This is a genomic window from Dyadobacter sp. HNCC25DJ183 (assembly GCF_056895175.1).
In genome coordinates this window covers 57,672-115,342 of sequence record NZ_JBXHAP010000004.1, presented here as the reverse complement: position 1 = coordinate 115,342, position 57,671 = coordinate 57,672, and the positions used below count along the sequence as shown (strand labels likewise).

Below are 57,671 nucleotides of genomic sequence, written 5' to 3'. Positions count from 1 at the left end.
CACCTGCAATACACCGGTTAATGTAACAAATCCAAACTATGCAGTTTTTGTAAATGCAGCTAATACCGCGATCAACTCTGCACTATGTGCCAATTGCCAAATCACAGAATCGCAGGCTGTTGTGGATGGGTCGTCTTCCGACGATTACGCGAGCATCAATCTGGCTGCAGCAGTAGGCAACATAGCAGGATTTTCTGTTAAAAATGCGATCACCGACTATCCTGCCGGCACATACGCCGGGTTCGATATCCTTACCGGCTCTTTGCTGAATGTGGATGCGCTGGCAGCGATCCGGATTCGTACTTATCTGAACGGCGCTGAAACCGCTTACTCGGCGGGTACTGGATACACTGGAACTGCCTTGCTGGCAGGAGCGGGGCTACTTACATCATCCGGCCGCCAGACAGTTGGAGTTGTTGCAGAGGATGTGTTTGATGAAGTTAAGATTGAATTTACAAACCTCTTGAATGTGCCACTTGGTACAGTGCGTATTTACAACGCAGTTATTCAGCAGATGTGCAACAACAATCCGATTGTTTGCGGAACAACAGGCTTACTGGTTGCTCCCGCACAGCCGGTCGTGGTGGAAAGCTCCCGCACAGGTCTGACAGGTGTGTGTGCATTATGTGAGGTGCAGGATGCAAACAACGTCATTACCGCATCTACTTCGGACTTTGCAGTACTGAGAGTTCCGGTAGGTGCAGCAGGCTCTGCGTCCGTTTCTGTGAAAAACGGCGTGGTAACTTACGGTGCAGGAACAGTCGCAGGTTTTACGATCCAGGATCTTCAAGGGATTGTTTCATTGGATTTACTCCAGTCGCTGACACTCTCTACCTACCTGAATGGACAGCCAACCGGCGAAACCGCGTCAGGTAATACGCTGATCGCCCTACGTCTGCTGCTTCCATTGATTGGCAATGGTACGGAAAACGATATTTACAATGTGAACTTTACAGCTACCCAGCCGTTTGACGAGATCAGGCTTTCTGTTAATTCACTAGCTGGCTTGCTTAATCAGGTTCGGGTTTACGGAGCATTTGTAACACCATTTGCAGATGGTTGCCTGACACCAGGTCTGACATTCAATGAAATTCCTTATAATGCTTATGTAGCCACTGCATATAATGGAGTGAATCCTGTAAGTGTTGCAACATACACAGGTGAGGGTGAAACTTATTCAGTTGTGTCAGGAACTGGCTTCAACAGGCTGCCACCAGGATTGTCAATCGACCCGAATACGGGAGTGATCAGCGGGTTCCCGGATGAAAATTCACAGGGTATCTACACTTTCCTTGTAGAGGTGAGGGATTCAAATGGCAACCGGATTGGACAGAGAACATACCAGATCAATGTACAGGACAGTTCGCTACCCGTTACCCTGGCCAGCTTCACCGCCATCGCGGAGGGCATAACTACTTCGCTCAGCTGGGCTACTTCCGAAGAGGCAAACAGTGACCGCTTCGATGTGGAACGCAGCCAAAATGGTAAGGTTTGGTCGAAAATAGGCTCCGTTCAATCTGCTCAGGAGAGCAAAGGGATGAAGTACTACAACTTCTCGGATAACATGCCGGCAGGTGGAATGAATTACTACCGCTTGAAAATGGTCGACCTCGACGAAAGCTTTGCTTACAGCCAGATCAGGGAGGTTAAATTCGGATCCACTGGCTTTGTTTCTCCAAACCCGGTAAGATCAGGGGAAATGCTGAAAATCACGCTGACCGACTGGTCAAAAGTGAAGCAGGTACAAGTGATCAATGCAGCTGGAAAAATAGTGTTTGAATCCAGCAATGCGTTTTCTGCCGGTATCAACACCACTAATTTGTCGACTGGCTCTTACATTGTCAAAGTAATCCAGCTTGACGGCAATGTGTCGACGCACAGATTTGTTAAACAGTAGCCCTGTAAACACGATACACATTCAGACCGCCGGAATTTATCCGGCGGTTTGTTTTTTTATTCAACGGATTCGCCTCAATACACTCGAATATATTTGACAGCTGCGATATATACATATATTTGCGCAATAAGTTCTTGTACAACCTAGCCTAGTTATCGCACCTTATGCCCGGAAGAAAAAGCAAAAAACGTAAATGGAAAAAAGCGGCCATTGTCGTACTTAAATGGGTCAGCGCTATTTTGCCGGTTTGCGCGTTTATTTACATTCTTTATTACTACAAACAATTCGATTTTTTAAAGGAGAAAAAAGAAGCGGTTTCCAAAACCGAAGTAATCTCCAATTCGGACTCAGCGGCTACATTTTCCATGAATGCCAAAGAGGCGCTACTCAAAAAGATCCTGATTCAGAATAATGAGTGGCATTCCGTCGGTGGGGTAGCAATCCACAGTATGACAATCGTGAACGGAACAGACAAAAAACTGTCGAGCGTAGATGTGGAATTTAAATACCTGTCTGAAACGCAGTCGGTGGTTACCTCCAAGATTGTCAACGTAAAAGCGGCTGTTGCGCCTGGTAAGTCCTACAAGGTTTCCGGCGTAAGTGCCGGGTACGTCAACAACAGCGTAGTAGGTTGCGACACCAAGGTCGCCAACGCCAGATTCTAAGTTAAGTTGTGGTGTAAATTCCTCAAATTCATACTGTAACGCTTGCAAAAGCCTGGTATGATATTTTCATGTTTAAGGTCAGTAGTGTAAAACATCCTGACTAAAAACCTGAAAATTATGGCACAGCTACTTCAAAACTTCTACCTGATACTTCCGTATCTGTTCTTTGTGTTATTGCTGGTTGCCGGCGGCGTTGGAGTGTGGCTGATAGCACAACTGAAAAAGGGGAGCCACTACCAGAATTATTCAGTCGGAGACAGGCTTTTTATGAAGCGTAACGCGTCACGGCTACGAAAAATGCAATTGAATTAATAACGATCTTATATAAAGAAAAACATCCCGGATGCAAATGTATCCGGGATGTTTGATTTTACTCAACGTTATTGAAAACCATTGCTGGCTTTCAGGATCAAAATTAATGATTTGTTAACTCATAACCGAGACTTTTCTTGGAAACAATTATATAATTTGTTGTTTCTAAGTAGAAAAGGTTCTAAGCTGGGTTAAGGGAAAGTACCTCAATAAACTTCTTCAAATCAGATGCAGAATATTGCATTTTGTCTGCCTTTTCGTACTCTGAGAAAATAGACAGCATTCTGTTGTATTTAAGCATAGACGTCCCTTTGTGCGATTTTAGCTGTCTGCCTTTGTACTCACCATGCTGGTCCATCCTGTCAACCAGGTACGACATCATATAATAGTGCATTCCACTGTCTTCATCAAAACCTTCAAATTCGAGAGAAGAGAGGTCAAGTGTTTCTTTTTCATCGTCTGTCAGCAGCCGAATGGAGTCATTAATCCGGCCATACATTTTCATAATATCCGAAATTTCATTGTAAACGCTGATTGGTACCTCTTCATAGAGTGTATTAAATACTTTCGGGTAAAGACCTGTATAGCCTTTTTCAAGGATTTCTATCCTTCTTTCGTTGGCATCCTTCTCGGTTTCGTCACCTATAATTGCCAGAATTTTGCACTGATTAATGAGGAGCTGGCGTTGCAGCAAGGAGATGCTTTCAGGGATCATTTTCGTATAGATAGCTGTGGTATTGCGAGCAAGTTAGTAGCAAAATGTAGCAAAAGATATGAGATTAATCAACGGTCGCTCAGAAATTTGAAGCAATGCACGCATCTTTGTATTTATTCTTACTCAATTTCCGCTAAGCTTACCTTTTGATCATGGAAACTACTGAGAAACCTTCGCAGGGCGCGAACGATTTACTGCCCGGGAATGCCACCTTGCCGCCCACCCCGGAACAGCTAGCCGCATTTGTAGCAAGCCGGGAAACGGAGGAAAACATGCAGAAATTGGCCGGAAAGTTGACTGAGGAATGGGATGAAGAAATTGACACCACGCATAAGCCGGATCTTTCCTATGCCAGATTTGAAGAAAGGCGCAGGAGTGCGGGAGATCAGTAATCGTACCAGTCTCCCCACCAGTTCTGCAGCTTTTTCCGGATTTCTTCCTCGCGTGCATTTCTGCCGGGTTCAAAAAATTTGCTGCCTTTGATCTCGTCAGGCAGAAAGTTCTGCTTCGCAAAGTTGCCCTCGAATTCGTGGGCGTATTTATAATCCTTCCCGTAACCGATCTGCTTCATCAGCTTGGTAGGCGCATTGCGCAGGTGCAATGGGACGGGTAAATGCGCAGTTTTTTCAGCTGCCTGCATTGCCGCAGAAATCGCCGTGTAGCTCGCATTGCTCTTCGGAGAAGTTGCCAGATATATCGCTACTTGGGACAAAATAATGCGGCATTCGGGATAGCCCACTACATTTACGGCCTGCATGCATTCGTTCGCCATGATGATGGCGGTAGGATTTGCATTCCCGATATCTTCCGAAGCCAGGATCAGCATGCGTCGTGCGATAAACGCAGGATCTTCGCCGGCGACGATCATCCGCGCCATCCAGTAAAGTGCTCCATTCGGGTCACTTCCACGCAGCGACTTGATGAATGCAGAAATGATATCATAATGCTGCTCTCCCGATTTATCGTAACGCGCAATGTTCTGCTGGGCAACCTCAACTACCCATTCATCTGTAATCTCAATTTCAGTTACCTCACCTTTTGCCAGCACGACGAGTTCGAGCAGGTTCAGTAATTTTCTGCCGTCTCCGCCCGAAAGCCTGAATAATGCATCATAGGAATCAAACCTGATGTTTTTCTCGCTAAGCCATTTATCTTTTTCAAGTGCACGTTTGATCAGGTTTTTCAATTCATCCTCACCGAAAGCTTCAAGAATGTAAACCTGACAACGGGAGAGTAAAGCGGAATTGATCTCGAAAGAAGGGTTTTCCGTCGTCGCTCCGATCAGAGTAACCTGTCCCTTTTCTACTGCGCCGAGCAATGCATCCTGCTGACTTTTATTATAGCGATGTATTTCATCAATAAACAAAATAGCAGGAAAAAGACCCGAAGGTCGCGCCAGCACTTCGCGCAGATCTTTCACACCCGAACTGATCGCGCTCAGGTTGTAAAACTGGCGTTTGGTCGTTTCCGCAATCAGCAATGCAAGTGTCGTTTTACCAACCCCCGGCGGTCCCCAGAAAATCATCGAAGGGATTGCATTTTGTAGAATGGCGCGGCGCAGCGGACCTTTCGGACCCAGCAATTTTTCCTGACCAACAAAATCATCCAAAGTTCGGGGGCGCAAACGTTCTGCAAGCGGGGTGCTTAAAAGCGTCATTCAGGTGTATCTGGTTTGTTAATGGTACCCATATCAACAAAAAAAGCGTGGCTAAGTTCGCCACGCTTCTCTTCTCAAATAGTAAAAAGCTTAGAATGTAAGCCTGTCAAGTGTCATTTGTTTTTTAAGGTTACCCAAGGCACCAAAAACAAGATTGTATACCGATTGAATGTTGATTTTCATCAGATCGGCGATCTCGTGGTTATTCAGGTTCATGTAAAATTTTAGGAAGATCGCCTCACGCTGGCGGCGTGGAAGTCCATTGATCGCCACATTCAGGTGCTGGTTGGTCGATTCGAACTCTTCTTCCGAAATCAGGTGATTTTCGTGGGAAGGAGTGTTGATATGCCAGTATTCCACCGGGATATCTTCGTTGCTGGTGTGCTTTTGCTGTGCATTCAGGTGGCGCACCAGTTTTCTTTTAATTGACGCCATAAGATAAAACCGAACGGAAGTGGTATCACCCAGCGTCATTCGGTTTCTCCAGAGTTCAACGAACAGGTCGTGAATGCAGTCTTTAATTAATGGTTTGTCAATGGTAAACTGTGAACAGTACTGGTAAAGAATGTGAACGTAAGAGCGGTACAGGCATGCATAAGCATTTTCATCGCCTTTTCTGAATTGATCCCAAAAACAGAGTTCTTCTTCTTGCTTGTAGCGTAGGTGAGCCATTGTTTGGAAAGGATTTTGATTGGGGTTAGGAATTGGAATGTAATAATAAGGGTCATTATAACACTTGTAAATATATTTATAAAAAAACGTATTTAAAAAATATTTTCGTCAGAAAATTATATTTCAAAGTTTAATGTTGCTATTTCCTGATTTATGTAACTTATCGAATACTTAATGGCACAAAATTGAAGTTTGCGCCGTCAAAAAGGCCTTTGTCGCTCAGTTTCAATGCAGGTATCACAAGTAATGCCATAAATGACAAGCTCATAAAAGGCGATTTTAGGGTAGATTTCAGCTTGTCTTTCACAAATTGATCAATCTCCGTATAAGCCGCCGCTACTTTGTAGCCATCCTCGTCGCTCATCAACCCGGCAATCGGCAAGGCAAGCAGCTGCTCTTCCTCAACTCCGACAGCAGAAACGCCGCCCCTCGCTCCGATGATCAGGTTAACCGCCTTCGCAATTGCTTCGTCACTGGTACCCACAGCGATAATGTTGTGTGAATCGTGCGCGACAGAAGATGCAATAGCGCCGGATTTAAGGCCAAAATTCCGGATCAATGCAACTGCCGGTCTGGTATCCGAATACCGGTTTACGACAGCTATTTTCAGGATATCCTGATCTGTATCAACTGCGATCTGTCCGTTTTTCACTTGCACAGCCGCATTCAATTCTCCGGTAATCAACTGACCGTCAAACACCTCTATTACCCTTACTCCAATCTCGTTTTCTTTGCTATCAGTTGATAAACCAAATTCGTCCGCATTCTTAAAGCTGCATTCGAAATGGTTTGGATGCGCGCTCCTAAGGTCGGGAATGAGCGTTTTTCCGTTCTCAGCCACAGTTTCGCCATTGATCCTCGTTTCGAGAATCCGGAAATCAGTCAGGTTATTTACCAGGATCATGTCTGCAGGATCGCCAACTTTCAGCAAACCAACCGGCAGCTTGTAATGCAGCACAGGATTGATACAAGCGGCAAGCAGTACATCCCACAAGTTGTAGCCGAGCGCGAGCGCGCGTTTGACCAGTACATTAATATGTCCCTCTACCAGATTGTCCGGGTGCTTGTCGTCGGAGCAAAACATCATGTATTCCGGGAACTCGGCGATAAGCGGGATCAATGCGTCGAAGTTGCGGGCCGCACTTCCTTCGCGGATCAGGATTTTGACACCATAGTCAATTTTCTCACGTGCCTCCTCATACGTAAAGCATTCATGGTCAGTACTAATTCCGTTTGATGCATACTTCTTGGCTGCTTCACCACGCAGTCCGGGGGCGTGTCCGTCTATTACCTTATTATAATGCTTTGCCCAGGCGATCTTTTGCATCATATCCGGATCCTCATTCAATACACCGGGAAAATTCATTACCTCGGCCAAGTAGCCAATTTCCGGCTTCGCGAGCAGCATTCCGACCTGCTCTGCGTCAATGGTCGCGCCGGCTGTTTCAAAAGCAGTGGCCGGAACGCAGGAAGGTGCGCCAAAACAAAACTTGAATGGCACGCGCTTACCGTCTTCAATCATAAATTCCACGCCGGATAAGCCCAATACGTTGCCGATTTCATGTGGGTCTGAAACGGTTGCTACGGTACCATGCACTACCGCAAGCCGGGCAAATTGCGCGGGCGTGAGCATGGCGCTTTCTATATGTACGTGCGCATCGATAAATCCTGGCATCGCATAAGGAAGGTCAGGATCTTCCTGGCCTGTATTTTCAATGCGAACTATCCTGCCGGCTGCCATTTCCAGTTCGGCGGCGTAAACTGATTTCTCTTGTATATCAACGATATTGACTTTCATAATGCGGGATTGAGGGTGGTAAGGTGCCCGGAAATCGGGATTTTCCTGAATTCTTTCTGATAGTGCATCGGACTTTTTCCGGTATGCAGCTTAAAGTACTTATTGAAATTGGCAAAATTGTTAAAACCGCTTTCGAAACATACCTGGGCAATAGGCAGCTTGGCTTCCGACAGCAGCTTGCAGGCGTGACCAATGCGAAGTTCGAGTAAAAACTGGGAATACGTTTTCCTGCTCCTGCTTTTAAAATACCGGCAAAATGAATGCGGACTGATATTGGCCACCTCCGATATCTCCTCAATAGATATCTTCTTTTGGAAGTTACTGAGGGAATACTGGTATATGTGATTGATCCTATCGGTGTCAAACTGATCATATTCGTGAAGGTTGGGCGTATCAGTCAGCAACTCCACGCCGGCGCAATGCGACAGGCTTTCGAGAATTTGCAGCAGTGAAATAATGGAATTTCCATTGGTTTGGTCTAAAAGATCTTTCAGCAGCTTTTTGACAGTTTGGGTACCTGCGCCGGAGATCTTCATCCCTAACCTGGCTTTTACAAGCAATTCTGAAATGGACTTGTTTTCAGGAAGTTCAAGAAAGGATTTGCCAAAAATATCTTCAGAGAAGTGTAATACGGTAGCTTGTGCGTACAACTGGCTTTCACGATCGAAATACTTTTCATCACATCGCCAGTAATGCGGCAGGTTTGGTCCGATCAGTAGCAGGTCGCCATTCTGGAAGCTGCTGATATTGTCACCAACAAACTGGGTTCCAGAGCCTTGTTCAATGTGGATCAGTTCAAGTTCGGGGTGATAATGCCAGCGGTTGTAAAAGTAGAGTACCACGTCCTGCCGGATGCTGAAAGATTTTTGCAAACCTTTGGGTACTTTGAGCAGCTGCGGTTTCATAAATAATTACAGGATTAATCCTTAAATTAGAAATATATGCCAATATAGTTGAATAATTTGCTACGATATTCATTTCTGATATTGATATATTATGTTGTTTTGTTTCAAGATTCCAATATCATCCACCATCCTGATCTGTATTAATAATCGTTAAATTATGGCTTCACAGCTTTTGAAAATACATCCTTCTGACAATGTTATAGTTGCTCTCCGCGATTTGCCGGCCGGCGCTCAGGTTAACTGGTACGGCGCTGATTATGGATTGCAATATGGTGTTTCGGCCAAGCACAAGTTTGTAACAGAAGACATTGAAACCGGCGGCGCTATCATTATGTACGGCGTGCTCGTTGGCCGTGCTACCCAGCCGATCAAAAAGGGAGAGCCAATCACAACTTTTAATCTCAAACACGACGCGCACGATTACAGCACTGCCAAGCGTCAGCCTTATTCTTATACACAACCAGATGTAAGTAAATGGGTTAACCGTACTTTCAATGGATATCACCGGGAAGATGGCCGCGTAGGTACCTATAATTACTGGCTCGTGCTGCCGCTGGTTTTTTGTGAAAACCGCAACGTTTTGATCATGAAGGATGCATTTGAGCGGGAGCTGGGTTATGCACAAACCGATATGTATCGCGACCAGGTAAGAGAGTTCCTGCATTTGTACCAGGCAGGAGATATGCGCAGGATCAAAAGTCTGGAAACGTTCGTGGATGCGCCGGTGCAAGCCAGGAGAAAGCCGGAGCGGCCGTTTGCCAATGTAGACGGGGTGAAATTCCTTACCCACGAAGGTGGATGCGGAGGTACCCGCTTCGATGCCAATACTTTATGTGCTCTTTTCGCTGCTTATGCAGTACATCCCAATGTGGCCGGTATCACCGTACTGAGTCTGGGTTGCCAGAACTCGGAGCTGAAAACGCTGGAAGACGAGATCAGGAAACGTGACCCGAATTTCAACAAACCTTTCTTTGCATTTGAACACCAGAAAGGTACCGAGTACTCGCTTATGTCAGGCGCTATCAAGGAGACTTTCATGGGATTGACCAAAATAAATACATTTGAAAGATCACCTGCGCCATTGTCCAAGCTTTCAGTCGGACTGAAATGCGGCGGCTCCGATGGATTCTCGGGTATTTCTGCAAACCCTGTACTGGGGCATTTGTCTGATCTGGTGGTGGGGCTGAACGGGCAAACTTTGCTGGCAGAATTTCCGGAGCTGAATGGGGTAGAGCAGGAGCTCCTGAACCGCTGCGTGACAGAAGAAAAAGCAGCGAAGTTTGAGAAGCTGATGCGCGACTATGCAGGAAAAGCGGAAGCAGTAGGTTCGGCATTTGCATTTAATCCTTCGCCAGGTAATATCAAGGATGGATTGATTACGGATGCGATCAAGTCTGCCGGAGCAGCGCGAAAAGGTGGAAATGCATTCATTTCAGATGTTTTGAATTACACCGAAAGAGCTACTGAATCAGGCTTGCAGCTGGTTTGTACACCTGGTAATGATGTGGAAGCAACCACGGGACAAACTGCGGCGGGGGCTAATATCATCCTTTTCACAACAGGACTGGGAACGCCGACAGGCAACCCGATCTGTCCGGTGGCAAAAGTGGCTACGAACTCGGCGCTGGCCAACCGGATGCCGGATGTGATCGACTTTGATTGCGGACCTGTTGTAGACGGTACGCAAACGATCGAACAGAATGCAGAAGCCTTGCTGGAATACGTCATCAATGTAGCCAGCGGGGAGCTTACCAAGGCGCAGCAACTCGGTCAGGACGATTTCATTCCCTGGAAAAGGGGCGTTTCACTCTGATCAAAGATTTGATCCAAAAAACAGGAAAGCAGGGTATATATCGTTAAAAAAGGCCTTTTTCTTTTATACTAACACTAAATGCATGTTTGATTTAAGTGGAAAAACAGCGCTGGTTACAGGCGGCGCGAGCGGTATCGGGTTAGCCATTTCAAAGACTTTCGCAAAGCAGGGTGCCACAGTGCATATCCTGGAACTGAATATTGATCTGGCCAAACAAGTTGCCAATGAGCTTGTTGCAGATGGCGGGAAAGCCGAAGCGCACGCAGTAGATATTTCCAAACAAGCCGATGTGGTGAATGTGGTCAATGCGATCGCCACCAATTCTCCGATCCATATTCTTGTAAACAATGCGGGTATCGCGCACATAGGCAAGGCAGATACGACTTCCGAGATCGATTTCGACCGGATTATGAGCGTCAATGTAAAAGGTGTTTACAACTGTCTGATGGCGACTATTCCGCATTTGAAAGCGAATGGCGGCGGCGTAATCCTGAATATGGCTTCCATTGCAGCCACGGTAGGTATCCCTGACAGGTTTGCATATTCCACAGCCAAAGGCGCGGTTTACTCTATGACCTTATCAGTCGCGCGGGACTATCTCGTGGAAGGGATACGCTGTAACAGCATTTCCCCGGCGCGCGTGCACACGCCATTTGTAGATGGGTTTATCGCGAAGAACTATCCGGGTAAAGAAGAAGAAATGTTCGAAAAACTATCGAAAACGCAGCCCATCGGAAGAATGGCGAAACCGGAAGAAATAGGAGCCCTGGCACTATACCTCTGCTCCGACGAAGCCGGCTTCATCACAGGCTGCGATTATCTGATCGATGGTGGATTTGAGAAGTTGAATAATTAGGGGGCTGTCGGCCGTCGGCAATCGGCTGTCGGCTTTTTTGCAGCAAGCTGCTTTGCATTACTAGGCAGCATATATTAAAGATTAACAACAACAACATAAACACAGGCCGAAAGCTGACTGCCGAAAGCCGAGGTAAAAATCAATCTAACCAAACACAGGCCGAAAGCCGACTGCCGAAGGCCGAAGTAAATAGGCCGAAAGCTGACAGCTGAAAGCCGAAGTAAAAAAAATGAAACTATTCCGATTTGGTGCTTTTGAGCAGGAGAAACCAGGGGTTGAACTTGCTGATGGTAAGAAAATAGATGTCTCCGCATTCGGGGAAGATTATAATGAGAAATTCTTCGCAACTGGCGGTCTGAGCCGGTTAAGCGAGTGGTTGGACACGAATGCAGCTACTGCGCCGGCGGTAGAAGATGGTTTCCGGTTCGGATCCTGCATTGCGCGGCCTTCCAAGATCGTCTGCATTGGAATGAACTACGCGAAGCATGCTTACGAATCGGGCGCTACGGAACTGCCGAAAGAGCCGATCGTATTCTTCAAATCCACTTCTGCGCTTTGCGGACCATTTGATCAGGTGATCATCCCACGAAATTCAGAAAAGACGGACTGGGAAGTGGAGCTGGCCGTAATTATCGGTAAAAAGGCGAGCTATGTAGACGAAGTGAATGCATTGGAGTATGTAGCCGGCTATGCCGTGCATAATGACTACTCAGAGCGTGCATTCCAAATGGAGCGCGGCGGCCAGTGGGTGAAGGGTAAAAGCAATGATACTTTCGCGCCGCTCGGACCTTATCTGGTAACCAGCGACGAAGTAGGAAATGCCAACAACCTTGATTTATGGCTGAGCCTGAATGGAGACAAAATTCAGGATAGCAATACTTCCGACATGATATTTCAGGTGCCTTTCCTGATCAGCTACCTCAGCCAGTTTATGACATTGCTGCCGGGTGATGTGATCACCACAGGCACCCCCGCCGGTGTAGGTCTCGGTATGAAGCCGCAGGTATACCTTAAACCAGGCGATGTAGTGGAGCTTGGCATTGAAAAGCTGGGTAACCAAAAGCAGGAAGCAGTTGCGTGGAAAGCGCTCATTAAATAATATCAAAACAATGACCATAGACAGTCACCAGCATTTCTGGATTTTTGATGAAGAAAGAGATTCGTGGATTACGCCGGAAATGGGTGCGATCCGGAAGAATTTTTTACCGGAGAATCTTTGGCCCGTGCTCAGGCAAAACGGGGTAAATGGCTGTGTGGCTGTGCAGGCTTCTTCAACTGATTCGGAAACCGAGTTTCTACTTCAACTCGCCGAAGCCAACGATTTTATCAAAGGTGTTGTAGGCTGGGTCGATTTGTTTTCATCCGATTTGTATCGCAAGCTGGAAAGGTATTCACAGTTTGAGAAGCTGAGAGGCTTCCGGCACGTGGCGCAGGGACAACCCGGGGGTTTTTTGCTACAACCTGATTTTATCAAAGGCGTAGGTCAGCTCGTTGCATTTGACTTTGCCTATGATATCCTCATTTACCAGAACCAGCTGAAAGAAGCTTTCAATTTTGCTGTGAAGTTGCCCAATGTTCGTTTTGTGCTGGATCATATTGCCAAGCCCAAGATCAAAAATGGTGAGCTTAAACCCTGGGCTGATGATATACGTGCCCTCGCAGAGCTGCCCAATGTAAGCTGCAAAGTGTCGGGTATGGTTACCGAAGCCGATTGGGCCAATTGGGAAAAAGCCGATTTCAGGCCGTACCTGGATACTGTATTTGAAGCATTTGGTACCGAAAGACTGATGTTTGGCTCTGACTGGCCAGTGTGCCTGGTCGCGGCGGAATATGAAGGTGCGAAAGGTATCCTGACCGATTATCTGAGCATGTTTTCCGATTCGGAAGTACGGCAGGTAATGGGTAAGAATGCAATCGATTTTTATAAGCTGGATATCTAAATAAAACAAAATGAAAAGGTACTGTCTTGCTGTCGACCTGGTTGACGATCCTGTGATGATCAGCGAATACGAAGCTTATCACAAGCAGCTCAGACCGGAAATCGAGAAGAGTATCAGGGATGCGGGCATTACGCAAATGGAGATTTTCCGGCTTGGCGACAGGTTGTTCATGATCATGGAAACGGAAGATGATTTCAGTTTTGATAATAAAGCCCAAATGGATGCGGCAAATGCCAAAGTTCAGGAATGGGAACAATTAATGTGGAAATACCAAAAGGCGCTGCCCCAGGCCAAGCCTGGTGAAAAGTGGGTTTTGATGGACAGGATTTTTGCCCTCGAACCATAGCAATTTTGTGAACCAGATTCGAATAGTTTGAGCAGACTAGGCTATATTTTACTGATTACAATTGTTTCATGCAGCTTATCGGCATCGCAGCCGCGCCGCGCAACGGAAGTGAAAGTAATGAGCTTCAATATCCGGCACGGTCTCAATCTGAAAGAGGAGTCGAACCTGAGGGATATTCTTAAAATTATCTCCGACCACAAGCCCGACCTGATTGCTTTACAAGCAGTTGACAGCTTGGTGGATAAGAGAAAAACGCAGTTTCAGCTCCGGCAGATCGCCGTACAAACCGGAATGCATTACTTGTACGGAGTGGCCGACCGCTCGGAAAACGGGTCGCAGGGTGTGGGGATATTGTCGAGGTGGACTTTTGAAAATACTCAATCCATTGCTTTGCCTACCACGCAGGGAGCAGATCCGAAAGTGCTGCTTTGCGGACTTGTCAATCCGGTAAAGGGACTTACGTTCCGGATTTGCAGCTCGCGGCTTGAATATGCCTCGGTAATGGACCGGGCTTTACAGGCTGCCTATATTAACCAGATGCTGGTCAACAGCATTCAGCCAGTGCTGATCGGAATGGATATGGGCGCGCGTCCTAATGAGCAGCCTTACTTTTCATTCCGTAAAAATTGGCAGGATGCAGCACAAGGCTCGCAAATGCAAACGTGGAATGAAGGATTGCCGGGCGACAGGCTCGATTACATTTTTGCATTGCTGAATAACAGAGTACGCGTCAAGAACTATAAAGTTCTGCGGAACTATCCAGAAGTTTCGGATCACTATCCTATCCTTGCCACCATTGAATTTTGGTAAAATGAATTACTCAAACCTCAAAATCGGATTATTTATTCCCTGTTATGTTGATCAGTTTTATCCGCAGGTAGGTATCGCAACTCTCGAACTGCTGGAAAAACTGGGCTGCCGGGTTACATTTCCGCTGAATCAGACTTGTTGCGGCCAACCGATGGCTAACTCGGGTTTTGAGCACCTTTCGAGATCCTGTGATAACCTGTTTTTTGACCAGTTTTCGGAATGCGACTACGTGGTTTCGCCCTCGGGTAGCTGTGTGTTGCATATTAAAGAGCATTTGAAAGCAGATAATCGTGCGGACGAGTCGAAGGTTTTGCGCAAGAGAGTGTATGAGTTGGTTGAATTCATTACCGATATCCTGAAAATAGACCATATCGAAGCAGAGTTTCCGTACCGCGTCGGACTTCACCAGGGTTGCCACGGGCAAAGAGGGCTACATCTTTCGCAAATGTCGGAGCTTAATGCGGAGCCGTTTTCAAAACCGGTCACTCTTTTAAAGCAGGTGCGTGGATTGGAGCTGATCGACCTGGACCGTATGGATGAATGCTGCGGTTTTGGCGGAACGTTTTGTGTGAGTGAAGAAGCAGTGTCGGTGAAAATGGGTAAGGACAGGGTTGCTGATCACATCAGGCACAATGCTGAATTTATTACAGGCTCGGATATGAGCTGCCTGATGCATTTAGGCGGGATTTTAAAGCGGAACAATTCAAAGGTCCAGATAAAGCATATAGCCGAAATTTTGAACAGCGCTATAAAACAAATACCGGAACCCATCGCGTGAGTCCCGGTACTTTACAAAGTTTACGGATGTGCTCCGTGCCGGTTCAGAATCTGAGAAGAGCCTCGTTAGTTGATTGAAGAAACAACGCGGCTCGTTGTAGTCAAAATGTCAAACGATTGTGAAGCTTTCTCTTTTCCGTCCGTGATTTCGAAGGTATAAGTACCGTCCATCAGGGTCGATAAGTCAAAATACTTCAAATAGCTGTTGTCAACGCGTCTGCTTTCTGAGAAAAGTACATTCTTCTCAGTGTCCAGGATACGCACTGCGACATTCTTTGAAACTGGGTTATTATATGAAACGCGGAATTGCATTGGTTTAATCTGCAGAATGGTCAGTTTGTCAGTAGCCGACTTTGTATTTTCAGCAGAAACGATGTTGTCCTGAGCGATAGAATTAAAAGCAGAACCTGATAGAAGCAAGCCAGTCAAGGCTGCGATGATAAGAGTGTTTTTGGTTTTCATAGGAGTGAAAATTTTAATGTGTCTAAAAAAAGTTAAACTAAACTTTAATTGAGACTCCGATGCCCCGATCGAAAAACTTTGTGCTTCAAAAGTATAAGATATTGCATTACAATAAAATAGCTTTTTTTAAGAAAATTAAAAGTTGTTTATTAAACAATTTGCAAACTTGAAATAGTGCAACGAATGTGAAAAGTACAATTCTTATTCTTCTAAAAGTACTATTACTAAATTGTTAAGGTAATTATGTTTAAGACAATCGTAGAGCATTCCGAAGCCTCGGAAGTCTTCAACCGGGACGAACCATATGTTGACTGGCACGACGAAACGCTGTGGTTCGTGCGCCAGAAACGGGATAAATCATCCAAGTTGCTGCCTGAATGGGAGCAGCTGCGTGAAACTGCGTCGGGCATTAAAAACTATGTTTTGTCTCATATGGACGAGCTGCTGATCAGTTTTGAGCAGAAAGCCAAAGAGAACGGCGTGCATGTGCATTGGGCAGCGAATGCGGCCGAGCATAATGAAATTGTGCTGGGTCTGTTGCGAAACCACGGCATTACCAAAATGGTAAAAAGTAAATCAATGCTGACCGAGGAATGTCACATGAATGAATTCCTCGTAAATAATGGCATTGAAGTTATTGATACAGATTTAGGCGAGCGCATTGTGCAGCTAAGGCAGGAGCCGCCGAGCCACATTGTACTGCCGGCTATTCACCTGAAGAAGAAAGATATAGGCGATCTGTTTCACGAGCATCTCGGGACGGAAGCAGGCGCAACCGATCCGCAGTACCTGACCGAAGCCGCAAGACAACACCTGCGTGACAAATTCCTGACGCGCCGGGCCGCATTGACCGGTGTCAATTTCGCCATCGCTGAAACGGGTGGATTTGTGGTTGCTACCAATGAAGGAAATGCAGATATGGGCGCGCACCTGGCGGATATTCACATTGCCTGTATGGGTTTTGAGAAAATTATCCCGAAGCAGGAGCACCTCGGGGTGTTTTTGAGATTGCTCGCGAGAAGCGCCACGGGGCAGCCTGTTACAACCTATAACAGTCATTTCAAGAAGCCCCGGGAAGGTCAGGAAATGCACATTGTTATTGTTGACAATGGCCGCACAACCCAGCTGGGCCGCGCCGATTTCCGGAACTCGCTTAAATGTATCCGTTGCGGCGCCTGCATGAACACTTGTCCGGTGTACCGGCGGAGCGGCGGGCACAGCTACCACAATGCAGTTGCCGGCCCGATCGGCTCTATCCTCGCGCCGAACCTGGATATGACGAAGAATGCGGATCTGCCGTTTGCAAGTACGCTTTGCGGAAGCTGCTCGAATGTATGTCCCGTGAAGATCGATATACACGATCAGCTTTATAAATGGAGGCAGGTTCTGGCAAAAGCTGGCCACGTACCTCAGTCAAAAGGTTTGGGGATACGTGCCATGTCAATGGTATTGTCGCAGCCGCGGTTTTATCAATGGTCGGGCAGGCTTGGCCGTTCGGTAATGCGTACGATGCCATTTGTAGTTAATAACGGATTAAATCCCTGGTATAAACAACGCGATATGCCCGAAGCGCCGAAAGAGAGTTTCCGCGATTGGTATATCCGAAACCGCAAAGAATAATGGGTACAAGAGAACAAATCCTGGAAAAGATCCGCCTGAACAAGCCGGACCCGATTGCACTTCCGGAGCAGATGAGGTTTACCAGCTTTTTCGAGAACACGGAAGCCAAGTTTATCGAAACACTTCAATCAGTTTATACAGAAGTTGTTGTCGTAAAGAATGCACTGGCACTCGCAGAAAAGGCGGAGGAACTGTACGCAGGCGTCGTAAACCGCGCGACCAACATTCCGCAGCTGGCTTCCTGGGCTGATTTCAGTTTGAATGTAACAGACCCGCACGAACTTGAACTGATTGAAATTGCTATCCTGAAAGCAGAATTTGGTGTAGCGGAGAATGGGGCAGTCTGGATTTCCGATAGTCATTTGCAGCATCGCGTCCTGCCTTTTATCACACAAAACCTGGCACTCGCCATTCCCCGCTCGGCTATTGTGAACAATATGCACGATGCTTATGAGCGGCTTACTGACACGACTGGCTGGGGCTGTTTCATCGCCGGTCCGTCGAAAACGGCGGACATTGAGCAATCGCTGGTGATAGGAGCGCACGGTGCCCGCAGTATGGTGATATTCTTGATTGAAGAGGAATAGCATGGAACAGGCGATTGAGCTCCGGACTTTTCAGCGAAATATGGCGGCCGACCTGGCCCGGCTTGCAGATAATCCGAAAGTTTCAGCGCAGGTGCGGGACAATTTTCCTTATCCTTATACCATTGCCGATGCGCATTACTGGATCGATATGTGCAGCAATGCAAATAGTAATGCATTTCAGCGCGCTGTTTTCTTTGAAGGCAAGTTTGTCGGTGGGATAGGCGTAGTAAGGCAGGAAGATATTTACCGAAACAATGCGGAAATCGGCTACTGGCTCGGCGAACCTTTCTGGGGATGCAATATCATGACGGCCGCACTTCGCGAAATGACAAGCTGGATATTTGAAAACACCTCTATAACGAGATTGTTCGCCGGTGTTTTTGAGACCAATGCGGCTTCCGTGCGCGTACTCGAAAAAGCAGGCTATGAACTGGAAGCGGTTCACCGTAAAGCGATTATAAAGAATGGACGCGTTCTTGACGAGCACTTATATGTAAAGCTGGCCTGAGCGCTGCTATCTTTTTCTCCAAAAACTTGCTGGAAAAAAGTCCCCGGCGAGTTCTTTCCTCTATTTTTGCATAGTTCACGATATTTATTTTTCCGGCTGATCTGCGTTTGTTGAAACCGGAAAATGACGACTCCAATTATGCCAAAAATCATTGTTGCAATTGATGGCTATTCCAGTTGTGGCAAAAGCACAACGGCGAAACAGGTTGCAAAACAGCTCAACTATCCCTATATAGACACTGGTGCAATGTACCGCGCTGTGACCTTGTATTTTATTCAAAATCACGTCAGTCTCACCAACCCGAAGGAGGTTGAAACTGCTTTAAGCAACATTCAGATTTCCTTTCGGCGGCACGCACAGCTGGGCCGCAACGATACTTATCTCAATGGCGTCAATGTTGAGGATGAAATTCGCAAGATGTATGTTTCCGAAAAGGTAAGTGACGTCAGCGCGATTGCAGAAGTCCGGCATGCATTGGTGGCGCAGCAACAGCGAATGGGTAAGACGAAGGGGATTGTAATGGATGGACGCGATATCGGTACAGTCGTGTTTCCGCAGGCTGAACTGAAAATATTTATGACAGCCGATCCCCTTATCCGGGCGCAGAGAAGACAAATTGAACTGATGGAAAAAGGGGAGCTGGTAGGTCTGGCAGAAATTGCCGATAACCTGAAAATGCGCGACCACATCGACACCCATCGCGCCGAAAGCCCGCTGCGGCAGGCAGATGATGCTGTTTACATTGATAATTCCATGATGACGCTCGACGAGCAGGTAGAGCTGGTCGTGCGCCTCGCCGACGAGCAGATCGGACTCTCGCTGCGCCGTCGAAACGCCAGCAAGGCTTGAAAATGGCTGATTCTGATTACGATTACCTCATTGTTGGCCAGGGACTTGCGGGTACAACTCTTGCATTGCACTTACTTGATCAGGGTAAGAAAGTCCTTGTACTGGGAGATACTGCATTACCTTCTTCCTCAAAAGTCGCCGCGGGGATATTTAACCCTTTGACAGGCAAGAAGCTGGTTAGAACCTGGCTTGCCGACGATCTTTTTCCATACGCCCGGGATTTTTACACAAACCTTGAAAATAGGCTGAGTTGCAAGCTGCTTTATTCCGTCCCGATTTTCCGGCCATTCAGATCCATTGAGGAGCAGAATACGTACTTAGCCCAGACAGCCGACCCGGCAATTGCGCCTTACATTGCAACGGTTCAGGGTGCGGATTTGTCGGAGTATGTGGAATCGCCTTTTGGCGGTCTGGAAGTAACGCAGTCGGGGTGGGTGGATTTGCCTTTGTTGCTGGATAGGAGCAAGGCTTATTTTCAGGAAGTTGGGTGTTACCAGGAGGCTAGCTTTAATGCGGCCGATATTCAGGTTGATACTCTCTTTGTTAGTTGGAATAATCTGACTTTCAATAAGGTAGTTTTTTGTCAGGGTTTTTTTGGAAATGATAATCCTTATTTCAGCTGGCTGCCATTTGCACCTGTAAAGGGGCAGATACTTGATGTAGCAACCGATGTTGCATTGCCGGATTATATTGTAAACCAGGGAATATTCATGCTGCCAACAGGTGAGAATGTGATGCGGGTAGGAGCGACTTACTCCTGGGACCCGCTCGATTGGGAACCTACTGCGGCCGCAGAAAACGAGCTGAAAGAAAAGCTGGATGCATTGATCAAAATACCTTACCGCATTCAATCTGCTGCTGCTGGTGTTCGGCCTTCCGTGAAGGACCGGCGGCCGCTGGTCGGCATTCATCCGGAGTATGGTAACGTTTGTATTTTCAATGGCTTAGGTACCAAAGGAGTAACACTTGCGCCTTTTTTCGCAAATCAGCTCACCGGGCACCTTGAAAACGGCAAAGAATTGAATCCCTTAGTTAATATTAAAAGGTATTTTTCGTTATATTTCCGTTGAAGACAGCCCAAGTATTATGAGCATTAGAAATATATACAAACTAACTTTCTCGGTCGGATTAATAGCGGTTTTAGGAGTATTTACGCAAACACACGCGCAGCGCTATCCTTCTCAGGAAACTTTCGGAAAGAACAGGGTTCAGTTCAAGAAGTTCAACTGGAAGATTTTCAAAACCACCAATTTCGAAATTTACCACTACCAGGGCGGCACCAATCTCGCCCGCCTTACGGCCCAGTATGCTGAAAGTGAGTTTGATAAAATCACGGACATACTTGGCTGGACTCCCTACAACCGCGTTAAAATCTTCCTTTACAACTCGCCTGCCGAGCTCGAACAGAGTAATATGGGCTTGTCTACACTCGACAACCTGAACGAGCAGAAGCTGGACCTTTCGCAGTCGCGGGTAGAAGTTGCTTACACGGGTGATCAGGTAGGTTTCCGCAAGAAACTGGTGAAAGATATCAGCTTGCTGTTTGTGTATGATATGCTTTACGGCGGCAATATGAAAGAGGCGCTGCAAAGCTCGCTTTTGCTGACGCTCCCTGAATGGTTTATGTCGGGTACTGCTGCTTACATTGCCGACGGCTGGTCTCCCGAGCTAAACGATTACATGCGGGATTTCTTCAAAAACAGGAATGTAAGAAAGCCGACTTTGATGACCGGAAACGATGCAACACTGATCGGTCAGTCTATCTGGAATTACATTGCCGAGCGTTACGGGAAAGATAAAATTTCGGATATCCTTAACCTGACGCGCATTATCCGTACGGAACAGACAAGTATTACGAGTACTTTGGGCGTACCATCTTACAACCGCTTCCTACGCGACTGGCGCGCCTACTACCTCAATCAGAATAAAAACGCAGAACAGTTTTACGCAGAGCCAAGTCCATCCTGGAAGTACAAGCTCAATGAATTCAATGTTTCGGATGCAACTGCTGTTATCAAAATTTCGCCTGACAAAAAATTCACTGCTGTCAGTGAGATCAAAAATGGCAGGTACCGCGTGTATCTGTTTGATAGTGAAACGCGCTCAAAGAAGATTATCCGTCAGGGAAAACTGGATCTGATCGGTGGAAGAGCTAAAACGCAGCCGCCGCTTCTGGCGTGGTTCAGGAACAATCAGCTGGCTGTTCTTGCCTCTGAAAATGAGCGTAAGAACCTGTACGTGTATGAAAACCTGGGCACTAAAAAAGTGAAGATCAAGCTGAGAAGAAACATCAGAGGCCTGGATCAGATCATGGATATGGACATTTCCCAGGATGGTACCATGCTGGCTGTTAGTGCAGATAAGGGTGGACAAAACGATCTATTCCTGATCAGCGTGGCGCGTGCTTCGCCGCTCGCATTGACCAATGACCTTTATGATGATCTCTCGCCACGGTTTATCCAGGGCTCTTCACGTAAAGTGGTATTTTCATCAAACCGCCCGGTTGATTCGGTAGGAACTGCTGATAAAGGAAGCTACAAATCGATCTCGACTTCCTACACCATCTTCGAGCACGACGGTACACCCAAGTCGGCCAATATGGTGAAGCTGGTGCAGGGCGACGGGAAATCGAAGTTAATGCCCGTATATGCTGACGCAAATGACCTGGTTTACCTGTCAAATGGAAAAGGGGTTAACAATCTTTTCAAATACAACAGAGCATCGTCTTCCATTTCGCAGCTAACTAACCATATTCAGAATATCCGCAATGCAGATATCAATTTGAAATCGGGAGGTGCATTGGCTTACACCTATCTGAACGACGGGTATTACGTAGCTGCTTACAAGAATGCATTTGATCTTAATAACACAATTAACACCCCCGCACTCACGGGCTCTGCCGGACAAGTTAGTGCGGCGAATGCAGGCGCAAAGGCAGATTCTGTAAAGGCAGCCGCACAACAGGCGACCCAGGCGCCGAAGCTTGCATTGAAAGAAGGAGAGGTTGATACGGACAATTATGAGTTTGACGAAGATGTTTTAAAAGCATTTGAGTCAAAACGAAACAGAGGTACGTTCCCGACAACGCCGAGCGCACTTACGCGGACGAGAGCCACGCGTGAGAATATTGCTATCAAAGGTCCGACTTCCTACAAAGGATTGTTCATCACCAACGATGCCAATTCTGACTGGCGCATTGATCCGATCCGTGGTTTTGGATTTGCACAATCCATTTCAATGAATGATCTGCTCGAAAATCATGTGATCAAAGCAGGGTTATTCATTTCCTCAAATTTCAGGAATAGTGATTTGTTTGCTGAATACTCCAACAATACTTACCGCATTGATTTCGGTGTCAGATTTGACAGGAAAAACCTTTATATCGATACCGAAGGCGCGCCACAGAAATACCGTTTCAACCAGCTGATGTTTACAGCTTCGTACCCATTCTCCACGACGAGCCGCTTCTCTGTCTCGCCTATGTATACTTCGACCCGCATGATCGATGTGTATATTCTGCCAAATCCGGATCTCGCATCGAGTTACGGGGGATTGCGCAGCGAGTATGTGTTCGATAATACGCGGGTGAACGGGATGAACATGATGGAGGGAACGCGTTTCAAGGTGCGTTATGACATGCACCAGGGACTTACCAATGGAAACGAGAGCTTCAACAGGGTAAGTCTGGATTTCAGGCATTATCAGAAATTGCACCGTGACCTGATCCTGGCAGTAAGAGCAGCGGCGAGCCACTCTGGCGGTCGCGCACCTAAGCAGAATATATTAGGCGGAATGGAAAACTGGATCGGGAATAAGAAAGAAACCCGGACTGGTGATAACCCATTGAATTTCCAAAAGGATAACAGAGATATCTTCTTTGCAGACTTCGCTACCAACCTGCGCGGCTTCAATTTGAACCGTCTCTCGGGAACCAGCTACATGCTTGTCAATGCAGAATTGCGCATTCCTCTGGTGAAATATCTCTATCGCGGAGCAATCACATCCAGCTTCCTGAGGAACTTCCAGATCGTCGGTTTCGGGGATATCGGAACGGCCTGGACCGGAAAAGGGCCGTTTAGTGAAAATAACAGCTTGAACACGCAAATCATAGGTACGGAAGATGATCCTTTCCGGGCAACAGTTACCAATTACAAAAATCCTTACTTAATGGGGTACGGAATGGGCGTCAGAACAACCTTGTTCGGCTTTTATGCCAAGTTTGACTATGCCTGGGGTGTTGACAACGGCTATACCGGAAAGGCAGTACCTTATGTAACACTGGGTTATGATTTTTAAGAAAAATTTCAAGTATAAAGTCTGATTACAAACGTTATTAAGATGGCAGGAGAGCGACTCTTCTGCCATTTTTAGTATCTGAGAAGCATTAATTACAAAAAGCCGTCAACATGAACACACATTACGGAATGAAGAAAATGATTTTATCTGCCCTGCTCGCGGCGGGAATATATCAGTCTGCATCTGCGCAGAGAGAAGTACTTTATGAGCAGTACCTGCAAAATCCAATGTCGGTGAACCCTGGATTTACAGGTGTCCGTGAAGACTTCAATATGACTGCCATGTTCCGGAGGAAGTGGTTTAATATCCGCAATTCGCCATCCAGTCAGACCTTTGCGGCTGACGGTACGATAGCAAACGGGAAATTCGGGATAGGTTTTCAGGCATTGAATGACCAGACCAGCTATTTTACCACGACCGGATTTACGGGATCCTTTGCTTATCACCTTGGAGTTTCGGATAACTGGAAACTTGGATTAGGCGCTCAGGGTGGCATTAATGTATTGCCGGTAATGGATCAAAGTGGTTACGGCGGCAACAACAGAGCCGTGGGTTCGTTTGGAATAGGGGCGTGGCTGCGTTCAGACAAGCTGTATTTCGGTATTTCTAAACCGGAGTTGCTGGAAGGGAATTTTGGAAATCAGCCGCTGGCTGCGGTATACCGGCGGCCATTGTATATCACGGCGGGAGGCAGCTACGAACTAGGTGACGAACTGATGCTATTGCCTCATGTTTTGTTTGTCCAGGAGAAAGACCGGAAGCTCAGGTTCGATTTTGGTACACGGTTGTGGGTAAGTGAAAAAGTAGGGATAGGCGCCTCTTACCGGACCGGCGGAGGATATACGGCGTTCTCTTCGAAAGTAGATTATCTCCAATTATCGGCCGAAGTACAGGTGGGCAGAAATGTGCGGCTGGGGTATTTTTACAGTACCCGTACAGCAGAGCAGATTTATGCTTCCTACACGGGTCCAAAGGGGATTCACGAACTTATGCTGAAATTCGTTCCGAATCCCAAAGGATTTCATAAGTATTAAAAATAACGCAGTAGAAATGTTTTTCAACCCAGTTAAAAGGAGATTTTATTCGTAATCTTTACATAAGTCTCGTACCTTTGTGCCATAAATGAAATAATCACTTTTGTGATGGATAAATACACTTACATAGCAAATTCCGACGCCGCTTACATAGAGGAATTGTACAATTCCTACAAGCAAGACGCCACCTCAGTTGATGAAGGATGGCAGAAGTTTTTCGAAGGATTCGACTTCTATCAAAAATATCCCGTCAATGGTAACGGGCACACAAACGGGGCAGCCGCCGGTAAGGAAGCTGCCACAGTCGGGAAGTCAGATCCCGGCCGTATCCGCAAAGAAATGGAGGTTGTCCATTTGATCCGCGGATACCGTTCACGTGGCCACTTAATGGCGACCACAAACCCTATTCAGAAGAGAAAAGACCGTCGTCCACAACTTGATATCTCCGATTTCAACCTCGGTCTGGAAGATCTGGACACCGTTTTTGAAGCCGGAGTTGAAGTTTTTGGCCGGCCTGCATCTTTAAGAGAAATTGTAGAATCGCTCAAAACGATCTATACAAGAAACATCGGTTTCGAATATCTCTACATTCGTGACCGGGAGCAAAAGAGCTGGCTCCGCAAAAAAATCGAGAAAGAAGCATTGAATATGGATTTCTCAATAGATGAGAAAAAGCATATTCTCTCGAAGCTGAACGAAGCCGTTGTTTTTGAAAACTTCCTTCATACCAAATATCTGGGACAGAAGCGTTTTTCACTGGAAGGTGGAGAAACGACCATTCCTGCTCTGGACGCGATGATCAACAAAGCCGCCGAAATGGGTGTTGTGGAAGTGATGATCGGAATGGCGCACCGCGGTCGTTTGAACGTGCTTGCCAACGTTATGCAAAAGACTTACGGACAGATTTTTAACGAGTTCGAGGGTAATTTGCCGGATCAGGTTTGGGGAGATGGTGATGTGAAATACCACATGGGTTTCGCAAGCCAGATCACCACCAAAGACGGCCACAAAGTACACATGAAGCTGGCACCTAACCCTTCCCACCTGGAAGCGGTTAACCCGGTCGTGGAAGGTTATATCCGCGCCCGCGCTGACGGAATGTACGACAGCGACTACGATCGCGTGCTGCCTGTGCTGATCCACGGGGATGCAGCTGTCGCAGGTCAGGGTATCGTTTACGAGGTAACCCAGATGTCGGCACTGAATGGCTATTACACAGGAGGTACCATTCACTTCGTGATCAACAACCAGGTTGGTTTTACTACTGACTTTATTGACGCAAGATCCAGTATCTATTGTACGGACATCGCCAAAATCGTGGACGCTCCCGTGTTGCACGTGAACGGGGATGATCCTGAGGCGGTCGTGTTCTGTATGCGCCTGGCTGTGGAATATCGCCAGAAGTTCAATAAGGATATCTTCATCGATATGGTTTGCTATCGTCGTCACGGACACAACGAGGCAGACGAACCGAAGTTTACACAACCGGTCTTATACAAATCGATCGAAACGCACCAGAACCCAAGAGAGATTTATCAGAAAACACTTGCGGATCGTGGGGATGTAGACGCGCAGCTGGCTGCCAATATGGACAAAGAGTTCAAGCAGCTGTTGCAGGAGCGTTTGGATATGGTGAAGCAAAAAGCATTGCCTTATACTTTGCCAAAGCTGGAACAGGAGTGGCATACATTGCGTAAGTCTAAACCGGAAGATTTTGAAAAATCTCCTGAAACAGGCGTGCCGCTTGATATTCTTGAAAAAATCGGAAAGGCGCTGATCTCAACGCCTGAGAATTTTAACAGACTGAAACAGATTGACAAGCTGCTCAAAGACCGTGAGCAGATGATTTTTGATAAAAAAGAAGTGAACTGGGCTACTGCCGAATTGCTTGCTTACGGTTCTATCCTTACAGAAGGAAATATCGTAAGGTTGAGCGGGCAGGATGTGCAGCGCGGTACTTTCTCACACCGTCATGCAGTGCTTCGCGATGTGGAAACCAATGCAGCTTACAACAGTTTGCAGCATATCCAGGAAGGGCAGGGTCAGTTTATGATCTATAACTCGCTGCTTTCAGAATATGGCGTACTTGGATTTGAGTTCGGTTATTCAATGGCCAACCCGAATGCACTTGTTATCTGGGAAGCGCAGTTTGGTGACTTTGCTAATGGCACACAGGTGATCATCGACCAGTTTGTGACGTCAAGCGAAACCAAATGGGATCGTTGGACAGGTCTGGTGATGTTGTTACCCCACGGTTATGAGGGACAAGGACCGGAACACTCGAATGCACGTCCGGAGAGATACTTACAACTTTCGGCTAACTACAATATTATAGTAGCCAATGTGACAACACCGGCTAACTTCTTCCATTTGCTGCGCCGTCAGTTGAAATTCCCATTCAGGAAGCCGCTGATCGTTATGTCGCCAAAATCAATGCTGCGTCACCCACTTTGTGTTTCTCCGATTGACAGTCTTGTTAGCGGTTCATTCCAGGAGACGATCGGTGACACTTATGCTGATCCGAAAAAAGTGAAGAAAGTGCTTCTGTGTACTGGAAAGCTGTATTATGAACTTTACGAAAAACAGCAGGCAGAGAAGAGGGACGATGTAGCGATTATTCGTCTTGAACAAATGCATCCGTTCCCGCAAACACAGATCGACGCGCATTTGAACCAGTATCCTGATGCAAAAGTATATTGGGTACAGGAAGAACCTTTCAATATGGGTGGCTGGACATTTATGCTGCGTATGTACAAGGGCGCGAAACCGTTGCAGGTAATCGCCCGCGAGTCAAGCGCATCGCCATCTACCGGTTTTGCCAAGATCCACGCGAAAGAGCAGGCGGAAATTATCAGAAGAGCTTTTGAATGATTGTTCCTATAAATTAAGACTTAATTCGACAACAAGATTGCAGATAAAATGGCTGAAATTGAAATAAAAGTACCGCCCGTTGGCGAGTCTATTACCGAGGTTACGATAGGAAATTGGTTCAAAAATGATGGGGACTTTGTGAAAATGGATGAGGTCATTTGTGGACTAGACTCAGATAAAGCAACTTTTGAGCTAACCGCAGAGGCAGAAGGTACCTTGCATATCAAAGCGCAGGAAGGGGATACACTCAACATCGGAGACCTGATCGCGACGATTGATTCCGCGGCAAATGGCGCTTCACAAGCACCTGCTGCTAAACCGGAAGCCGCGGCGTCTGCGCCGGAAGAGCCAGCGGCCGAAAAAATGGAAGACAAGGCAGCTGAACCTGCTGCCGTTGCAGCAGCGCCTGCAACAAACGGTGCTTCAAAAATGTACGAAATGAAAGTGCCGACAGTAGGAGAGTCTATCACTGAGGTTACCATTGCTTCTTGGAGTAAAAAAGATGGTGACCACGTTGAACTGGACGAAATTCTTTGCGAACTGGAATCGGACAAAGCTACATTCGAGTTACCGGCCGAAGCTGCCGGAACACTCAGGATCGTTGGTCAGGAAGGAGATACACTGGCCATCGGTGCAGTGATTTGCACGATCGAACAAGGTGCCGGCGCTCCTGCTCAGGCGCAGCAGCAATCTGCACCTGCACAGACCAGCGCACCTGCTGAAAAAGGATACAGCGAAAAACATGCATCGCCGGTAGCAGCCAAAATACTCGCTGAAAAAGGCATTGATCCAAAGGACGTAAACGGATCAGGTTCAGGCGGCAGGATCATGAAAGATGATGCATTGAAAGCGGGCAAGCCTGCTTCGGCCCCTCAGGCTGCCAGTGCATCTGCTTCAAAACCAGCCTCTGCTCCTGTGGCAGCAGCTCCTGCCGGAGCGCGTTCGCAGCGTCGCGAAAAAATGTCTTCGCTTCGCAAGACCATCGCACGCCGCCTGGTAGCAGTGAAGAACGACACCGCTATGCTTACCACTTTCAACGAAGTGGATATGAAGCCGGTAATGGATCTGCGGAACAAGTTCAAAGATAAGTTTAAGGAGAAGCACGAAGTTGGACTAGGCTTTATGTCGTTCTTCGTGAAAGCGGTAACTGTTGCATTGAAGGATTTTCCTGTTGTTAATGCTTCTATTGACGGTGACGAGCTGGTATATAATGACTTTGCTGACATTTCAGTAGCGGTATCTACGCCACGCGGATTGGTAGTACCTGTGATCCGCAATGCGGAAACGCTCTCTTTCGCAGCGATTGAGAAGGAAATCGTTCGCCTGGCAGTACGTGCCCGCGATGGTAAACTGGGAATGGACGAGATGTCAGGTGGAACGTTCACGATCACAAATGGTGGAACGTTCGGTTCAATGATGTCGACACCGATCATCAACGCGCCTCAATCTGCTATCCTCGGAATGCACAACATTGTTGAGCGTGCCGTAGTAGTGGATGGACAAATTGTAGTTCGCCCGATTATGTATGTTGCACTTTCATACGATCACCGTACGATTGACGGAAAAGATTCTGTGAGCTTCCTGGTGAGAGTAAAACAGCTTTTGGAAGACCCAATGCGTTTGTTGCTGGATATGTAGTTGCCAGCAATAACGAATATTAGAATGCCCGGCTTTTGGAACTGATCCAAAAGGTCGGGCATTTTTATTTATCTTGTTATCAAAAACCATGTATATGATAACAAAGCTACTCCTCTTGGTGTCAATGCTTTTACTCGTGCAGTTGAGCGTGTTTGCCCAGGGGGAATATCCTAAGATCAATCGTTTGCTCGGGAAATATAAAGCAGAAAAGAAGTTTTTGAACACGGAGCAGGTAGGTTATTGGCTTGGAATTGCAGACCCTGTCGCGCATCAGAATTTTGTAAGTGGTCAAAGGACTATCAGAAAAGGAGGCATCGTTGCAGTTACTGGTGGGAGTATTGCCCTTGTAGGTGCAGCAATTGCATCGGTAGAAGGAATGGGCACGCTGATTACATTGGGCGCGCACGAAGCATCTCTGACCGGACCTATCATTCTGCTGACAGGCAGTGCAATCGCTGTTCCCGGATTTGTGGTGATGATAGTCGGGAAGAGTAAGAAAAACAGGGCTGTGCAACAGTATAACGAAACGATTAGCCAGCGCAAAACCAGCGCCTACTTTTATCAAAACCTTTCACCGGGCCGCATTGCGATAGGTTTGAGATTTTAGTGTTACTTCAATTTTTCATTCGCCTTGTGCCGGTCTTTGTCCCGCTCGGTTTTCTTGGCGATATTCTTTTCCAAAGCTTCCGTCAGATTGATGCCTGTTTGATTGGCAATGCAAATCAGGACCCAAAGTACATCGGCCATTTCATCGCCGAGGTCTTTTCCCAAATCGCTTTTCTTAAAAGACTGATCGCCATAGGTACGCGCCATAATCCGCGCCATTTCACCTACTTCCTCAGTCAGAATTGTCATATTGGTCAATTCCGAAAAATAACGGACCCCGTAAGTTTTGATCCACTTATCGACATCGTCCTGGGCTTGTTGAATGGTCATGTTTTCAATTTTGAATGATTGATTTTTTGGAGGAAAGGGAGGACGGAGGATGGAGGATGGAGGAAGTAAAATGTGCTACTAATAAACTTATAAACTCATATACTCATAAACTCTAAACTCATAAACTCCCTTTCCTCCCTTTCCTCCCTTTCCTCCTTCCTCCCTTTCCTCCTCAATTCTTATTCTTAGAATCAATAACAATCGTCACCGGGCCGTCGTTTAGCAGGTCTACTTTCATATCTGCTCCGAATTGGCCGGTTTGGATTGGTTTACCGGTTTCTGCTTCCAGGAACCGGATCATCTTTTCGTACAATGGAATTGCGATATCTGGCTTCGCAGCTTCGATAAATGAGGGGCGGTTGCCTTTTTTGGTACTTGCGTGCAGCGTAAATTGACTGATCAGCAGAATATCTCCTCCCACAGCTTGTAAATCAAGGTTCATTTTACCTTCTGCATCGTTGAAAACGCGTAGTCCCACAATCTTTTTACCCAACCACTGAATATCTTCATCAGTATCCAGGTGAGTAACTCCAAGTAAAACAAGGAAGCCCGTTCTGATCTCTCCATTTACTTTCCCGTCAATCGTAACGGAAGCGCGGCTCACCCGCTGTATCACTGCAATCATAAATGCATGCTCTGATTAGATTCCAAAAATAAGCCGGATAACGCTCGATTTGCGTGTTCAATCTTAAAAATACGGGAAACTCGGTGAGCAGTTGTAAATTGTATCCGCAATCGCAGGATAATACGACCTGCAACTATACCCGATGAAAGAAGAGAGAATTTCAGTTTTCGATATTTTTAAAATTGGTATCGGACCGTCCAGTTCACACACGCTTGGTCCGTGGCGTGCAGCGCAGCAGTTCCTGGATGTTGTGAAATCCCGTGGCAAGCTCGATCAGGTGCGCGCCGTTTACGTGCATTTGTACGGATCTTTGGCAAAAACCGGAAAAGGTCACGGTACCGACATTGCAGTGATTCTCGGCCTGAGCGGCTATGATCCGGTTTCCATTGAAACCCGCGCGATTGATAAGATCCTCGCTGACATTGCAACGCAGGAAACTACCTTGCTTCGTGGTGAAATGGAAATCCGCTTTTCCCCCAAAGAGCATGTGGTATTTCACAAAACAGAGTCGCTACCCTTTCACCCAAATGGTGTTACATTCATAGCCGATTGTGTTGATAGCACATTGGAGGAAACTTACTATTCAATCGGTGGTGGATTTGTGATTCAGGAAGGGGAGGACAAAGGAGGGGGCACAACTCCCATAACACTCCCATTCCCGATTGACTATGCATCCGATTTACTGAAATGGCACAATTTGTCAGGCAAGCAGATCTGGGAGATCGTTTTGGAAAATGAAAAAGCGTGGCGCGACGAGGCTGTAATCCGTCAGGATCTGATGCAGATCTGGCGGATCATGCAGGATAGTATTTTTCACGGCTGTCAGGCAGCGGGAGAGTTGCCAGGCGGCTTGCACGTTCGAAGAAGAGCGGCTGCATTAAACCGGAAGTTACTGAGAGAGCAGGATTGTGCAGGCTGTGCAGACTGGATTGAAAAAATCAGAGCTGGCGGGGCCGGATTCAATTATACATTAGACTGGGTAAGTTGCTTCGCACTCGCCGTTAATGAAGAGAATGCATCGTACAGCAGGGTGGTTACCGCGCCTACAAACGGTGCAGCCGGTGTAATTCCGGCTGTGATCCAGTTTTATATTACCTTTTGCGGCGGTACCGAAGAGGATATTTTCAAGTTTCTCCTGACCGCCGGCGAGATCGGAAGTATCTTCAAGAAAGGCGCGACGATTTCTGCTGCAATGGGCGGCTGCCAGGCTGAAATCGGCGTGTCGTCGGCGATGGCCGCGGCCGGATTGGCGCAGGTATCGGGCGGTACTGTTGAACAATGTTTAATGGCTGCGGAAATTGCAATGGAACATCACCTCGGACTAACCTGTGATCCTGTGGGCGGACTGGTGCAAATTCCATGTATTGAACGTAATACAATGGGCGCAATCAAGGCAATCACTGCGTCACAGCTTGCGCTGCAAAGTAATCCTGAAAACGCGAAAGTATCACTTGATAATGTGGTGCACACCATGTGGCAAACGGCATTGGATATGAACCACCGCTACAAGGAAACGTCGGAAGGGGGCTTGGCAGTGAATATCCCGATCAGTCTGAGTGAATGCTGAGGCTATAAGTTCAGCAACAGGTGGGCCAGTCCGAAATACACGCCGTAACCAATCAGATCATTCGCAGTTGTGATAAATGGGCCCGAAGCGACAGCCGGGTTAATCCCGATTTTTTCCAGCAAAATAGGTGTGATCGTTCCCATGAATGATGCGAGAAATACGACGGACATTAAAGCCGTCGAAACCACCATTGCAAGCTGAATATCATTGCCGATCAGCAGATTGAATCCGAAAACAATGGCGCTGATGATGAGCCCGTTGATAAATGCTACTGCGAACATCCGGATCAGACGCTGACCTACGGTCGTGTCCAAACCCGTTTTATCGGCCAGACTTTGCAGGATAATGGAAGAAGTTTGAATGCCCACGTTCCCGCCGGTTGAACCAATAATAGGAATGAATGCAGCCATAGCGGGTATGATTTTCAAATCTCCCTCGAAAAAGCTGATGAATTTGGCGGCGAGAATTCCACCCATCATACCTACCAGCAGCCAGGGCAGGCGAGCTTTGGTTTGCTGCCAGATCGTATCATCCTCCTCCACATCGCCCGTGATACCCGCCATCGCAAGTGTATCCGAACTGGCCAGATCCGTGATCACGTCAATCACGTCATCAATGGTAATGCGGCCCAGGAGTTTGCCCTGCACATTTACAACAGGCAATGCATCGAGGTCATAGCGCTGCATAAGCTCTGCTACTTCGACGGCCGGACGATAGGTTTCTACAAAAATCACATCCTTATCATACAGACTTTCAATGCGCGTATTTTTATGTGCCAGAACGATCTTTTTCAGCGACAGTATCCCGTGCAGCTTGCCGAAATCATCCACTACATATACGGCGTACACTTTTCCAACATCTTCTGCCTGCTTCCTGAGTTCTTCGATGCATTCGTTAACGGTCCAGTTTACGTTGGCTTTCACCAGCTCTTTTTGCATCAAACCACCGGCAACATCTTCATCATAATGCAGCAGGTCAAGGATAAAACGCGCTTGTTCTCTGTCTTCGAGCAATGCAATTACCTCCTCCCGCACGCGGATCGGCTGTTCGTTCAGCAAATCCACAGCGTCGTCGGAATCAAACAAATTGACAAAACGTGATATTTCCTCCGAGGTAAATGCTTTCAGGAATTCCCGCCTTTCACTCGGGTCCATATCCGCGAGAATGGCGGCGCCTGTTTCCCGGTTAAGCTGGCTGATCAGGTATTTGGCACTTTCCGTTTCCAGCTCATATAGCAAGCTCGTAATATCTGCGGCAAATACATTCTCCATCTCCGACCGGATAGCCGCAGCGTCTTCTTTTGCAATTAATTCCTGTATATGGTCAACGTAGAGTTGGGTCAGCTCGAAAGTCATTTTTGAACAGCTTTTGGCGATTGGCTTTTAGCTACCAGTTGTTAGCTTTTAGCTTACAATTTGTGTTTATCGGACAGCCCCATTATGCGGGGAGGTTTTCTGCCAACCTGGTGAGCTCGACAAAATCATGGACGCTGAGTTGTTCCGCTCTTTTGTCCAGTAAAGGATGTTCCGGAAAGATCCCGATCGGCTTCAATGCATTACGCAGCGTCTTCCGTCTTTGGTTAAAGCCCGTTTTAACAACGGTGAAAAACTTCTTCTCGTCACAATCCAGCTTTTGAACACTGTTCCGCCTCAATCTGATGACGCCGGATTGCACTTTTGGCGGAGGGTCAAACGCGCCGGGAGGAACGGATACGAGGTAATCGATATCGTAAAAAGCTTGTAAAAGCACGCTCAAAATGCCATAATCCTTGTTTCCGGGAGGTGAAGCAATGCGCATTGCCACTTCCTTTTGCAGCATGCAGACAATCTCGGGAATATGGTCCCGGATTTCCAATGCGCGGAAAAAGATCTGTGAAGAGATATTATAAGGGAAGTTTCCGATGATCGCGAAAGGCTCATTGAAATAGCTGACGGTATCAAACCTTAAAAAGTCACCGCCGATGATCCTTGCTGCAAGTTCAGGGTAGTGCTTTTCCAGGTAGGTTACTGATTCCCTGTCAATCTCGATAACGGAAGTAGTGAAATCAGTTTTCGGCAAGAGAAACTGGGTAAGTACGCCCATGCCCGGCCCGATCTCGAGAACCTGCTTATAGCTGCCGTGACCCGACAGTCCGTCGACAATGCGTTGCGCAATATTTAAGTCTTTCAGAAAGTGCTGGCCAAGGTGCTTTTTAGCTCTGACTCTCCCGTCATTTGGTTTTTTATAATTCGTTTTCACGAACCAAAATTACGTCTTAATTCGTAGATTTATCGAATAAAGAATTGGAAGGAACCTTAAAAGTGCGTTGATACGGAACCATGGAAATGATATTGTCGCAGGCCGACTGGCATACTATACACGCTACACTTCAGCATTTAAATCTGATCGGAATTACCTTTTCTCCTGACTTTATCATCAGGAATATAAGCGCTCATGCATTGATGAAAACGGGCTGGCAGGAGTCTGACCTGCTGGGCCAGAGCATCTTCGACCGGCTGATCCCGAAAGAGGAGGAATATGAAGTGCGGCAGATGCTTGAAGAAGGTATCCAGGGAAAACGAAAGCTTGAACAACGGGAGATCCCGTTTCTTGCACAAAATGGCGCAGTTCGTACTTTTTCTATTAATTCCGTACTGATCCACCGGGAAGGTGAAGAGATTGAATGCATTACCCTTGTTGGTGACGATATTACAAGGCGCCGCCGGATGGAATCTTCAATCTCCAAATCGAATTCACAGTTGCAGGATCTGGTGGACAATACCAGCGACCTGATCCAGCTGGTTGCGATTGACGGAAAATTCATTTTCGTTAATAAAGCCTGGCGCGAAGTACTGGGCTACGGACTGGATGAAATCGCCTCCATGCGAATGGAAGATATTCTGCACCCGCAGCACAAGGAGCAGGCGCTGGAGCAATTGAAGAAGATTGAGCAAGGTAACCCGAACTCGAATTTCGAGGCGGTTTTTTTAAGCCGGGAAGGGAAAAAAGTATTTGTTTCCGGGAGTGTCAATTGTCGCTATGACAATGGGAAACCTACTGCATTCCGGTGTATCCTCAATGATTTTACTGAGAAAATCAGGGCTGAAAAGGCGCAAAACCTGTATTACAGCATTGCAAACTGGACTGTCACAACCCAGAATCTCGACGATTTTTACCATTGTATCCACGAAGAGCTTGGTAAAATCATTGACGTAAAAAACTTCTTCATTGCACTGTACGATCAGAGCAAAAGCTTCATTTACTTTCCATATTACGTCGATCAGTACTTTCAGGGAAATGTGCGTTTTACGAAGCGGAAGCTGGGAAATGGCGTCACTGAATATGCGATCGCGTCGAACAAACCTCTGTTCTTGTCTGACGGCGACATTGAAAAACTCGCTAAAACCAACAGCTTATATCTCTATGGGGTAACCCCGAAGCAGCTTTTGTGTGTTCCGCTGCGGATAGGCGACCGGGTTACCGGTATCATCGGGGTGAAATCCTATGATGATCCCAATATGTTCGATGCGCGCGACCTTGAACTGCTTGAATTTATCTCCGGCCAGGTGGCGCTTGCCATTGCGAGAAAGCAGAGCGAGGAAGAGCTGAGCAAATATGTAGCCCGCCTGAATGCGATATTCGACAGCAGCTCGCATTTGATCTGGTCGGTGAACAAATCGCTGCAACTGACATCCTTTAACAGAAATTACGCAGACCTGATCCAGAACCAGCTGGGTGTGCGTCCGTCTTTGCAATCGAGTCCTGAGAAGTTCGGGTGGAGAATGGTTGGCAACAGCAATCGCCGCACACTCGAATCTAAGTACAGGCAGGCTTTGCGCGGGGAGGCCCAGTACTTCGAGTTCAAAATAGAGCGAAAGGACGGGAGCAACATGTGGCTTGAATTTTACCTCAATCCGATCCATTATGCCGATGGCGTCATTGAAGAAGTATCCGGTATTGCCCGTGATATTACCCGCCGGAAAGAGGCAGAATTGTCGCTAAGGCACAGTGAGGAGCTTTTCAGGGGTATTTTCGAGAATCTGCAGGACATTTATTGCCGGATTGACCGTCGCGGAGAAATCACGATGATCAGCCAGTCGGTCATGAAAAGGCTGGGGTACCTGCCTGAGGAAGTGATCGGGCACAAGGTAGTTGAATTCTTCCCTGACAAAAAGCGGATCCATTCTGCATTGATCAGGCTGAGGAAAACAAAGAGCCTGCGGAATTTCGAGATCACACTTTACCGGAAAGACGGAACAGAGCGGCAGTTTATGATCAACATGCTCATGTTCTCCAACGAAAAAGGAAAGCCTACCGAAGTGGCGGTACTCGCCCGTGACATTACCGAGCTGAAACGTAATGAGCTGGAACTGCTCAAAGCCAAGGAGCATGCCGAGCGGTCGCTGAAAGTGAAAGAAGGGTTTTTGGCCAATATGAGCCACGAAATTCGTACGCCGATGAATGGTGTGATCGGGATGATAGACCTGCTCGGTGAGACGCCGCTGAATGTAGAGCAGAAAGATTACGTGCTCACGATTAAACGCTCGTCGGAAACGCTGCTCAACATTTTGAATGACATTCTCGACCTTTCCAAGATAGAGGCAGGCAAAATGGAGCTTCACCAGAGTCCGATCTCTGTGGAAGAACTGCTCCTGAAGCTGGTCTCGCTTTTTGGACAAACTGCGAAGAGCAAGAACAATACACTGACTTACCGCATTGCTCCGGAGCTGCCGAAGTTTATCGTAGCAGACCAGACCAGATTGTTGCAGATCCTGTCAAACCTGACTTCGAATGCATTAAAATTCACCGAAAATGGCGCGGTAAATGTCATTCTTACATTGGTGAAAAAGGATGGACTGCGGCATAAGATCAAAGTGGAAGTGCAGGATTCGGGGATCGGGATCAGTGGTACGGACAAGCAGATTTTATTTACCTCATTTACGCAGCTCGATAACTCTTCCCGCAAATCTTTTGGTGGTACCGGCCTGGGGCTCGCCATTTCCAAGCAGCTGTGTGAGCTGATGAACGGGGATATTGGCGTAGAGTCTACATTGGGCGAGGGGAGTACTTTCTGGTTTACATTTGAAACAATGGAAACCACGGGTGCATTGGTAAGTAACCTCACTCCAGTAGAAGAAACGCATATTGAAAATGTCTTTTCAACATACCACCCGAGCATTTTGCTGGTAGATGATAATGCGGTGAACAGGAAAGTCGCGTTTGAAATACTTAAAAAATCGGGCTGTGAAGTGGACTTGGCGGAGAGCGGTTTCAAAGCGATCGAAATTGTGGAGAGCCGGGTGGAAAAGCAGATCCAGCTATATGATATCATTTTCATGGATATCCAGATGCCGGATATGGATGGTGTGCAAACCTCCCAGGAGTTACGGAAAAAGGTAAAGGGGCTGCCGCCCATAGTGGCGATGACAGCTTATTCCATGAAGGAAGACCGCGACCGGTTTATCAGTCAGGGAATGGACGATTACATTGCCAAGCCCATCCGCGCCCAGACTTTGATCCAGAAGGTGAAGGAGCTCATAGGCAGTAAAACGGTTCAGCAAGCGTCCGCCATCACTGCGCCCGCACCAGCGGAGCCCGAGCTGCCGGTACTTGATAAAGAGATTATCGATCAGCTGAATGGAATAGGCGGTGCTGATCTGGTTTGGTCCGTGTTTGAGGATTTTGTTACCGAATCCAACGAGCTTGTAGACGGTGCATTGATCGCCTATGAAGCTGGCGATATACCAACTGTAAAAAGCAATTTACATACATTGAAAGGGAGTGGCGGCACGGTGGGCGTGGCTCAGGTGGCCGAGATCGCGAGAGATGCGGAATGGAGACTGAAATCTGATGATACCAGTACTTTGGCGGAAGCATTGCCACAGCTGAAAGCAGCCTACGACGTATTTCTCAGCAAATATGAAGGTTTATTAAAAGAGTGGTTGAAATAAATGCGCATTTCCATCGAGCGAAACGGTGGTTTGATCTATAAATTTGCGCAGATCTGTCGATTGTAAAGGTTTCCCGGTAAATGCAGTTAAACTTTCAGGAGAAGTCTGGCTCTAACCTCCGAGAAACCTTTATAGAAACCATGAACAGATTCAGCTACCTCATCCTCCTTGCCCTGGGTTTATTGACTACCTCATTTTCGCAGGCGCAAAATGCCCAGATCAAAGGCACCGTCATTGATAGCGTGAGCCGCTCAGCGGTGGTGGGCGCTTATGTGGCCGTGAGCCGCAATGTGCCCGACGCCAAGCCGGAGTATGTTACTACCGATGTAAACGGACAGTTTGCATTTACGGGTCTTGCCAAAGAAAATACCTATCTGGTCAAGGTAACTTATCTCAGCTATAAAGATTTTTCCAAAACCATTACGCTCTCCACTGATGTTCAGGATCTTGGAATGATCCAGCTTACCGAGGCAGTCGCCAACCTGAAAGAGGTAAAGGTGGTTGGCCAGGTGACCGCAATGGAGCAAAAGGGAGATACTACGCAGTTTAATGCAGCCGCATTCAAAACCAATCCTGATGCTACTACCGAAGATCTGATACAGAAGATGCCCGGCATTACGGTCGCCAATGGAACAGTAACAGCGCACGGTGAAACCGTGAACCGTGTATTGGTTGATGGAAAACCCTTTTTCGGAGACGATGCTGCGTTGACACTGAAATCCCTTCCGGCAGAAATTGTTGATAAAATCGAGGTTTTTGATAAGCTGAGCGACCAGGCGCAGTTCACGGGCTTTGACGATGGAAATGCACAGAAGACGATCAATATCGTGACCAAAGCGGACCGCAAAATGGGACAATTCGGGAAACTTTTCGGTGGCTACGGACTGGATAACCGGTATCAGGCCGGCGGCAATGTGAGTTTTTTCAAAGGCGACCAACGCATTTCTGTCATCGGGCTGAGCAATAATATCAATATGCAGAATTTTGCGAGCCAGGATCTTTTGGGTGTAACCGGAGGTGGTGGCGGTGGCGGAAGAGGCGGCGGGGGATCATCGGGTAACTTCCTGGTCGGTAACCAGAGCGGGATCACGGGCACTAACTCTTTCGGACTTAATTATTCAAACAAAATTGGTAAGAAAGTCGATGTTTCAGGAAGCTATTTTTTCAACCGGACCAGCAATGTGAACGATCAGACTACCTCGCAGCAATACCTGCTTGCCGAGTCGGACAGTAACCAGATTTATAATGAGGCGAGCCGGACTTCCAGTACCAATGCAAATCACCGCCTTAACATGCGCGTGGAATACAATATCAACCCAAAAAACTCGCTGATCCTTACACCTCGTCTCAGTTTTCAGGATAACAGCTCCGGGAGTATGCGGACTGGACTTACTACGGTAGCAGGCAGCCCGGTGAACAGCCAGGACAACAGCCAGACCAACAAAAACGCGGGCTATAATTTTTCCAATGACCTGCTGTTCCGTCACAGCTTTGACAAGAAAGGCCGGACTGTGAGCGTGAATGTAAATACGCAGCTGAATGACCGCAATGGAACGCGGTACCTTTATTCACGCAATTTATATTATGATGGTTTCATGCTGCCCGACATAGCAGTACGCGGCGACACGATCGATCAGGTGAGCTACACCAATTCTGACGGGCTTACATTGGGTGGTAACGTGATTTATACGGAGCCAATCAGCAAGAATGCGCAATTGCAGATGAATTATGGGCTGACTGTCAGCAACAGCAATTCCAGTCGCGAGACTTATAATATGAGTTTTGATGAAAACACCTACACGGACCTGGACACGCTGCTTACCAATAATTTTGATAACAGATATACTACCAACCGCGCCGGGCTGGGCTATCGCTATCGTAAAAACAGCTGGTCGGCGAACTTTGGACTCGATTTTCAGAATACCGGATTGTACAGCCAGCAACTCGCGCCAACCAACAACAAGGTAGATCAGTCTTTCACGAATTTTCTGCCCAATTTTATGCTGAGCTACCGGTCAAAATCAGGTACGCAGTTCCGGACTTTTTTCCGCAGCTCCACAAGTCAGCCTTCGATTTCCCAACTGCAAAATGTGGTAGATAACAGCAACCCACTGTCACTTACTGCGGGTAATCCGAACCTGAAACAAGAGTACCGTAATACGTTCAACATCCGCTATTCACTGGCCGGTGCTGAGCGACCTTACAGCCTGAATGCAATGGTGTTTCTGACACAAACCAACAATGCGATCGTGAACTCAACGATTATCGCACAGGAACCGACCACATTGCCCAGCGGCGTTGTGCTCGAACGCGGCGCAAGACTTACCTCTCCAATCAATGTGGATGGTAGCTGGAATGCGCGTACTTTCCTGGCATACGGAAAACCGGTAGCGCCTTTGAAACTGAATGTGAACCTGACAACCGGCTTTAACTACGTAAGATCGCCGGGTATGATCAATAATGTACCTAACTTCTCAAATACCTACGCGATTTCACAAGGTCTGGTACTGAGCAGTAATGTAAGTGAGAAGCTGGATTTCACCGCTTCGTACTCAGGCAACTACAATGTGGTCAGAAATACGATCCAGCCTAACCTGAACAATAACTACTATACGCAGAGCATTACCGGTCGCGTCAACTGGATTTTTGGAAAAGGTTTTGTGATCCAAAGTGATCTCAGCAGTCAGTCTTACCGCGGCCTGGGTGCAGGGTTCAACCAGAACTTTACATTATGGAATGCGAGTGTTGGCAAGAAATTCCTGAAAAACAATGCAGGCGAGCTGAAACTGACTGTGTTTGATATTTTAAACCAAAACAACAGCATCAGCCGTACTACTACTGAAACTTACATTCAGGACGTGAGCAACAGAGTTTTGACACAGTACGCGATGCTTACATTCACCTACACATTGAAGAATTTCGGCAAAGCCCCGGCAAGCAATAACTCACGCAGACGGGATTTTGACAGCGAAGGAGGCGGCTTCCGAAGAGGCGAAGGCAGAGGCCCAGGTGGGTTTTGATAGATCAGTAATTCTTGTCACCATAAAAAAAAATCCCGGCTCAGATCAATGGGCCGGGATTCCTGTATTTATAGGCTTCTATTTTTTGCTTGGAAAAGGAATAATCAGCTTTTCACCGCGTTCTGAGAAGTCCTTTGATTTGCCATTCGCTTTCATGATCGCTTCTTTGCTTACGCCGTATTTGTTGGCGACTACACGCAAAACGTCACCAGGACCTACCGTGTGAACCGCCTTAACCTGTACTTTTAGCTTGGTTACACCTGATTTAACATCAGATACATCGCTGTTCAGTCCCTGCAATGTTTCGGTTTTCAGGTTATATCTCGACGCGATACTTGAAAAAGTTTCTCCGCCCTGCACGGAATGCGTGATTGTTTCTCCACCAATTGAACCTGCGGAAATAGCTGGTTTTGGCTTTTCTGGTTCCGCTGTGACCGGTGCGGGTTCTGTCCTGGTTTTAGAGTTGCTACCTGATTCTTCAACTGACCCGGTTTCGGCAAGAGGCTCGTCGGTAATCGGCTCAGCTGCTGATTCTTCCAATGTTGAATCAACTACCACGGACGTGAGCTCCTCAGAATTGGAAGAGCTATCAGAGATATATTCATAGCCGACATAAAGCATGGCTAATACCAAAAGCACCAATACCAGCAGCGTAACGATGGGTAAATTTGACTTTTCGGTAGGACGGATATTTCTTTTTTTAGCGAATTCGTCTTCCATAACTTAGCCGTAAATCAGGTTTTTAGTGGAGTTAATATTTCACGAAAATAATAAACGCGTACTAGTTTGCAAGTTGCTTTCTTAATTCCTCGTTCATGGCCGAAACTTTGTCTTTCAGGCTTTCTTTGAATGCGTCGAGGCGTTTTCCGGTTGCTTCGTCGCTCGCGCCGATGATCTGCGCGGCGAGTATCCCGGCATTTCTGGCACCATCCAATGCAACTGTTGCAACAGGTACTCCGGCTGGCATTTGCAGAATTGACAGTACCGAATCCCAGCCGTCGATAGAGTTGCTTGATAATACAGGTACCCCGATTACCGGCAGGGAAGTGAGCGAAGCGACCATTCCAGGCAAGTGGGCGGCGCCGCCTGCTCCGGCTATAATCACCTTTAAACCGCGTGATCTGGCAGTGGAAGCATATTCCAGCATGCGCTCGGGAGTGCGGTGCGCGGATACAATTTCCATTTCAAACGGAATACCCAACTCAGTCAGCGCGTCTGCTGCAAGCTGCATTACTTTTCCGTCCGAGAGGCTTCCCATTATAATACCTACCATTTCAATTATTGCGTTGATTTTGTACTGATAACCCTGATATTGTTCTTAACAAATTCTACTTTCTCTCTCAAAGCGGTAAGATCGCTGTCCATAATGGTGATATGTCCCATTTTACGGAAAGGTTTGGTAATGTTTTTCCAGTATAAAAATGGGAAAACCTCATCTTTCGCCAGGAGTTTCTCCATTCCCTCGTAAACCGCCGGACCTTCAAACCCGTCTTCCCCAAGCAAATTCACCATCGCCGACGGACCATAAGCCTGTGTGCTGCCCAGCGGCAAGCCCAGGATTGCACGCCAGTGCTGCTCATATTGGGAAGTCGCATTGGCGCGGATCGTGTGGTGCCCGCTGTTGTGCGGCCGGGGCGCTACTTCATTGATCAGTACCTCGCCTTCTTTTGTGAGGAAAAGTTCTACCGCCAGCAGACCTACTATCTGAAAAGCTTCCGCAGTTTTCTTCGCAATCTCCTGTGCTTTGTTATTGATCTCTTCCGGGATTTCTGCTGGCGCAAAAAGGTACTCAACCAGATTGAGCTCCGGATGAAAAACCATTTCGACAGTCGGGAATGTAGCTGTTTCTCCCTGCGCATTGCGCGCTACCAGCACCGCCAGCTCTTTTTCAAAATCGACTGCTTTTTCGAGCAGGCCGGGTTTGTCAAATGCTTTGGATAGATCCTGTTCGGAAGTGAGCCGCTGCACGCCGCGCCCGTCATAACCGTCTTTGCCCAGCTTGTGAAAAGCAGGCAGGAACGATATGTAGTTATGTACGTCCTGTTGATTTTCGGTTAAAATGAATTCGGCTGTGGGCAGGTTATGGTCGAGGTAAAACTGCTTTTGAACGCGTTTATCCTGTATCTGGCGGATTACGGAAGGTTGCGGGTAAACTTTCTTGCCTTCCTTTTCAAGAGCCTCCAGTGCCTCGACATTTACCTTTTCGATTTCAATCGTGATAATGTCAAGGTTTTTGCCAAACTCATAAACTGTATTGTAGTCCTGTAAAGATCCTTGCTGAAAGTGAGGGGCAATTTTGCGGCAGGGCGCTTCTGCATCCGGATCCAGCACGTGGATATCCAGGTTCCAGTCCACGGCAGCTTGCAAAAGCATTAAACCCAACTGGCCGCCTCCAAGAATTCCAATTCGGTATGAAAGCATTTACGAATCAAATTTGATGGTCGCAAAATTGGCTTAAAAACCGCTAACATAAAACTGAATTGGCATCTTTTGACGAAAATTTGACAAATTTTCGGAAGGTGACTTACTCATTTCAGAAGCCTGATCAATGCGATTTCGACGAAGAGAAAGAACAGCGCGGCATATAAAAAGTACTTCCAGAGATAGGTACCCATATTTTGCTGCTGAAAAGCAGTTGAAAATGCTTCGTCATCTATTTTGTCAAAAACCTGGACATTCTTTTGTCCGGCAAACAGCGTCCTCAGTTCCGAAGGCGAGTAGTATTGCAGTTTTGATTCTGCATTGTTGTGGTTGAGCGCGATGAGTTGCTCCGGTTTGTCATCTCGTACCAGTTCGTAATATCCCGCCGCAAGCCCCTCGCCCAACTGGTCGCCCTGCGGTATGCTGATCAGAAGCTGGTTGCCGCTCACGCGCTGCACAGGAATAATCTCGGTCTTGTTTTTGCGAAGTTTGTACACTGCATTGGGTTGGACACCGGCGATGCTCAGGTCGATCGGGTCTTCGTCAAACTTGAAAGATGTGCGTTGCGCGCGCACGCTGGAAGCTGCAATCTTGTACATTACTGGCACAAAAATCGCGTGCTGGGCTACTTTTCCGTATTCGGGATTGAATGGCGCTGCGAAGAGGTACAGTCTGCCAAGACCTGCCGTAACCTGATTCAGATAAACCTGTCCATTACGTAATGCAAGCAATTGCTGACCCGAGCTCGACCAGCTGAGAACAGGCGCAGCAGTAGGCAGGTTCAGGTTAATCTCCTGCCGCACTGATTCTTCAAATACATCACTGAAAAAAGGGTTATTTCTGTCGGGGGCAGCCAGGTCTATCGGGCTGGGAGGCGTATTTGCATTGACGTTCAGTCCGCGCACGCCCAGGCCATTTAGGAAAGCAGTATAACTTTCTGCCTTCGGGTTGGCCGGGGGAACCAATGCAACACTCCCGCCTTTTCTTACAAAATCCTGCAATTCCTGCGGCAATGTACCCGAAACCTGATTTAACCCCTCCAAAACTACCAGATCTGCATTCTTGATCAGCCCGGGATCGACATTCTGTACGCTATAACTCTGGAGTGTAAACAGGCTGTCGTTGTCGTATACATTCTCAACATAATTCCCGCTTGATTTTTGACCATATATATGTAAAACACGGATCAAAGGGGAGGAGTTGAGCACGAAATAGTAGTCGTTGTCGAACGTAACCGGAAAATCGTCAAAGGTAATCTGTCCTTTTTTGTAGCCTTTTCCCTTCAGGTTAAAATTGAATTTGGCGGTCGCGCTTCCGTTCGCGGGTACATTTACAGAGGCTGTTGAAGCCTGGGTATTGTCCAGACTGAGCTTTAACACCACATTCTTGGCCTCTTCAGTGCCTGAGTTACTTACTTTCACAAAGAGGATATTGTTTTGCAGCTCGCGGATAAATGGTGTATTCAGCCAAGTGGAATCGACGAAGATGTTCTTCTCGGCTGCTGCCTGTACCGGGACCAGAAAAACCTGGTTGGTTGTGTCGGTTTTTAATGCGCTCAGGTTCCCGGAGGTGCTTTTCTGAAAATCTGAAAACCAGAAAAGCAGGTTTCTGCCCGCTTGCTGGTGGCGTGAGATGAGGTTTTCCTGTCTGCGGTAAACCTGGTCTAATGTTCTCGGTGTGTTGGAAAGATTAATTGTCGTAAGCCGGTCGCGCAGCTTTTCTGCCGGATAAAGCCCCTGTTCCTGCGCCGAGAAATCGTTGGTAACAAGTTGAAGTGAAGTGGAATTTTTAAATAATCCCAGTAAATCACTCAGCCGCTGCGTGGCAATGTCCAGATAACGCTTATTGTTGAGCTCGCTTTCCATGCTGTACGAATTGTCGAGGTACAGGCTGGTAACACCCTGCCGGTTGACTGAGAGCTTGTTTTCTGCGGGAATAAATGGTTGTGCGAATGCAAATGCGAGACAGCTGATCGCCAGAATCCTTGCTGCAAGTACGAGCCAGTGTTTGATCTGTCTTACCGAGCGTGTTTTGGTTTCAACTGCTTTAAGAAAAGCCACATTGGTGAAGAATACTCTCTTGGTGCGGCGAAAATTAAAAATATGAATGGCAATCGGAACAGAAACGGCCAGTAAACCCCATAAAAATGATGGAAACAGAAAACTCATTGGATCGAAGCGAAATGGCTGATTTACTTGTTCAACGCAGTTAAGAAAGACAAATTACACTAAAATCTCATAACTGGTTTTTATTTCAGGGCCTTTCTGATATGTCGCCCGGTTTTTCCTAACTTTGCACTTCATTTTCGAAAACTTATTCTCCTTTATTCTGTCGAAAATCGGAATTTGTTAATTTAAACTGAGTTATGGCCAAAGTTTCGGTGAACAAACACCAACCCGTTTATCAAATGCCCACGAACCCGGCTGCGGTTCGTACCAAGAAATACGCATTACCTACTAAAACATACATTATCCTGGCTATGCGTTACTTTTTTAAGACGCAGCTCAAATGGGGCTTGATCCCCCTGGCCCTGATCCTGATCAATGCAGTACTTAACCTGACAGGCGTTTACCCCAACCTGTGGATCTATATTACGGTGTTTGTGGGTGTGATACTTTATATTTTGTTCTGGCTTATCCAGTTTACAGGAATTACCCAGCTGGCCCAATACAAGCCGATGTTCGAGAAGTTTCAGTACGAGATTGACAATCGTCAGATCCTGATGAAACTGAACCAGAAAGAAGGCAGTATCATGAAATGGGAGCAGATTATGGATGCCTACAAAGACAAGGAAGCTTATGTACTTGTCATTTCAAAGGGACAATTCCTCCACCTTCCATTCAATATCTTTACCTCTGAGCACGATATCAAAGTATTTGAGCGCATTATGAAGCAAAAGAACTTCTTGAAAGCTTAAAAACTACATTGTTGATACCAGCCTGATTCTACAAGAGTCAGGCTTTTTTATGCCGCCACTTTCAGCTTGTGTACTATGGAACAGCCGCATGTCATATTTACAAGGTTCAAAGAGTCAGACCGCGCCGAGCTCGCTGCATTATACGAGCAGGTGATGCGTGAGACTTTTTACTGGTTTGACGAAGCCCGTTTAAATGAGGTAAGTTTTGATGACGATACTGAAAACGAGTTCATCGTAGTTGCCAGGGTAGGGGAAAAGCTGGCGGGATTTGCGTCTGTGTGGCTGCCAGACAATTTCATTCACCACTTATACATTGACGGTGCATTCCAGGGAATGGGGATCGGGAAGGGGTTACTGGCGAATGTAGTTAAAAGGTTGCAAGGGAATGCAAGCCTTAAATGCCTGGTACTGAATACCCGTGCAGTTCAATTTTACAAAAATAATGGCTGGAAGACAATCTCAACAGGAGATTCTGACGACGGAGAATACATCCTCTTTGCTTACAATTCTCAACTTACTTCAGACTAGTTTCCTCATGCTCCTTGGCAAATTTCTTCTCGCCTGCTGGTATTGCAACAGAAAGATGGTTTGCAGCGGGTGGAATGGGGCAGTTGTAACCTGAGCTATAAGCACAGTAGGGATTGTAAGCTTTATTGAAATCAAGTACGTAAGTATTGTTCTTGATATCTGTTGTTTTAAGGTCAATATAGCGGCCGCCTCCGTAGGATTCCGTTCCATTGGTTTTGTCTTTGAACGGAATGAATAGGTAATCCTTATACTTAGCGACTGCCTGCAGGCTCAGGCTGCGGTACACATTCAATTTCTGTTTCTTTCCATTCACGCGAAATTTCAGCACACCATAACGAACGTAAGTCTTTTGGGTACCGCTGTAAGTAGGCATTTCAAAGGATTTCCCGCCCCTGGATTTTTCAAAGCGCGCTTCAACACTGTAAGTAGAATCCGGATCGTAGAATTGAAGAAAGCGCAGATCGTCCTTTTTCAGCGGGGAGTTAGAGGTATGAAGGAATTCCTTCTTGTAAGTGTCCCGGAATTTATTGGTCTGTTCCGAAAAACCTTGTGCGCTGCATGCTGCAGTTGCTACGACCAGAAACAGGAGTGTGTTAAAAACGGCTTTCATTTGGAAAAAAGTAAATCCGGTAAATCGCTTACCGGATTTGAGTGAATGATGTTCTGTAATATATAATTAAAAAACCATTCCAGAATTATTTCACTGATACTTTACGGATTTTAGATTCGTCGATGTTGAATGCTTTTACAACCGCATTGTAATCGTTGTAATCCAATGTACCGCTGGTTCTGGCGGCAAAGCCTGATGGAATTACAATAATCCTGAATTCCTGGTTTCTGGTATAAACTGGTTCTAGCGTACCCCTATTAGCCGTTCCGTCCAGGAAAATCCTGAAATCGTTGACTGTACGATCAAAGTTGTAGGATAAAATTCCATTTGGCAGGTAAACTGTCAGCGGCAGAAGTCTGTAAGCATCTACATCCTGATTGTTGGAGTTCACTGTTTCCCAGTTGCTGTAAATCAGAACTGCATCGCTGTCAAACACTTTCAACTTTGCCTGATCCCAACTCATAGAATATTCATAATCGTTGTCGGCAGTAAAATTTACTCCAACGAGATCTATGGTTTCCCCGATAAGTTCATTGCCGATTGGTCCTTGTGGTCCCTCCGGACCGCGGCATCCCTGGAATAATGCGACGAATACGAGTAGCAGTGGAATGAGTTTCTTGTTCATGATTGCGCTAATTTAAAATTGAAGATTGTTTGTAAATATGCATTTAGATTGCCGTGCAATTATAAAGTTTAATTCCTGGCTCATCGTTAACTTTCATTAACTAAATTGCCCTGGAAACCAAGTACAGGCACTTTCTGGAACTGTTGGAAGATTGCTTTTATTGCAAAAGGGTAATAATATAATAATTTGCGTAGATGTAGGAAGCACATTACTTTACGCTTTGAAGCTGCATTATTTTAATCAATCCATACATACAAAACCAAGACCAAAAATGATAAACCGTAAAGCAACAGCCGTTTGGAAAGGTACCGGTAAAGAAGGAACCGGCACAATCAGCACGCAGAGCACAGTGTTGGAAAACACGCAATATTCATTCAATACAAGATTTGCAGAAGGAAAAGGTACTAACCCTGAGGAGCTTATCGCAGCTGCGCACGCGGGTTGTTTCGCAATGAAGCTCAGCTTCGAACTGAATGCAGCCGGCTTTACAGCTGATGAGCTGGACGCCACAGCTACTGTAAGCCTGGATCCTTCGAAAGGACAGGTAGTAAAAAGTGCGATTGAACTGAAAGCCAAAGTGCCCGATGTATCTGCCGAGCAGTTTGCAGAAATCGCTGACAAAGCGAAAAAAGAATGTCCTATTTCGCAGCTGCTCAATGCAGAAATTACTTTGAACGCGGAATTGATTTAACTGCATTCAGATAAATAAGTCGCTTGCGATCCTGTCTGCAAACAATTTGCCGGATTCGGTCAGCAGCAAGGTTTCGGATTCCTCGCGGATCCACCCGTTTTTCTTCATGGTCAGCAATTCACTTTTGTTGCCCGTGAAGAATTTCCCTTCTGACAGCGTTTGAAGCTTGTCCACATTCACGCCCCATTTCGTCCGCAAGCCAGTCAGAACATATTCGTTCGTCTGATCCTCCGCAGTTAGCTGCTCGAAAGTGGCCGGGATTACACCAGCGGTAATTGCCTCCACATATTTTGCATTGTTCGAGATATTGAATTCCCTGCTAACTCCATTGTAGGAATGCGCACTGGGACCGACGCCCAGGTAGGGATGCTGCTTCCAGTAGGAACTATTGTGCTGACTATAATGCCCGTTTCTCGCAAAATTGGAAATCTCGTATTGCTCATAGCCATTTTCAGCCAAAGTTTTGATCAGTATCTCAAACTGCCTGGCCGCAAATTCCTCGTCTATCGGCTGGATTTTCTTTCTTTTGAGCCAATTCCCAAATACAGTCTGCGGCTCTATCGTAAGGCAGTAAGCCGAGATATGGGATACATTCAGGGCAAATGCTTTTTGCAGATCATCTTTCAAGATCTGGTCGTCGGCAGCCGGGATTGCGTAGATCAGGTCGATTGAAATATTGTGGATACCGGCTTCCTGCGCCAGCTTCACGCACTGCATTGCATCCACCGAGGAATGTACACGATTCAGAAACCGCAGGTGGTTTTCATCAAAGGATTGTATTCCAATGCTCAGTCGGTTGATCCCTGCCTGATAAAAATCTTCGAGTTTTAGTCGGTCAAGATCGTCGGGATTGGCTTCCAGCGTGATTTCAGCATTTTCGGCAATACTGAAATGTTTGCTGGCGGTATTCAGCAGGATGTCCAGCTCTTCCCTGCTCAGCACAGAGGGTGTGCCGCCGCCAAAATAAATGGTGTCGATTTGCTCTGTGCCAAGGTAAGATCTGCGTATTTCAATCTCTTTCGCGATAGCTTCCACCATCTGCCGCTTGCCGGACGTATTGGTACTGAAATGGAAGTCGCAATAGTGACAAGCCTGTTTACAAAAAGGAATATGAATGTATAAATGCATTACCTCGCGTTTTTCTGCCACTCCCAGCCGATTTTCAAGCCTGCCCAAAGGTTATCTTTTGGTGCGCTGTTGAAATACCGGTTTCCAAACGCATTCAAATCATAACCCATGCTGTAAATGCCCGCATTGACCTTCTCTGCTGATGCGGAAAGTTCACTGTATAAATGTCTGCCCCAGCTGCGCTTCCAGCTTACGCGGGCAATCCACTGGTTGTAAGATGTATTTTTTACGGTGTTGGCATCATTGAGATACATGGCGTCAGCACTCTGGTAAGTCAGGAATGCAGAAATTCCGTATTTAAGCAAAATGTCCAGTCCCGAAGTTTGTGTAAAACGCGGGATACCGGGCAGGAACTTGCCGCTCAGGTCTGTTTCAGCCTGCTGGAAATTTTCAAAAGTATACCTGGTCCATGTTCCGTTATTCCATAATCTGAGTGAAACCGGCAGCTCTGGATTCGAAAGCAGATCGTATGAAACCGTCCATTCCAATCCATTCTGGCGCGTTTTGCCCGCATTGATAAAGTACTCAGATCCTGCTTCGTTTGTTCTTCTTACAATACTTTCCTTCAAGGCAAAGTGGTACAGGCTCACTTCTCCGGTAATGCGTTTGCCCGTTCTCCGCAAGCCTACTTCTGTGTTAACCCCGCGTTCTGCATTCAAATCGCGGCGGAATCCTCCGGCCGATGGTCGCACTTCCTGTAAGGTAGGTGGTGAAAATCCGCCGCTGTAAGAAGCCGTAACAGACCAGTTGCCTGCTATTACTTTGTTCGCTGCAAAGCGGGGTATGAAAATACCATCAAAATTCCGCTGTTCCTTTGCATATGGAAGTTCGAAAAAACGCTCGTATTTGTATTTGAATGTGTTATAACTCACTCCTGCACTAAGTGTCAGATCGGTGAGTAGCACAGCTTCCAGCTGACTGAAAACAGAAAGGTTCGTAGTCCTGATATCCTCCACAGTTTGCTGCTCTCCTGGAACGCCGCCCAGATTATCATAATTACGCTGCGCCGATTTTCCGTATTGCCACTCAAAGCCGCTGGTCCATTTGGTTTTTACATTGCCAAATTCAGCCTGGTTTTGCCAGATGTTACGACCGCCGATTCCATTTTCGTCGCGCTTTTCATAATTGGAAATAAAGGGATTGGCAAAATCGGTATAGGTGAGATACAATGCATTGGATTGTGTCCAGTTATCGGAGAGTTGCAGGGTATAGTTTCCGCCTAACATCGCCAGCTTGGTATAAATGGCTGCCCGCTGCGCCTCGCTGCCCGGGACTGCGGCTGTTGACGGTCTCGCTTGCTTAGGATCAGCCCGGTACTGTGCCAGGTTGATACCGCCCGGTGTCTGATAATATAGGTCGGAGTACATACCCAGCAGCGATAAGGTACCTTTTTCTCCTACTTTGGACGAAGAAGTAAACCGGATCGCGTCGCGTGACATGGCGCTGTGGTTACGGTAACCATCCTGCTCGCTATGTCCGTACTGAATGGAAATGTCGCCAATCTGTATCAGGGAGTTCCGGCTCTGAAAACCGTATTTTCCAAAACTTACACTTTGTTCAACCCGGTTTTGAAATGCATTGTTCGGGTAGCTTTGCAGCAGCACAACTCCTCCTGTTCCCGCACCATAAATGCTGCTACCCGGTCCCTTAATAATTTCCATTCCCTGAATTGCATCATAATCCACGGAATTGAGCGGGGTATTTCCGCTGGCATCAGTGAACGGGATCCCGTTCCAGTAAAACTTCACATTCCTTACACCAAAAGGCGACCGCATTAAACTGCCCCGCACTGAAAACCGGTAACTGCCTGGGGAACGCTCTTCCATTCTTACCCCTGGCACAGTACTCACTGCATTGACCCAGGTCGTCGGGGAAAATCTTCCAAGTGTGCGTGCATTCAGTACTGCTACGGTCGCTGTTGTGGTGAGCGGATTTGTTTTTGATTCAAATGCATTCACTGTGACTTCCTGCAGCTGGCGGGCGGACAGCGAATCGGTTTGAGCGAAGGCTGCCGGGCAGGTTGATCCAAGAAATAATGTAAGGGCTAGTGGGTAAAGTTGACGCATGATGCTGTGATTATACCAGTAAAGTACAAAACCAGATATATAAAGATACCAGGCTTGTTTATTTACCAACAAACCCATTCCAATTGCGCGAAGTTCAGCCAAAACGGGTAAGTAAGGCATTGAGAACAAACTTCCACAAAAAAGAACTGAAAAGAGCACTATACGTTTGTGGTAAGGTTTTTGTAATAACACCTTCGAATGACAACATTCGCACACAAGTCTTACCAAAAAAACGAAATATGAAAAAGATCACTTTGATGGTCGCTTCGATGCTGACCATGGGCATGCTGACAATGACAAGCTGTTCAGAAAAAACAAAAGATTCTGCACAGGAAACGGTTGACGAGGCGAAAGACGACATGGATGACAATGTTGCCGAAGCGAAAGCCGACATCAAAGAAGCCGGGAATGATTTTGAGGCGAAAGTGAAAGAAGATAAGGCTTCATTGAAAAAAGATATTGACGATGCTGTTGCAAAGCTCGACAGAAAAATAGAGGAGGCTGACGCCAAAATGGAGAAAGCCGCTGACAAGGAAAAAGCAAAGTGGCGCGACCGCAAAGCTGAGCTCAATAAAGAAAAAGATGAGCTGAAAGCTTCCTGGAACGAGGTAGAAGACGAAACTGCCGAGAAGTGGGATGCATTCAAGGCTAAAACGAATGAAAAAATCGCTAAGGCGAAAGCAGATATTAAAGACTAGGAATTTGGATTAGGGTTATGTATTCGAAAAATGCTCCTGTAAACGGGAGCATTTTTTTATTTTCTGGGTAAATGGATTTCCGTCATCATGCACCGGGCAGAGCCTCCGCCATAAGTTTCAATGTAAGAAAGGTCCGTATGCAGCAGACGCGCATATTCGTTCAATTGCTTGACCTGCGTGCTGGTAAGTGATTCGTAAGCTTGTGTGGACATGATCAGAAACTTGTCTGCACGCGCATTTCTCACCATCAGCATATTGCCTGCGAAGTGCCGCACCTGTTCGAGAGATATTTCGACGATGTATTTACTGGTGTCTTCCAGAGCAGCTCTTACCATTAATCTTTCATCCGGATCTTTGATGGCTTCCAGACAAACCACGGCAAAAATGTCGCCCACACACATCAGGACATTCGTATGGTAAATGGGCTTGTCATTTTCGTCAGTCGCATTGAATGCGATGATTTCATAGCCCATTGCTTCACCAAATGTGGCCAGCACTTCGGGGTGTGTCCGGGGTGAAAGACAGGCGTAAGCGATTTTGTATCTTCTGTCGAGCACCATACTGCCGGTGCCTTCCAGGAATTTGCCTTCTTTTTCGAAGTAAGTAAGGTCGATGATTTCCTCAATCTTGTACTCTTTTCCGAGCGCTTCAATAATGTCTTCCCGCCTTTCGAGCCGGCGGTTCTGCGCCATCATCGGGTACAATACTACTTTTCCGCTCTGGTGAAAGGACACCCAATTGTTAGGAAAAACAGCATCAGGGCGCCTGATGTAATCGGTATCATCAAATACCTGCACGTTAATGCCCGCCTTGCCAAGCTGATCGGTCATCAATTCGAATTCTTCCTCGGCTGTTTGCGCGGGCGTATTGTTTTCAGCCTCCGACAAATTCCGTTGCTGGTACTCGTTGGTGGCGGCAGTCTCTTCATTGAATCCGAAGCTGGCCGGGCGGATCATCATGATCCTGGAAGTTGACTGTGGCTGTATCTGGGCAGATGAAGTGATGACGCGCATAGGAGTTTTTTTACAGCAATTTACGATCGAAAAGGCACGATTACAATATTAAAATTCACGCAGGACGGGCATGCTCATACAATGCGATCCGCCTCTTGCACGGGAAAGTTCAGCGGAGGGCAGGGTAATGAATGTGTCGTGAAGCGTTTCCGGAACAAGCTTACCTGACTCAAATTGTTGCAGGATATCTTTGGCGCTGATCACCGAAAATCCCTTCTTCCGAAAAGCTTCCAGCGTTTTATCATTGCGGTCGTAGCCTATTACCACGCCTTCCTGCAAAGCAAGCAGATTACAGGAATCGGTCCATTGCTCGCGCTCGCCGTAGGGAAATTCATTGTTCCCGGAGTAGATAAACTGCACGGGCTCTTTGCTGCCGAGATCGGTTTTACTTATATCGGCCAAAAGATCTTCCAGGTTCTCAATCTCGCGCGGCTGCTCCGTTCCCTTTTCAAATTGCAATATCCTGAATTCCTTATTTGCATCCGCCGGGGCGAAGAAGTGCAAAACATCTTTCTTTCGTGCCTCGTCGCCGAGCCTGGCCAATGAACCCAATAACACCCATACGTTTTTTTTGACCTGAGTAAAAATGGTGTCAATGTGCATGTAATCGCGCTTTTTGGGGATCTTGATGATTGTGATCTTGCTGACCACATTTTTTTCAAACAAAATCTTCATCACCTGCTGCGCGGCATAAATGCTGGTCCGCTCGCTGCACCCGATCACGAGGTGGTTTGGTGCCACCGTCATGATATCGCCTCCTTCCAGCGTGCAGCGGTGGTAATCACTCGCTTTTTCGTCGTCGGGCAGCAAAAAGTGCTTTTCATTGTCAGGTATCTCAATCAGATTGTTCCTGACATGTTCAAACATCGGATGGTAGAAAAATACATACTGCGCCAGAATGGATTCGCGGGTCCGGGCTGTTTTGGCGGGTTTGTTCAGGAGAATGTAATCGTTGATCACAATACCAATATCCCGCATAAAAATAAGGTTCGGAAGCGGTGCGAAAAGCATTCGCTCGTCGGAGCGCGAGCCGGATATGAAGATCTTCGCCAGCTCGTGCGGGTGGCAAGTGTGCAGCTCTTCCTGTATCGCAAACGCGCATTTTTCAATGCCGCAGATCGCGGCAGTGAGCTTGCTGCGGGTACCGGGTTCTTCCAGAATCTCAGCCAGCAATTTTTGAAAATCGACTACGCAGTCTGAGTTATAATAATTGTCAGAGCCTGGGATGAAAAAGGATCGTCGGGAGTCTGCATCAATTTCTGCGAGCTTTCCTTTTATTTTTCCGGGATCAAGGAAATAGAGCAGCAGTTTGATATAATAATCGTATTCGTCCCGGCGCATGGTATCCAGGTGAACAATGTCTTCAAAAAGCCAGTCCTGGGCTTTGCTGGGCACTACTTTGCCAAGTCCACGGTCGGGACTGTGGATCAAAAGCCGTTTGAGCCGCCCGGTTTCAGACGTGACTTTTACCTGGTAGCGGTGATCTGTCTCAGATGTTTGCATGAAGTGTTACAATGCTGTGATCGCAAAATAAAGGTTTATTGATCGATTAAAAATAGCCTTGCAGGTCAGGGGCAAGGTTGCAGCAGTTTTGAGATATAATATCATTTATACGGGAACAAGGGCGGTATTAAAAAGGTTGTAGGTTAGGTGTGGCGCACGTTTTCAGCCAGTTGCGTCCATTTTCTTTTACGGTCAAAACGTGTTACTTTTGCGGTAAAATTGCCACGAACTATCTATTAAGAATTAATCAGTTATGCTCTCAATAAATGACTTGCGTGCCTCAGTTGAAGGTAAGGAAATATTAAAAGGTATCAATCTGGAAGTGAAACCAGGTGAGGTACATGCTATTATGGGTCCTAACGGTTCCGGCAAAAGTACGCTGGCGTCAGTACTTGCGGGAAGAGAGGAATATGAGGTGACAGGAGGGAGTGTTACTTTTAATGGAAAAGATATTCTTGAAATAGCGCCTGAGGAAAGAGCAGCGGAAGGTATTTTCCTTGCATTCCAGTATCCTGTTGAAATTCCCGGTGTTACGACCATCAACTTCCTGAAAACTGCGGTTAACGAAATTCGTAAATACAGAGGCGAAAGCCCGCTGGATGCAGCTCAGTTCCTCAAAATGGTGCGTGAAAAAGCCAAGTTGGTGAGTATGAACGATTCATTGCTGAAACGCGCATTGAACGAAGGATTTTCAGGCGGTGAGAAAAAACGCAACGAAATTTTTCAAATGGCTGTGCTGGAACCCAAGCTGGCGATCCTGGATGAAACAGACTCCGGTCTGGATATCGATGCATTGCGCATTGTTTCGGAAGGCGTGAATTCACTTCGCTCTCCCGAGCGCGCTACGATCGTGGTAACTCACTACCAGCGTCTGCTCGACTACATTGTTCCTGACTATGTACACGTACTTTATAAAGGCAGGATCGTGAAATCCGGACCGAAGGAACTGGCTCTGGAGCTGGAAGAAAAAGGTTACGATTGGATCAAAGCCGAAGTGGAAGCAGTCAGTTAAGAACCTTGTTTGTGGAGTTTCTTGGCATTAAAGTACCTTATTAAAAATTCGATGAGTACCGAAACAATAGATTTAAAAACCCGGCTTGTTACAGACTTTTACGCACGTGAATCTGTCATGAACGGCGCAGCAGCGTCTGCGCTTCACCAGAAAAAACGTGCGGCATTGGCCAGGTTTGATAAATTAGGCTTCCCAACGATCAAGAACGAAGAGTGGAAATACTCTAACGTGAAAGAACTGGTAAGCGAATCATATAATTTCAATGCAGCAAGTGATATTGAGCTGAGCGACCTGGAAGATCTTAAAATTCCCGAGCAGGATGCCAATATCATCTATTTTGTCAACGGACACTACCACGCTGGTTTGTCGAGGCTGGTTTCTTCGTCTGACCAGCTGACGATCAGCTCACTGTCAGAAGCAATCAAGAATGATCCCGATCTGATCAATTCTTTTTTCAATGAGCTGGCTGGTGAAAGTGGCGACGCATTTACTGAACTGAACACGGCTTTTACTCACGACGGGATTTTTATACATGTTCCTGAAAATAAAACGGTAGAGCATCCTGTAATTCTCCGTTTTGTAAGTGACGCAAGAAGTCAGAACATTGGCAGCCAGCCACGGAATATTATCTCAGTTGGCCGCAATGCACATTTGAAACTGGCAGAAGCTTTCCGGACATTGGGTACTGAGCGCTCGTTTACAAATGCAGTAACAGAGATTTATGTAAGTGAAGACGCAGGCGTGGAATACTATAAAGTGCAGAATGAAAGCGACAAAGCATATCATGTGGGTACAACCCAGGTAAGAATGCTTGACCGTTCGCAGTTCTACGCAGGTACTGTTACTTTGAACGGACGTTTTACCAGAAATAACCTCAATATTGTTATTGACGGAGAACGTTGTGAGGCGTATATGTATGGTCTGTATTTCCCGGATGGCGTGCAGCACGTAGACAATCATACCACAGCTGATCACCGCAAGCCGAATTCGAACAGCAATGAATTATATAAAGGCATTCTGAGAGACAGGTCGAAAGGTGTTTTCAATGGAAAGATTTTCGTTCGTCCTGACGCACAGAAGACGAATGCATTCCAATCCTGCAAAAACATTGTATTGTCTCCCGACGCTACCATGAACACCAAGCCGCAGCTTGAAATTTTTGCGGATGATGTGAAATGTTCACATGGAACGACGACGGGGCAGATAGATGAAGAAGCACTGTTTTACATGCGTTCAAGAGGTATTTCCCATTCAGAGGCGCTATCGCTGCTGATGTTTGCTTTTTGCGCTGATGTAGTTTCCCAGATCAAAATTGATTCGATCAGAGAGTACCTGGAAAATGTAATAGCTGAA

At 46.8% G+C, this 57,671-nt stretch carries 50 protein-coding genes (2 of these 50 cut by a window edge); 30 read left to right on the top strand and 20 right to left on the bottom strand.

What is annotated here, in order from left to right; translation table 11 throughout:
- The 3 genes from AC1XTG_RS11070 to AC1XTG_RS11060 form a co-directional block, all read left to right on the top strand.
- Positions 1-1,897, top strand: the 3' portion of a protein-coding gene (locus AC1XTG_RS11070; protein ID WP_484842035.1) for a putative Ig domain-containing protein. The gene continues 1,733 nt to the left of window position 1, outside the view; the window shows 1,897 of its 3,630 coding nt (coding positions 1,734-3,630); its start codon lies off the left edge, out of view; it ends in the stop codon at positions 1,895-1,897.
- Positions 1,898-2,061: 164 nt separating this feature from the next.
- The gene (locus AC1XTG_RS11065; RefSeq protein WP_056282765.1) at positions 2,062-2,562 is read left to right on the top strand and encodes a hypothetical protein; all 501 of its coding nucleotides are present in this window, start codon (positions 2,062-2,064) and stop codon (positions 2,560-2,562) included.
- A gap of 117 nt (positions 2,563-2,679) precedes the next feature.
- The gene (locus tag AC1XTG_RS11060; RefSeq protein WP_031527555.1) at positions 2,680-2,874 is read left to right on the top strand and encodes a hypothetical protein; all 195 of its coding nucleotides are present in this window, start codon (positions 2,680-2,682) and stop codon (positions 2,872-2,874) included.
- 181 nt (positions 2,875-3,055) lie between these two features.
- Here the strand turns inward: AC1XTG_RS11060 and AC1XTG_RS11055 are convergent, their stop codons facing one another.
- Positions 3,056-3,589 (bottom strand): YfbU family protein, encoded by a 534-nt coding sequence (locus AC1XTG_RS11055; protein ID WP_484842034.1) that lies wholly within the window; start codon positions 3,587-3,589, stop codon positions 3,056-3,058.
- Between the two features lie 152 nt (positions 3,590-3,741).
- Between AC1XTG_RS11055 and AC1XTG_RS11050 the strand changes: the two genes are divergently transcribed.
- A complete protein-coding gene (locus AC1XTG_RS11050) occupies positions 3,742-3,981 on the top strand; it encodes a hypothetical protein (RefSeq protein WP_484842033.1) in 240 nt (79 codons plus the stop codon).
- On the opposite strand, the gene AC1XTG_RS11045 is transcribed toward AC1XTG_RS11050, so the two are convergent.
- The 4 genes from AC1XTG_RS11045 to AC1XTG_RS11030 all read right to left on the bottom strand — a co-directional run bounded on the left by AC1XTG_RS11045 (position 3,975) and on the right by AC1XTG_RS11030 (position 8,621).
- The gene (locus AC1XTG_RS11045) at positions 3,975-5,246 is read right to left on the bottom strand and encodes a replication-associated recombination protein A (RefSeq protein WP_484842032.1); all 1,272 of its coding nucleotides are present in this window, start codon (positions 5,244-5,246) and stop codon (positions 3,975-3,977) included. The two genes, AC1XTG_RS11050 and AC1XTG_RS11045, sit on opposite strands and share 7 nt — an antisense overlap.
- A gap of 90 nt (positions 5,247-5,336) precedes the next feature.
- Positions 5,337-5,918: an RNA polymerase sigma factor gene (locus AC1XTG_RS11040; RefSeq protein WP_015815162.1), complete on the bottom strand. Its 582-nt coding sequence runs from the start codon at positions 5,916-5,918 to the stop codon at positions 5,337-5,339.
- Positions 5,919-6,078: 160 nt separating this feature from the next.
- Complete coding sequence (gene ade / locus AC1XTG_RS11035) at positions 6,079-7,716, bottom strand: adenine deaminase (protein WP_484842031.1); 1,638 nt, start codon at positions 7,714-7,716, stop codon at positions 6,079-6,081.
- Positions 7,713-8,621 carry an AraC family transcriptional regulator gene (locus tag AC1XTG_RS11030; RefSeq protein ID WP_484842030.1) on the bottom strand — a complete coding sequence of 303 codons (909 nt, stop codon included), beginning with the start codon at positions 8,619-8,621 and terminating at the stop codon, positions 7,713-7,715. The genes ade and AC1XTG_RS11030 overlap by 4 nt, the downstream gene beginning before the upstream one ends.
- A 157-nt stretch (positions 8,622-8,778) precedes the next feature.
- Here AC1XTG_RS11030 and AC1XTG_RS11025 point away from each other — a divergent pair, with 157 nt between their 5' ends.
- The 7 genes from AC1XTG_RS11025 (at position 8,779) to AC1XTG_RS10995 (ending at position 15,164) form a co-directional block, all read left to right on the top strand.
- Positions 8,779-10,434, top strand: coding sequence for a UxaA family hydrolase (locus tag AC1XTG_RS11025; RefSeq protein ID WP_484842029.1), 1,656 nt, complete (start codon positions 8,779-8,781; stop codon positions 10,432-10,434).
- Between the two features lie 82 nt (positions 10,435-10,516).
- Entirely contained in the window at positions 10,517-11,290 is a 774-nt protein-coding gene (locus AC1XTG_RS11020) for an SDR family NAD(P)-dependent oxidoreductase (RefSeq protein WP_484842028.1), read from the top strand.
- Between the two features lie 229 nt (positions 11,291-11,519).
- Positions 11,520-12,389, top strand: coding sequence for a fumarylacetoacetate hydrolase family protein (locus AC1XTG_RS11015; protein WP_484842027.1), 870 nt, complete (start codon positions 11,520-11,522; stop codon positions 12,387-12,389).
- A gap of 10 nt (positions 12,390-12,399) precedes the next feature.
- Positions 12,400-13,230, top strand: coding sequence for an amidohydrolase family protein (locus AC1XTG_RS11010; RefSeq protein WP_484842026.1), 831 nt, complete (start codon positions 12,400-12,402; stop codon positions 13,228-13,230).
- Positions 13,231-13,240: 10 nt separating this feature from the next.
- Positions 13,241-13,576: an L-rhamnose mutarotase gene (locus AC1XTG_RS11005; RefSeq protein WP_056282798.1), complete on the top strand. Its 336-nt coding sequence runs from the start codon at positions 13,241-13,243 to the stop codon at positions 13,574-13,576.
- A gap of 27 nt (positions 13,577-13,603) precedes the next feature.
- Positions 13,604-14,386: an endonuclease/exonuclease/phosphatase family protein gene (locus AC1XTG_RS11000; RefSeq protein WP_484842025.1), complete on the top strand. Its 783-nt coding sequence runs from the start codon at positions 13,604-13,606 to the stop codon at positions 14,384-14,386.
- A gap of 1 nt (position 14,387) precedes the next feature.
- A complete protein-coding gene (locus AC1XTG_RS10995; RefSeq protein ID WP_056282801.1) occupies positions 14,388-15,164 on the top strand; it encodes a (Fe-S)-binding protein in 777 nt (258 codons plus the stop codon).
- 65 nt (positions 15,165-15,229) lie between these two features.
- Here AC1XTG_RS10995 and AC1XTG_RS10990 read toward each other — a convergent pair whose 3' ends face one another.
- Positions 15,230-15,625: a hypothetical protein gene (locus AC1XTG_RS10990; protein ID WP_056282803.1), complete on the bottom strand. Its 396-nt coding sequence runs from the start codon at positions 15,623-15,625 to the stop codon at positions 15,230-15,232.
- A 243-nt stretch (positions 15,626-15,868) separates the two neighbouring features.
- On the opposite strand from AC1XTG_RS10990, the gene AC1XTG_RS10985 reads away from it, so the two are divergent.
- The 10 genes from AC1XTG_RS10985 (at position 15,869) to AC1XTG_RS10940 (ending at position 29,635) form a co-directional block, all read left to right on the top strand.
- Positions 15,869-17,245, top strand: a complete 1,377-nt coding sequence (locus AC1XTG_RS10985; RefSeq protein WP_484842024.1) for a lactate utilization protein B — start codon at positions 15,869-15,871, stop codon at positions 17,243-17,245.
- The gene (locus AC1XTG_RS10980; RefSeq protein ID WP_484842023.1) at positions 17,245-17,832 is read left to right on the top strand and encodes a LutC/YkgG family protein; all 588 of its coding nucleotides are present in this window, start codon (positions 17,245-17,247) and stop codon (positions 17,830-17,832) included. The genes AC1XTG_RS10985 and AC1XTG_RS10980 overlap by 1 nt, the downstream gene beginning before the upstream one ends.
- Position 17,833: 1 nt before the next feature.
- Entirely contained in the window at positions 17,834-18,340 is a 507-nt protein-coding gene (locus AC1XTG_RS10975) for a GNAT family N-acetyltransferase (RefSeq protein ID WP_484842022.1), read from the top strand.
- 138 nt (positions 18,341-18,478) lie between these two features.
- On the top strand, positions 18,479-19,189 hold the full coding sequence (gene cmk / locus AC1XTG_RS10970; RefSeq protein WP_056282815.1) for a (d)CMP kinase: 711 nt from the start codon (positions 18,479-18,481) through the stop codon (positions 19,187-19,189).
- A gap of 2 nt (positions 19,190-19,191) precedes the next feature.
- Positions 19,192-20,259, top strand: coding sequence for an NAD(P)/FAD-dependent oxidoreductase (locus AC1XTG_RS10965; RefSeq protein WP_484842021.1), 1,068 nt, complete (start codon positions 19,192-19,194; stop codon positions 20,257-20,259).
- A gap of 16 nt (positions 20,260-20,275) precedes the next feature.
- The gene (locus AC1XTG_RS10960; protein WP_484842020.1) at positions 20,276-23,485 is read left to right on the top strand and encodes a hypothetical protein; all 3,210 of its coding nucleotides are present in this window, start codon (positions 20,276-20,278) and stop codon (positions 23,483-23,485) included.
- 110 nt (positions 23,486-23,595) lie between these two features.
- Positions 23,596-24,519, top strand: coding sequence for a PorP/SprF family type IX secretion system membrane protein (locus tag AC1XTG_RS10955; protein ID WP_484842019.1), 924 nt, complete (start codon positions 23,596-23,598; stop codon positions 24,517-24,519).
- Between the two features lie 108 nt (positions 24,520-24,627).
- Positions 24,628-27,390: a 2-oxoglutarate dehydrogenase E1 component gene (locus AC1XTG_RS10950; RefSeq protein ID WP_056282827.1), complete on the top strand. Its 2,763-nt coding sequence runs from the start codon at positions 24,628-24,630 to the stop codon at positions 27,388-27,390.
- Positions 27,391-27,438: 48 nt separating this feature from the next.
- Positions 27,439-29,028, top strand: coding sequence for a 2-oxoglutarate dehydrogenase complex dihydrolipoyllysine-residue succinyltransferase (gene odhB, locus AC1XTG_RS10945; protein ID WP_484842018.1), 1,590 nt, complete (start codon positions 27,439-27,441; stop codon positions 29,026-29,028).
- Positions 29,029-29,122: 94 nt separating this feature from the next.
- Positions 29,123-29,635, top strand: a complete 513-nt coding sequence (locus AC1XTG_RS10940; protein WP_484842017.1) for a hypothetical protein — start codon at positions 29,123-29,125, stop codon at positions 29,633-29,635.
- Between the two features lie 2 nt (positions 29,636-29,637).
- Here AC1XTG_RS10940 and AC1XTG_RS10935 read toward each other — a convergent pair whose 3' ends face one another.
- Positions 29,638-29,964, bottom strand: coding sequence for a nucleotide pyrophosphohydrolase (locus AC1XTG_RS10935; RefSeq protein WP_056282838.1), 327 nt, complete (start codon positions 29,962-29,964; stop codon positions 29,638-29,640).
- Between the two features lie 172 nt (positions 29,965-30,136).
- The gene (dtd, locus tag AC1XTG_RS10930) at positions 30,137-30,589 is read right to left on the bottom strand and encodes a D-aminoacyl-tRNA deacylase (RefSeq protein WP_056282842.1); all 453 of its coding nucleotides are present in this window, start codon (positions 30,587-30,589) and stop codon (positions 30,137-30,139) included.
- Between the two features lie 142 nt (positions 30,590-30,731).
- Between dtd and AC1XTG_RS10925 the strand changes: the two genes are divergently transcribed.
- Positions 30,732-32,156: an L-serine ammonia-lyase gene (locus AC1XTG_RS10925; RefSeq protein ID WP_484842016.1), complete on the top strand. Its 1,425-nt coding sequence runs from the start codon at positions 30,732-30,734 to the stop codon at positions 32,154-32,156.
- A gap of 2 nt (positions 32,157-32,158) precedes the next feature.
- Here the strand turns inward: AC1XTG_RS10925 and mgtE are convergent, their stop codons facing one another.
- Entirely contained in the window at positions 32,159-33,511 is a 1,353-nt protein-coding gene (gene mgtE / locus AC1XTG_RS10920) for a magnesium transporter (protein ID WP_484842015.1), read from the bottom strand.
- Between the two features lie 82 nt (positions 33,512-33,593).
- Positions 33,594-34,394, bottom strand: coding sequence for a 16S rRNA (adenine(1518)-N(6)/adenine(1519)-N(6))-dimethyltransferase RsmA (rsmA, locus tag AC1XTG_RS10915; protein ID WP_056282855.1), 801 nt, complete (start codon positions 34,392-34,394; stop codon positions 33,594-33,596).
- Positions 34,395-34,474: 80 nt separating this feature from the next.
- Between rsmA and AC1XTG_RS10910 the strand changes: the two genes are divergently transcribed.
- Together AC1XTG_RS10910 and AC1XTG_RS10905 are read left to right on the top strand one after the other, a co-directional pair.
- Positions 34,475-38,086 carry a PAS domain S-box protein gene (locus AC1XTG_RS10910; protein ID WP_484842014.1) on the top strand — a complete coding sequence of 1,204 codons (3,612 nt, stop codon included), beginning with the start codon at positions 34,475-34,477 and terminating at the stop codon, positions 38,084-38,086.
- A 140-nt stretch (positions 38,087-38,226) separates the two neighbouring features.
- On the top strand, positions 38,227-41,106 hold the full coding sequence (locus tag AC1XTG_RS10905; RefSeq protein WP_484842013.1) for a TonB-dependent receptor domain-containing protein: 2,880 nt from the start codon (positions 38,227-38,229) through the stop codon (positions 41,104-41,106).
- Between the two features lie 78 nt (positions 41,107-41,184).
- On the opposite strand, the gene AC1XTG_RS10900 is transcribed toward AC1XTG_RS10905, so the two are convergent.
- The 4 genes from AC1XTG_RS10900 to AC1XTG_RS10885 form a co-directional block, all read right to left on the bottom strand.
- Positions 41,185-41,826, bottom strand: coding sequence for a LysM peptidoglycan-binding domain-containing protein (locus AC1XTG_RS10900; RefSeq protein ID WP_484842012.1), 642 nt, complete (start codon positions 41,824-41,826; stop codon positions 41,185-41,187).
- A 61-nt stretch (positions 41,827-41,887) separates the two neighbouring features.
- Positions 41,888-42,379 carry a 5-(carboxyamino)imidazole ribonucleotide mutase gene (purE, locus tag AC1XTG_RS10895; protein WP_056282865.1) on the bottom strand — a complete coding sequence of 164 codons (492 nt, stop codon included), beginning with the start codon at positions 42,377-42,379 and terminating at the stop codon, positions 41,888-41,890.
- A gap of 5 nt (positions 42,380-42,384) precedes the next feature.
- Positions 42,385-43,527, bottom strand: coding sequence for a 5-(carboxyamino)imidazole ribonucleotide synthase (locus tag AC1XTG_RS10890; RefSeq protein WP_484842011.1), 1,143 nt, complete (start codon positions 43,525-43,527; stop codon positions 42,385-42,387).
- Positions 43,528-43,634: 107 nt separating this feature from the next.
- On the bottom strand, positions 43,635-45,695 hold the full coding sequence (locus tag AC1XTG_RS10885; RefSeq protein WP_484842010.1) for a BatA domain-containing protein: 2,061 nt from the start codon (positions 45,693-45,695) through the stop codon (positions 43,635-43,637).
- Positions 45,696-45,892: 197 nt separating this feature from the next.
- Here AC1XTG_RS10885 and AC1XTG_RS10880 point away from each other — a divergent pair, with 197 nt between their 5' ends.
- A complete protein-coding gene (locus tag AC1XTG_RS10880) occupies positions 45,893-46,444 on the top strand; it encodes a YcxB family protein (RefSeq protein ID WP_031527592.1) in 552 nt (183 codons plus the stop codon).
- A 75-nt stretch (positions 46,445-46,519) separates the two neighbouring features.
- On the top strand, positions 46,520-46,972 hold the full coding sequence (locus AC1XTG_RS10875; RefSeq protein WP_484842009.1) for a GNAT family N-acetyltransferase: 453 nt from the start codon (positions 46,520-46,522) through the stop codon (positions 46,970-46,972).
- Here AC1XTG_RS10875 and AC1XTG_RS10870 read toward each other — a convergent pair.
- A complete protein-coding gene (locus AC1XTG_RS10870; RefSeq protein WP_056282872.1) occupies positions 46,959-47,582 on the bottom strand; it encodes a DUF1684 domain-containing protein in 624 nt (207 codons plus the stop codon). The two genes, AC1XTG_RS10875 and AC1XTG_RS10870, sit on opposite strands and share 14 nt — an antisense overlap.
- 85 nt (positions 47,583-47,667) lie before the next feature.
- The gene (locus AC1XTG_RS10865; protein ID WP_484842008.1) at positions 47,668-48,207 is read right to left on the bottom strand and encodes a hypothetical protein; all 540 of its coding nucleotides are present in this window, start codon (positions 48,205-48,207) and stop codon (positions 47,668-47,670) included.
- Positions 48,208-48,478: 271 nt separating this feature from the next.
- Here AC1XTG_RS10865 and AC1XTG_RS10860 point away from each other — a divergent pair, with 271 nt between their 5' ends.
- Positions 48,479-48,898, top strand: a complete 420-nt coding sequence (locus AC1XTG_RS10860; RefSeq protein ID WP_484842007.1) for an OsmC family protein — start codon at positions 48,479-48,481, stop codon at positions 48,896-48,898.
- Between the two features lie 6 nt (positions 48,899-48,904).
- Here AC1XTG_RS10860 and hemW read toward each other — a convergent pair whose 3' ends face one another.
- Both hemW and AC1XTG_RS10850 read right to left on the bottom strand, forming a co-directional pair.
- Complete coding sequence (gene hemW / locus AC1XTG_RS10855; RefSeq protein ID WP_484842320.1) at positions 48,905-50,026, bottom strand: radical SAM family heme chaperone HemW; 1,122 nt, start codon at positions 50,024-50,026, stop codon at positions 48,905-48,907.
- Entirely contained in the window at positions 50,026-52,092 is a 2,067-nt protein-coding gene (locus AC1XTG_RS10850; protein ID WP_056283541.1) for a TonB-dependent receptor, read from the bottom strand. Before AC1XTG_RS10850 ends, hemW begins: the two co-directional genes overlap by 1 nt.
- A gap of 239 nt (positions 52,093-52,331) precedes the next feature.
- On the opposite strand from AC1XTG_RS10850, the gene AC1XTG_RS10845 reads away from it, so the two are divergent.
- Positions 52,332-52,790, top strand: coding sequence for a hypothetical protein (locus AC1XTG_RS10845; RefSeq protein ID WP_056282881.1), 459 nt, complete (start codon positions 52,332-52,334; stop codon positions 52,788-52,790).
- Between the two features lie 56 nt (positions 52,791-52,846).
- Here AC1XTG_RS10845 and ctlX read toward each other — a convergent pair whose 3' ends face one another.
- Positions 52,847-53,803 carry a citrulline utilization hydrolase CtlX gene (ctlX, locus tag AC1XTG_RS10840; protein WP_484842006.1) on the bottom strand — a complete coding sequence of 319 codons (957 nt, stop codon included), beginning with the start codon at positions 53,801-53,803 and terminating at the stop codon, positions 52,847-52,849.
- Between the two features lie 48 nt (positions 53,804-53,851).
- Entirely contained in the window at positions 53,852-55,306 is a 1,455-nt protein-coding gene (locus AC1XTG_RS10835; protein ID WP_484842005.1) for an arginine deiminase family protein, read from the bottom strand.
- Between the two features lie 253 nt (positions 55,307-55,559).
- Here AC1XTG_RS10835 and sufC point away from each other — a divergent pair, with 253 nt between their 5' ends.
- Together sufC and sufD are read left to right on the top strand one after the other, a co-directional pair.
- Positions 55,560-56,318, top strand: coding sequence for a Fe-S cluster assembly ATPase SufC (gene sufC / locus AC1XTG_RS10830; protein ID WP_056282887.1), 759 nt, complete (start codon positions 55,560-55,562; stop codon positions 56,316-56,318).
- A 51-nt stretch (positions 56,319-56,369) separates the two neighbouring features.
- On the top strand, positions 56,370-57,671 hold the 5' portion of the coding sequence (sufD, locus tag AC1XTG_RS10825) for a Fe-S cluster assembly protein SufD (RefSeq protein WP_484842004.1). Its footprint extends 18 nt past the window's final position; only the first 1,302 of its 1,320 coding nucleotides appear in the window; its start codon is at positions 56,370-56,372; the stop codon falls past the right edge of the window.

What these genes read in the sequence shown, in the direction of transcription:
- AC1XTG_RS11065 (WP_056282765.1), top strand. Translation starts at nt 2,062, where the DNA reads ATGCCCGGAAGAAAAAGCAAAAAACGTAAATGGAAAAAAGCGGCCATT.
- AC1XTG_RS11060 (WP_031527555.1), top strand. Translation starts at nt 2,680, where the DNA reads ATGGCACAGCTACTTCAAAACTTCTACCTGATACTTCCGTATCTGTTC.
- AC1XTG_RS11055 (WP_484842034.1), bottom strand. Translation starts at nt 3,589, where the DNA reads ATGATCCCTGAAAGCATCTCCTTGCTGCAACGCCAGCTCCTCATTAAT.
- AC1XTG_RS11050 (WP_484842033.1), top strand. Translation starts at nt 3,742, where the DNA reads ATGGAAACTACTGAGAAACCTTCGCAGGGCGCGAACGATTTACTGCCC.
- AC1XTG_RS11045 (WP_484842032.1), bottom strand. Translation starts at nt 5,246, where the DNA reads ATGACGCTTTTAAGCACCCCGCTTGCAGAACGTTTGCGCCCCCGAACT.
- AC1XTG_RS11040 (WP_015815162.1), bottom strand. Translation starts at nt 5,918, where the DNA reads ATGGCTCACCTACGCTACAAGCAAGAAGAAGAACTCTGTTTTTGGGAT.
- ade (WP_484842031.1), bottom strand. Translation starts at nt 7,716, where the DNA reads ATGAAAGTCAATATCGTTGATATACAAGAGAAATCAGTTTACGCCGCC.
- AC1XTG_RS11030 (WP_484842030.1), bottom strand. Translation starts at nt 8,621, where the DNA reads ATGAAACCGCAGCTGCTCAAAGTACCCAAAGGTTTGCAAAAATCTTTC.
- AC1XTG_RS11025 (WP_484842029.1), top strand. Translation starts at nt 8,779, where the DNA reads ATGGCTTCACAGCTTTTGAAAATACATCCTTCTGACAATGTTATAGTT.
- AC1XTG_RS11020 (WP_484842028.1), top strand. Translation starts at nt 10,517, where the DNA reads ATGTTTGATTTAAGTGGAAAAACAGCGCTGGTTACAGGCGGCGCGAGC.
- AC1XTG_RS11015 (WP_484842027.1), top strand. Translation starts at nt 11,520, where the DNA reads ATGAAACTATTCCGATTTGGTGCTTTTGAGCAGGAGAAACCAGGGGTT.
- AC1XTG_RS11010 (WP_484842026.1), top strand. Translation starts at nt 12,400, where the DNA reads ATGACCATAGACAGTCACCAGCATTTCTGGATTTTTGATGAAGAAAGA.
- AC1XTG_RS11005 (WP_056282798.1), top strand. Translation starts at nt 13,241, where the DNA reads ATGAAAAGGTACTGTCTTGCTGTCGACCTGGTTGACGATCCTGTGATG.
- AC1XTG_RS10995 (WP_056282801.1), top strand. Translation starts at nt 14,388, where the DNA reads ATGAATTACTCAAACCTCAAAATCGGATTATTTATTCCCTGTTATGTT.
- AC1XTG_RS10990 (WP_056282803.1), bottom strand. Translation starts at nt 15,625, where the DNA reads ATGAAAACCAAAAACACTCTTATCATCGCAGCCTTGACTGGCTTGCTT.
- AC1XTG_RS10985 (WP_484842024.1), top strand. Translation starts at nt 15,869, where the DNA reads ATGTTTAAGACAATCGTAGAGCATTCCGAAGCCTCGGAAGTCTTCAAC.
- AC1XTG_RS10980 (WP_484842023.1), top strand. Translation starts at nt 17,245, where the DNA reads ATGGGTACAAGAGAACAAATCCTGGAAAAGATCCGCCTGAACAAGCCG.
- AC1XTG_RS10975 (WP_484842022.1), top strand. Translation starts at nt 17,834, where the DNA reads ATGGAACAGGCGATTGAGCTCCGGACTTTTCAGCGAAATATGGCGGCC.
- cmk (WP_056282815.1), top strand. Translation starts at nt 18,479, where the DNA reads ATGCCAAAAATCATTGTTGCAATTGATGGCTATTCCAGTTGTGGCAAA.
- AC1XTG_RS10965 (WP_484842021.1), top strand. Translation starts at nt 19,192, where the DNA reads ATGGCTGATTCTGATTACGATTACCTCATTGTTGGCCAGGGACTTGCG.
- AC1XTG_RS10960 (WP_484842020.1), top strand. Translation starts at nt 20,276, where the DNA reads ATGAGCATTAGAAATATATACAAACTAACTTTCTCGGTCGGATTAATA.
- AC1XTG_RS10955 (WP_484842019.1), top strand. Translation starts at nt 23,596, where the DNA reads ATGAACACACATTACGGAATGAAGAAAATGATTTTATCTGCCCTGCTC.
- AC1XTG_RS10950 (WP_056282827.1), top strand. Translation starts at nt 24,628, where the DNA reads ATGGATAAATACACTTACATAGCAAATTCCGACGCCGCTTACATAGAG.
- odhB (WP_484842018.1), top strand. Translation starts at nt 27,439, where the DNA reads ATGGCTGAAATTGAAATAAAAGTACCGCCCGTTGGCGAGTCTATTACC.
- AC1XTG_RS10940 (WP_484842017.1), top strand. Translation starts at nt 29,123, where the DNA reads ATGATAACAAAGCTACTCCTCTTGGTGTCAATGCTTTTACTCGTGCAG.
- AC1XTG_RS10935 (WP_056282838.1), bottom strand. Translation starts at nt 29,964, where the DNA reads ATGACCATTCAACAAGCCCAGGACGATGTCGATAAGTGGATCAAAACT.
- dtd (WP_056282842.1), bottom strand. Translation starts at nt 30,589, where the DNA reads ATGATTGCAGTGATACAGCGGGTGAGCCGCGCTTCCGTTACGATTGAC.
- AC1XTG_RS10925 (WP_484842016.1), top strand. Translation starts at nt 30,732, where the DNA reads ATGAAAGAAGAGAGAATTTCAGTTTTCGATATTTTTAAAATTGGTATC.
- mgtE (WP_484842015.1), bottom strand. Translation starts at nt 33,511, where the DNA reads ATGACTTTCGAGCTGACCCAACTCTACGTTGACCATATACAGGAATTA.
- AC1XTG_RS10910 (WP_484842014.1), top strand. Translation starts at nt 34,475, where the DNA reads ATGGAAATGATATTGTCGCAGGCCGACTGGCATACTATACACGCTACA.
- AC1XTG_RS10905 (WP_484842013.1), top strand. Translation starts at nt 38,227, where the DNA reads ATGAACAGATTCAGCTACCTCATCCTCCTTGCCCTGGGTTTATTGACT.
- AC1XTG_RS10900 (WP_484842012.1), bottom strand. Translation starts at nt 41,826, where the DNA reads ATGGAAGACGAATTCGCTAAAAAAAGAAATATCCGTCCTACCGAAAAG.
- purE (WP_056282865.1), bottom strand. Translation starts at nt 42,379, where the DNA reads ATGGTAGGTATTATAATGGGAAGCCTCTCGGACGGAAAAGTAATGCAG.
- AC1XTG_RS10890 (WP_484842011.1), bottom strand. Translation starts at nt 43,527, where the DNA reads ATGCTTTCATACCGAATTGGAATTCTTGGAGGCGGCCAGTTGGGTTTA.
- AC1XTG_RS10885 (WP_484842010.1), bottom strand. Translation starts at nt 45,695, where the DNA reads ATGAGTTTTCTGTTTCCATCATTTTTATGGGGTTTACTGGCCGTTTCT.
- AC1XTG_RS10880 (WP_031527592.1), top strand. Translation starts at nt 45,893, where the DNA reads ATGGCCAAAGTTTCGGTGAACAAACACCAACCCGTTTATCAAATGCCC.
- AC1XTG_RS10875 (WP_484842009.1), top strand. Translation starts at nt 46,520, where the DNA reads ATGGAACAGCCGCATGTCATATTTACAAGGTTCAAAGAGTCAGACCGC.
- AC1XTG_RS10870 (WP_056282872.1), bottom strand. Translation starts at nt 47,582, where the DNA reads ATGAAAGCCGTTTTTAACACACTCCTGTTTCTGGTCGTAGCAACTGCA.
- AC1XTG_RS10865 (WP_484842008.1), bottom strand. Translation starts at nt 48,207, where the DNA reads ATGAACAAGAAACTCATTCCACTGCTACTCGTATTCGTCGCATTATTC.
- AC1XTG_RS10860 (WP_484842007.1), top strand. Translation starts at nt 48,479, where the DNA reads ATGATAAACCGTAAAGCAACAGCCGTTTGGAAAGGTACCGGTAAAGAA.
- hemW (WP_484842320.1), bottom strand. Translation starts at nt 50,026, where the DNA reads ATGCATTTATACATTCATATTCCTTTTTGTAAACAGGCTTGTCACTAT.
- AC1XTG_RS10850 (WP_056283541.1), bottom strand. Translation starts at nt 52,092, where the DNA reads ATGCGTCAACTTTACCCACTAGCCCTTACATTATTTCTTGGATCAACC.
- AC1XTG_RS10845 (WP_056282881.1), top strand. Translation starts at nt 52,332, where the DNA reads ATGAAAAAGATCACTTTGATGGTCGCTTCGATGCTGACCATGGGCATG.
- ctlX (WP_484842006.1), bottom strand. Translation starts at nt 53,803, where the DNA reads ATGCGCGTCATCACTTCATCTGCCCAGATACAGCCACAGTCAACTTCC.
- AC1XTG_RS10835 (WP_484842005.1), bottom strand. Translation starts at nt 55,306, where the DNA reads ATGCAAACATCTGAGACAGATCACCGCTACCAGGTAAAAGTCACGTCT.
- sufC (WP_056282887.1), top strand. Translation starts at nt 55,560, where the DNA reads ATGCTCTCAATAAATGACTTGCGTGCCTCAGTTGAAGGTAAGGAAATA.